This window comes from Ligilactobacillus saerimneri DSM 16049 (assembly GCF_000423265.1).
GTDB classification, from domain to species: Bacteria; Bacillota; Bacilli; order Lactobacillales; family Lactobacillaceae; genus Ligilactobacillus; species Ligilactobacillus saerimneri.
Map to the genome: position 1 here is coordinate 1 of NZ_AUHQ01000018.1, position 43,405 is coordinate 43,405.

The window sequence follows — 43,405 nt, forward strand, 5'->3', positions numbered from 1 at the left end:
ATTAGTCGCTTGAGGTTAGCCGTTAATGAGCATTTACGACCACGATAACTAAGTTTAGTTTCGTGGTCGGCTTGCGCACTAGTCGCATGGTATTCACCCTTTAACCGGTGAATTTCATTAAAGATAGTAGTCTTACTAAAGCCCAGGTAATCAGCGATATATCGAAGAGATCGCTTTTCATGACGAAGCGTTTCGATGACAATGCGGTCTGAAAATGATAAGATAGTGGTGCCCATAAAGGTCCTTCTTTCTAATGGAATGTTGTAACGACACCATTAAAGACCTTTATGGGTTTTTCTGTCCACTAAAATGTTCAACTTAAATTTTACAATCTGCCTAATATAAATAAAAATCTCCCCTTGATGGGGAGATTTTTAGGACAGTTCTTTTCACCTAGTCAATTTTCTTAAAAACTTCACACAGCATCGGTGCCTGTTCATAAAACTCTTTTCCAGCTTCTTCGCGGAATTCGCGTTGGAAGAATTCAGTATGTACTTGGCGCCAGTAAGTTAATGATCGGTCACCTTCACCTTCATGGTAGGCATGTTCTGGTGTCACTTGATTATAAGGGACAATATAGACCACTTCTGTTTTCGTCACACACACTGGATGGTTGCAGCCATCAAGAATGATATTGTATTCCCCCACTGCTGGCACATGTTCTCCTGGTTGATAAAGCTCAAACGCCGATGTGGTTGCTGTTTTAATCCCTTGATCCACCAATTGAGCTAGGTCATCTGCCATTGCTTGTGAATCGCCAAAGGCCCACGCTTCAACCGGGGTGTCTAGGGCTAAATTATGCTTGCGACAAAACGCTTGCCAAAATTGCTTGATCTCATCTGTCATTTTTCCACCTCTTTGCCCCATATTATACCAAAAGATATGTTAGCAACTTCTTGCTCCTCTCAGCACCAGCTTAAGCTTTATTTTTATTTTTTAAAAATAAAGCAATTTTTATTAAAATAACATAGATATAGTGGCTAAAGTGTGTCAATCCCCGCTATAGCAATCAAAAAAGCGCTACCTAAAAAGCGTAATAGTGTTATGGTTAACTTGTAATATATGTTTATTTTAAAGGGGAGGATCACTATGTTTTCACGTAACAATCAGTTTGAAAAAAGCAAGCAAACAGCTAATCAAAAGCCACGTTATGCGCTTAGAAAATTGTCAGTTGGTGTGGCTTCAGTATTAATTGGGACTGCCTTTTATCTCGGCAACAGCACTACGGCTCACGCTGATACTGCTTCAGCTCCAACTAATGCTGATAATACGGAACATGCCACTGCTGATGCAACGACAACTGCCCATCTGGAAAAGCAGGTCGTCCTGCATAACTCATCTGCAACGACCGACTCCTCAACGGGGACAAACAGTAGTGAAAATACTGCTTCACCCCAAACCGATCAGACAGCCACTCCTGAACCCACAACCAACACTTCCAACGCTCCAGAAACCAAAAATTCTAGTAACTCTGAAGTAAAAGCAACGGACACTCCTAGCAATTCAGTAAATACTTCTAATCAACAAACTCAAGCGTCAACTACTAATCCAGAAAATAAATCTACACCTTCCTTATATACAGCAAATAAAGTGCAAACGGCAACCCCCAAAGCTACCGTCCGCTTAGCGGCAGCTACAACTGCGCAAGATATTAACGACGCAGATACCTTCATCAACGCGATTACCAACGCTGCTACCGATGGTACCGAAACTGTTCTCCGCCTGGTTAACGATATCAATCTTGGTAACACAACTGTGGTCATCAAAAAGGGACAAAATATCCATATTACTAATGATGGTCAACGGCGGACGATCTTTTTGGGTGACCAATGGTTCGTCCAAACAGGTGGGAATTTATACTTAGATGGGAGTTATGATCCAACTACTGGGTTGGCAGGAATTGCCCTGACTCGGCCAGATGGTGAAAATCCAAATCCAGCCACAGAACAACCCGGGATGCAGCTACCCCCTAAAAATAGTGGTTGGGTAACGTATTTGGATGATAAGAATCCTAAGGCAGTTATTGCTATTTATGGGCATGCTACGTTCAACAATGTGGATGTACACGACTTCTTTAGTGCCGCTGGCTTCGGGTTCTTTCCATACACTCCCGGCGGTACAATCTTAGTCGTTGGTGGTCAATCACAACTGGATCTGACTGGACATACCTCTGTTCGCAATAATACTTTATTCGATACGGGGATCACATTTATTAGTGCCTATAATTACTCCGCCGGGGTTACCTACTTCACATATCCTGGAACAAGCGGTCAAGCTCAAAGTAGTATGGGGGCTGACGTTGTTTTCAGCAACAATAAAATTCAACCGGTTTCCCTTCCAGGACAAATGTATGGAAAAGCTAACAAGCAAGATCCACAAGTGCCACTAGCTGCCGGAGCCTTAGCTATCAATCCGGGCTGTAAGGTTGACATCAAAGGGACAACTTTTGAAGACAACATTGGGGGCTACTATGGTGCAATCATGATCGGAGGTCGCCAGATCGTAACACTTGGCAACTACGAAAAACTCCCGAACGCCCAAGTAACTATCAACGGGGCCAAGATCATGGGCAATACCGGTGCAGTCGCTGGTGGGGGGATTGCTATCATTGGCCTAGCAAACGTAACAATCGATGGCAAGACGGAAATCACCAAGAATAAAGTCGGCTACATTGGCGATGAAATTCTGGACAACCCATATACTCGGATCAATGGTACCCGTGGTGGCGGGGGGTTAGCTATTTTCGAAGAACCAAGTGTCGAAAAAACAAATAACACCCACGTTGTGCTTGATGACGTCCTGATTGATAAAAATATTTCTACTGATGTCGGCGGGGGTATGTATATCAACACCGACGGGGTAGAGATTAAACGTGCCGTTATCTCTAATAATATTGCTAATGTCCAAGGTGGTGGGATCTATGTAGGACAAGTACCATATAACCTGCGGATCTCAAACGCTGCGATTTATGAAAACCAAGCTAGTGACAATAGTAACGGAATGACGTTCAAGATCGGTGATACCATCTATAAGATTTCCCTCAATACAGCAGTTAAAGAAAGTCCTAACACTTATCAGGCAACAATTACAAATATTATTAGTGGTAAATCTACCACTGGGACTGTAACTATTGATGGTTCGGACATTCTCCACGGAAAATTAGTCTCAGTTACCAATCCAGATGACCCAACAACCGTTTTAAATAACAGCGGTAAGACGGCCTTTAAGAATATCTTCGTTGGTGGTGTCGGCGGTGGGATCTGGGCTTGCCCAACTGGTGATACAACCATCAACATTACTAATGGCTGGGCTCTCTTTGACAACACTGCCCAAACCATGGGAAATGACTTCTACCATGAAGAAAAGGATACTGGGGTTAACGTTGAAGTTCATAGCCGTGCTCTTGGTGGTAGTGATGCCAACTGGACCCACGACCGTGATACTCTGAATGGTGATCCATTAACAGACGCTACAATTCCAGATGATACTGGTCTCAAGAGCAACCTGAGCGAAGACGCTAAGAAGTTGGCCAAGATGCTGGCATCAGTTCAAATCCACAATAATATCGCTGCCTTTGGTGGTGGGATCGGTGGTAACGGCGGAATGTTCTCCGGCTTTGCTGCTGAAGATAGCCGCACTAAAGACATTGTTATTAAGAAAGTATGGCACAATGACAGCGAACAAGATCGCCCTGACCATGTCTTGGTTGATGTGACAACTGTAATTGACGGGGTAACTTATAAAGTAACTACTATTACTTTATCAAAAGCAAACAACTGGCAAGCCACCTTGAAAGATCTCCCAACTAACATCGACTACCAGTTTGCCGAAGAACCGGTAGACATTAACGGGGATGATATTCCAGACTATACAGAAGAGGTTGGTAACTTGACCAAGGTTGATTCGCCTGATCCACAAGTCGATGTGTATAACCTTACCTTAGCTAACACTAAGAAGGACAAGACGGTTACGATTAAAGTGGTAAAGCAATGGGATGATGACAACGAAACGACTAAGCGTCCACAGTCTATTACGGTTGATGTTTACCAAGAAGTTGATGGCCAACAAAAACTTGTCGGAACAGTGACCCTGGATGCTAGCCACGTTGATGAAAAAGGCAACTGGGTAGGAACTATTACTGGGTTACCAACTGGCGCACAGTTTAAGTTAGTTGAATCAGCTAGTGCCGGTTACCATGTTGAACAAATGGGACAGTTGACCAAGGTTGCTAGTGATGCAATGATCGATACTTACGAGATCCTCTTTATAAATAAGAAAGATCAAATCATCGTTGTTCCTGATAAGCCTGATGAACCAAATAAGCCAAACGAACCAACTAAGCCTACTGAACCAAGCAAGCCAGAGCAACCAACCACTGAACCATCTACTAAAGTTACTGCAAAGGACACTTCCGTTAAACCACACGTGGTGCCTAAGACCTCTAAAGCACCAGTAACTGTAGCTACTCGCTTGCAAGAGCGGAAATTGCCTCAAACTGGTGAAAATGATCACTCACTATTGGCATTAGCTGCAACCATGTTCTTGGGTGCCTTGGGCTTAAGTGGCGTTGACCGGAAACGGAGAAAGAATTAGTTTGATGGATTGATTAACTTTTGTTAATGCCCATCATGATCAATTTAAAAGCGGGAATAGAGAAAAATGTTTTCTCCATTCCCGCTTTTTATGCACTAAGGGTAACGATAACGTGGAAAATACCCGCAAGTCTAGTAGCTAAGTACGGATTCAGATTGCCGCTCTTGCGCCTTCCCTTGTCCTAGCTTAGCTCAACGACTTGCCACAAAGGTTATTTCCCACTCACCTTTCTTTTGCGTTAAGTCAGAATAATATTTATTCAAATTAGTCAGCTATTATTTATTAACCCCAAAACCACCATTCCAGGAAATTTTTTCTCCAGCAGCTAAGGTCATTTGCAAGAAGGCCATTGCTTCCATTTCCCGAGCCCGCTTCAGTTTCCCCGCATCTAGTACTTGCAGTGGGCTAGCTGCTAGCGCAGTAAATAATTTTTCCTTGGCAGCCGCATCGTCTCCAGCTACCAAAACTGTTGTTGGGGTTGTTCCCACCTTACCACTGGTCAAAGTCCCAGCAAATGTTGTATTGAAGGCTTTAAGAACCTTGCTTTCCGGAAGTAGTTGTTGCAGTTCTTGGGCAGCTGAGCTATCTGCAGGCACCATCAATTCATCCCAAGTATCAAAGTTCAACGGATTAGTAATATCAACAACTACCTTCCCTGCTAATTCTTGATGATATTGGTCAGCAATTTTAGCCAAAGCTGGATATGGAACCGCTAGCACAACTAAATCACCAAAATTTGAAACGACGTCGTGAGATCCAAAATATTCAACTTCGTTCCCCATAGCTAAGTTCTTGCCAATCGCCTGACCCATATTACCTTTACCTAAGATAGTGATTTTCATTTTTATCGCCTCTTGTTATTTCATTACCCACATTATAATTTGTTGCTTTATAAAACACAAGAGTTAAGCTCACACTTCCCTATACCCATTTTTTCGCTAGCTCAGCAAAAAAGAAGGGAGTTAATCCCCCTTCTTTTCACAATGTATATAACATTTTATTTTTGATTGTACTTTAGCCCAAGGTATCTAATTCAATCTCACCCACAACCTTGGCTTTAACCCGGGTCGTATTCCCCGGTGCGTATGCAATCGCCGTTTCGGTCATTTCAACCAACTTAACCGTTTCAGCTCGTGCCCCGGCTTTCAAGGCTTGTTGTTTGGCAGCCTCTGTCGCATCCGCCAAAGCATCTTCTCGGTCAACTGCATCATAAGAATACATCTTCTCGTATTCGCCCCCAACTTGAGCAATAGTAGCCCCAATAGCGTTAGCAACTGCTCCTAGTTGATCCTGGTGAATTTGCTTAACCCCATTAAGGGTTGCTGGCGCTACGATCGCACCCCCACCAACGAGAACTAAATCAACATCTCCCGCTTGGGTCTTCATCGAATCAATCGCATCTTCCAACATCTGCTTGACTTGCTGCTCCACTTTTTGGGCTAAGTCAAGGTCCACGTGGGCAACCTTTTCTGGATCTCCCAGGTTGGCCTTACCTAACCGCACAGCAACATCTGTTAAAGTCAAGACATCACCCCCAAAGACAAGGGCTTTTTCTGTAATTCGGTATCCAACACTATCCGGGCCAACCGTAAACGTCCCATCATCGTGTTGGTGGACGACTGTTCCCCCACCGATCCCGATTGAATTGATATCAGGCATTCTGAAATTCGTCTTTACTCCACCAACATTGACTGCAATCGATGATTCCCGGGGAAAACCATTCACCAAAACCCCTAAGTCAGAGGTGGTTCCCCCAATGTCTAGCACAATTGCATCCTTCAGCTCCGACAGGAACGCAGCCCCACGGATACTGTTTGTTGGCCCACTACCGATGGTAAAAATAGGGTACTTTTGTGCATAATCCAATGCCATCAAAGTCCCATCATTTTGACACAAGAACAAACTAGCATTAGTAACGCCTACGTCCCGCAATGAATTGGCAAAGCCGCTGGTAACTTTTTCGATAACCGCGAACAAAGCCGAATTCAAAACTGTTGCATTTTCCCGTTCGATCAATCCCAGTGATCCGATCGCTGACGACAATGATACTGGAAAATCTTTTCCGTAGACTTGGGCCACAACTGCGCGTACCTGTTCTTCTTGATCCGCATTCAAGGCTGAAAAGGCGCCCACGATCGCTACTGCATCAACCTTTCCCCGCCATTGTTCGAGAACCGTCCGCACTTTATCTTCATCAACCGTTGCAATCAGCCGCCCATCGTATTCATGACCTCCGGAAACAATCGCTGTTTGGGGGCGAATAGCTGCTACCAGTTCTGGATCCCAGTCGGTAAATGGCGGGATCGAATGAGTAGCAGGTGCAGCCACCCGTAGTACCCCAACAGAAATCAACTTCTTTCGTTCAACAATTGCATTGGTACACTGGGTTGTTCCCAGCATTGCAATCGTGACATCTTCTTTAGCAATTTCTGTATCTGCAAATACTTGCTGAATTGCTGTGGCAATTCCCGAGCCAATATCTTCCGTTGTATGCGTCTTGGTTTGAGCCAACACCCGGTTGTTTTCATCTAAAATAACCGCATCAGTATTAGTCCCACCAACATCAATTCCTAAACGATATGCCATTATTTTGCACCTCTTTCGTGAAGAAGTTCTTCCACAGTTACAAAGTCAAAGTCAAAACCAAAATACCGTGGTCCTACCAGGTCAACTCCGGCTTCTGTCCGCCACTTGTCATCACTTGGCAAACCAAAGACTGTCATTCGCTTGCCATACTTTACTTCTTCGGTGGTAATCGGTACCAATGAATCAACATCCGCAAAGCAGATCAAATCGGGAACACTGATTACCAGCTGCCCATCAATATGGGCTACGAGATTTTCATTTTGGTAACTAATCTCCATTGTCTGACCCGTACTTGCATTCAGGCCTTCCAAGACGATAGTCCCCCGGTTAAAGCCCCCAACAACTTTTTGAATTACATCGACAACCTTACCATCAAATAAGTGGTAGCCACCGGTCACTTCCACAATAGCTTGGCGCTTTTCTTGCGTTCCTAATTTGTGGTCATGAACAATTGCTCCGATCTGTTCACACTTAGTAACAATCCCGTGAATAGCACCATCTTGCAATTGTTGCCCTGTGGAAGCATACTGGGCAACACATGCGGTCGCTCCCATCTCTACGGTCATATCCCGCGCTAATAATTCAGCCCACTTATCAGTTACTGTTTCCAGAACACTTAAATTGCCCTTTTCATCAGCAACTACCATCGGCGCACAGCGGACCCCCGCCAAATGCAAAGTTGTCATCTGCAGCTCTGGAAAGGCCCGTCCCATCGAGTCACAATCGACCACAGGTAAACCGGTCTGAGCAGCTAATACCAAAGGAATCATTGAGTTAACTCCACCAGCCTCAATTGGGAATGTTCCTTTGACCTGCTTGCCCAGGTGTTTTTCTAAAGCCCGAATAACCTTTTGGAATTCGTCCCCGCAGGGAAATTTTTCCATCATAACAGACGGAGCCCCCATGCAGGCTACTGGGATGTATAAAGCATCCGGATCAACCTCAGTCACATCTAACAAGGTGATTGGCTGTCCCCCTTGTTCCAAGGCTGCCAAAACCATCAGCTTACCGATATAGGGGTTCCCCCCACCACCAGCACCCATGAAAGAGGCCCCGGTAGCAATGTTTTCAATATTTTCTTTTGTCAAATTTCTCATGCGTCAACCTCCTCAGTTTCAGCGTTGCCAGCAAATTTATGGAGTACCAAGTATGCAACTAAGGACACCACGATCCCCGTTAATGGGTTGATTGCAAAGTGCGGTGCCTGCGGGAAGAAACTCAGCACTACTGGAACAGCAGCAATCACAGCTCCCAGGACCCAAGAAACGATCCCGATCCATTTATAGTCAGGAACCACTGCTTCAGCATCAACTTTACCTTTGTTGATAACCCAATATGTGGCGCACATCACTCCAGCTGCTGGCGGAACCATTGCCCCCAAAAGGCTCATTGCTGGTTCAAAGTAATTCATGATCCCAACGATTGCTAACACTGTTCCGACCATCCCAACGCCAAAAACCATAACTTTTTGGTATTTCTGAGGAATGCCAAACAAATTGTTAAAGGCAATCCCACCAGAAAAAGCGTTAATTACATTAACTTTCCAAGTAGCTAAAACTAGTGCTAAGCCCCCGACAATCGGTGTTGCCACCCGAACAAATAAAGTACTGATGTCATTGGAATGATAAGCAATAGCTAGAATTGCCCCCACGGCAATCATCAGCACTCCTGCTGGAATCACTCCGAAAATAGCTGCTTTGACAACATCACTCCGTTTGGCTGTGTACTGCGAATAATCCCCCGCAATAACTGCCCCTAAAGCGAAGCCTCCCAATGTTGTTGTCAAACCACTAGCAAACGACATTGTCGTCTGTGGTTGGCAGCTCAGTAAGCTTTGCCACGATGTCGTATGTAATGCGACAAACAGGCCATAAATCACAACAATGATCAAGTATGGAACGGCAATATATGTTAACCACCGAACTGCTTTGATCCCATAAATCGCTGTGGCTACCATGATTACGCCCCATAACACATCTGCAAACCAGACGGGAATAGTAATATTGAATGATTGCAATAACTTAACAAATGATGCCCCAGCAACATTGGCCTGAATCCCAAACCAACCTAAACATCCAATCGTGATTAACAAAGAGATTACCCGTTGTGACCCCTTCTTCCCAAAGGCATACTCAGCCGCCTTAACAGTTGGTTGACCTAAGTCAGAGCTTTGCATCCCTTGGAAAATCATGATAACCACCACCAGTGAGTATCCTACTAATGCGGTGAGAAGTGTCTTGCTAAAGGTCATCCCAGCCACTAAAGTTCCCCCCAAGATAATACTTGGAATTGAAACCAAAGCACCTGCCCAAACAAAGGCTAAGCCCCACCAAGGTTGATTTTGCTTTTTCTCCATAAGCTATCCTCCTAATAAAATGATGACTTTCCGATGAGAAAGTTATCATTATACTAATATAATGATAGTTGTATATCAAGTATAATTTTAATAAAAAACACATATATTTTTAATTGTAAATTAATCAAAAGTTTTAAATATGCTTCAAATAACAAAGGAGACTGGCTAAACCAGTCTCCTTTTTGGATAATCGCACAACACAAAAAGGACGGCAATTGCCGTCCTTTTCGTGCCTCTTCAGACTAGTGAATTATTCTGACTAACTACTAATCTTCTTTTCTCTTCTTGCTGCCGAGGCCAAACAAACCAAGTAAGCTCAGAATGATCAAGCCCAAACCTGTTGCCGCAGTAGCTGAAGCATCTTGCTCACCTGTTTGTGGCAACTTCTTCGCTGTCGTATCAGCGGTTGCTCCTTGAATCGATGCTGTCGTTCCTTGACCGTTATTCTTGGCATCACCAGCGTTAGCAACGTCACTTCCTTGCTTGGTTACCAACTGGCTTCCTAGAATAACGTCCTGAGAGCCATCAGGATAAGTGATCGTAGCCGTACCATCACTACCAATAGTTACCTGAGTCCCCTCTGGGAACTGGTCCTTATTGGCATTTTCGATACTTTCCTTAACCTGTTGCTTCTCTTCATCAGTCAGGTTATTTGGATCCTTGACTTCAACCTTAGTCCCTGGAACTGTTGGATTAGTCTTATCGGCATCTGTCTTAGCTTCGACTACCTGGTCACCAGGAATCGTATCCTGGGAGCCATCTGGATAGTTGTCCCATCAGCACCAACTGTAACCTCAGTGCCCTCTGGGAACTTATCCTTACTGATCTTACCTGCTTCAGGAGTGTAACTGTCACTCATCTTATTAGTGTGGACAGTAACTTTGACTTCTCTTTCGCTATTATCGGGGAAGTGAACCACTACGACCGCCGGAATATCTTTCCCCCCTTCACTGGTATCAACAGAATCCTTCCAGCTGTATGTCGTTTCTTCTGGCATATCGCCAGCATTCTTGATTGCAGCTTCTGCATCATCAAGTGTCAATTGTGCACCAGGATCAACAGTTACTTCGCCCCTTGCGGGTTATACAAGGAATTATCCTGCTTTATAATCCGAATTGTCACTGGAACTTCCTTCCAGCTTCCATCTTGGAACTTAACGGACATGACAGCAGTAACATCTTTACTTTTTTCGCCTGGAGCAAATTCTGGACTAATATCCGGGGCCACTTTCCATTCAATCGGTGTGCTAGTATTGCGCTTATCTAGACCAGTACTGTTAGCTTGGTCAATACTCTTTTCCGGATCAATGTCATTTACACTAGTACCGAATGGCACTTCTTGAACCTGCGTTGCGATTGTAGCATTAGTTGCTTGGGTGTTGGATCCATCAGCATTCTTAACTTCAGCATGAACAACTACTACCTCACTGGAACCATCTGGATAGATTACCAATACTTCCCCCGGTCTTCGAACCTGCGGTAATCGTATCGATTACACCATCGTTGCCGTTCCATTCAAAAGTTGTTCCCTGTGGTAAATCATTGATATTCGTGATGAAGTCTTGTGGCTTAACAGTATCTTTCAGATTATAAATCTTGTCTTGCGTCTCTGGTGTGTACTTTGCACTTTGCGACGTAACGTTAATGTTTACCGCCACGTCCCGGCTAAACCCATCGGAGAATTCGATATGGACTGTTGCTGGTACAGCAACTGATTCTTCGCCCTTCATATCCGGTTTTGTAACCGGTGTTTCCTTCCAGTCAAGGCTGGTTACCGTTACCCCCTCAGGCAGGTTAGTTACTTCAACCGCATCACTTGCCTGTGGTGCCGGTGCCCCCAATCAACAGTTTGATCATGGGTAATGTACTTGGCATTATCAGCCGCCTTATCAGAGTCAGTTGGTTTGACCCCATCAAGTGCATTCCAAGCATCGTTTACTCTTGGGTCAACTGCTGGGTTGCATTCAAGTCTAAGTAACCACCATTAGCCCGGCTCAGGTACTTATTAGCTTCAACTGCTACCTGGTCATAAGTGTCCTTATCTTCTTGGGTATCGTAAACATACTTGTCAGAGTTGCGGGTATTAACGACCATCCGTTCACTCGGACCACCGTAACCCCCCACGCTTTGACCTAATTTCATCATTGCGTCATCCAGAGCATAACCATCAGCGACTGCTTGGTCAATTGCCTCCTGAGTGGTCGCCTCGGCGATCTTTTGCTTAACCGCCTTGATCTGGGCATCGTTGAGGTACTTCGGACTGAACTTAGCGATCGCAGTGTCTGGGTTGACAAAGTTGTCGATCACTTCTTCAGCTGTAACTGGTAACCACTTACCATTGGCATCGGTCTTACCAACCCGCTGTTCCCCATTAGCGAGGAAGCCGTCCCAGAATCCACTGTTTTGGTGGGAGGCAAAGCCAGCGACCAACCCAGAGAATTGGGCCCACCATTGGAATATTTATTCGCGGTATTTTCCTTCAGGTATGCTTGGTAACTGTCATCGTGAGTCGTATCAAAGCTAATGGTAAAGGTCGAGTGTTGGGAGTAGTCGTTTGCTAGTGACCCCCATGATCCCCATGACTTCAAGGATACTAGGGTCCCAAAGTCAAGACTCGAGAAGGCCCCATTAGCATTAAAGTCGATTTCTGACAGAATGTTGTCGTGAATCAAGTATTCACCGTTGGCTCCCCCTTGGACCTCGCCGCTCCGGACGTGAATGTCGTTGTTGGCGTAGATTCCACGACCACCACCGTTGTAGGTCTTCCCATCAGATCCAATGTCGCTAGAATCACCTCTAAAGAAGATATTATCAATGTCTTTGCGGCCGTTATATTGGTCAGCGGTAATGTAGTAGACCCCTTGGATGTACTGGTTCCCGTACTTATTATTCGCAGGCTTTAAAGTGTCCGAGTTCACCAAACCCATTTCGTCAATATCCGTCTTGGGGTTAAAGGTCTGGACGACGTGAGTTTCCACAGGATTGTTCCCGTAGGCGTCCTCGTCCCGAGAATAACTATTAACTGTGTTCTTACTAGTATCCGTATCAATAACAATACTAATGTCGCCATCGATCTTGTAGTCCTAGGTCAGAATGAAAGCAAAGCCAGCGTTCTGCAACCCCTTCACATTGCCGTCCTTAGAGAACCCCTTATTCGGGAAGAAAACAATTGTCCAGTGAGTCTTGCCGTTACCCAGGTCTTCCTTAGCAATAACAATATTTTCCCGCACCCAACTTTCTGGTAAACCAGTGTTAGCGGAGGCGGTAATATCGGCTACCTTGTAGACTTTGTTTTGGCCATCTTCAAAGATGACCTTGTACCAGTTGCCGTCCTTGCCTTGGAAGATATTAGACCCAGCGTTGTCTGCCGAGCTGAGCCCCGTCTGCTTGGCCAACTGATTATTATCAGTTGTCGTAGTGGTTGGGGTTGCTACACTCGCTGCCCGTAAGCGTGGCTGAGTCGTAGTGCTACTAGTATTAGTGGTCGTTGTTGCTGCTGGCTGACTTGCATTAGCTGGTTGGTTAGTGTTGGTCGTAGAAGTTACCGCAGGGTTAACTTTATCCTCACTAGTTGCCGTCGTCGCCGCTGGCTGCTCAGTCACTGGCTTGGTACTGTTGTCACTAGTAGTGGTTGAAGCAGCTTCCTTATCAGCTGTTGTCGCTGTATTAGCAGCATCTGTTGTCGTAGTAGTATCCTTAGGTGTTGTCGAATCATTATTCTGCAACGTCACTTCCTGATCAGTCAAAACTGTCGGAGTTGAGGCAGTTGCATTAGTCGTTTCACTACTGGTTGTATCAGCAGAAACGTGTTTGTTTCCATGTCCGGTTAAAAATGTAAAACCAAGCAAAACAGACACTACCCCCACGGATAGTTTCCGAATGGTGAAGTGCTGTTTGCGAGGCATCGCTTTGTAATCAAGTAATTAGCGATTATTTTTTGATACCATAGTACTTCGGCCGTATCGGCCTCTCCCTCCATTCAATAAACCTCATTGCATCCTAACAATAAATTATTATTCCATAATTTTTATGAAATCACTTATATTATAATTGTAACGTATTCTTATATTTAAATGATATTTTAATGCTTATCTTGTGGTTCGAATGACTTGTCTGTACATTTTATCTAGGCTAATTATTTAATTTTTGCCAAATATTACTATTTTTTTGAAAAGTTATAAAGAAAATTGTTTTTATATAAATAGTAGCATCGGTTAAAATAATAAAAATTAAATTACAATAATTATCTGTTTTTCATGAGCTTTCTTGTCTATCTAAAACTATAAATTCAATGCGAGGTGCAACTCTTTTATGAATACAAAAATTACTAACTGCCTACTGGGAGGTGCCTTGGGAGATTCCTTAGGTTATCCCATCGAATTCATGTTATCACCAACCGAAGTCTACCATTGCTATGGGGTAAAATACCTGACCTTCACTAATTTTCCAGTACGCCCCTTAATTTCCGATGACACACAAATGACTTTATTTACCGCCCTGGGACTTTTAGCACCGGGCGATCACCTAACTAATCTCTGGCACAGTTATCAAGACTGGCTCGAAACTCAGTGGAAACCAGATCAAACCGCTATGGCTCAGCCCCCTAGGAGCTATTTGACTTCCTATCCTGACCTGTTTAACAGTCGCGAACCTGGACGAACCTGCCTCCAAGCACTTGCACATCAGGTGCCAGGAACTTTAAGCAAACCGCTCAATAACAGTAAAGGCTGTGGGGCCCTGATGCGGGTCGCCCCGGTGGGCTTTCTCCCCGAACCACTAGCAGTAACCATCGCCCTCGGTGCCCGTAGCGCCGCTCTTACTCATGGTCACCCTTTGAGTAGCCTAGCTGCTGGCTTCATGGCCGGCTTGATTCATTCTTTGTTAGGAGGAGCCCCGCTTACCCCCGCTACGGTGCATACAACATTGGATTTTACTATTGAACATTTAGCCATGCTTCCTACTCGTACAACCTTCGCCAATTATATCCAAACAGCCATCAATTTAACCACCAATTCTGCTTCCGACCAGACTAATATCACCCAATTGGGAGCTGGTTGGGTTGCTGAAGAAGCCCTGGCCATTGCACTTTACTGTGCGCTCAAATATCAAAACCGTCCTCTGCAAGCCATTGAAGTCGCTGTCAACCATGGTGGTGATTCAGATTCAACTGGCGCTTTAACCGGGCAAATTGTCGGTATCTGCCAGCAGGATACTAACTGGTTACCGGCCACTTACTTAAAGCGACTCGAATTACGAGAATTGATCATTCGGGTGGCAAACGAATTTACTTAATCATTATTTACTGACCATAATACAAAACCCCTGGGAAACGAACTATCGTCCTTCCCAGGGGTTTGTTGTGGATATGTTTTCCTAGCGAAAATTCTTGAGGGTTCGCCGAATTTCACGTTCTTGATCCCGGCGCTTAATAGTTTCTCGCTTGTCGTAATCGTGTTTCCCTTTGGCAACACCAAGCAATACTTTAGCAAAGCCATTTTTGATGTAGACTTTGAGCGGAACAAGTGTAATTCCTTTATTGCTTGTTTCTCCAACTAACCGTTGGATCTCCTTTTTGTGGAGCAAAAGCTTGCGGTTCCGTAACGGGTCATGATTAAAAATATTACCATGATCATATGGTGAAATATGCACATTCATCAACCATGCTTCCCCATTGCGAATCTGAGCAAACCCATCTTTCAAAGTGATGCGGCTGGCTCGGACAGATTTAATTTCTGTTCCCGTAAGCATAATTCCCGCTTCGACAGTACTCAAAATATTGTAGTCGTGACGTGCTTTTTTATTCTGTGCTAATGGTTTGTCGAATTGTTTTTTCTTCATAGCTGTTCAAACCTCCTCATCACAACTATTTGTTTTTTTAATACTTTCGTTTCTTAAAGTTCCGGTGGTGACGGTTTTTATTGTTGCCCCGGTGTTCCCGCTTATCGTGTCGGTCGTATTTCTTCTTGAAGCCACCTTTGAAGTTTTTACCCTTCTTGTCATCAAACTTCCGCTTATGGAAATGCTTATTGCCCTCCATCCGCTCGCGATCCCGTTCCGGAATTTCATCCTTGAACCGTTCTAAAAGATCACTGGTTGGCATTTCTTTGGCATTAACTAGCTTGAAGTTAATTTCTTTTTGCTCAACATTTACCGCAATCAGCTTTACTTTGATTGGTTGACCAATTCTAAAGGTCCGTTTATACCGCCGCCCCACTAACGCCATTTGCTTTTCTAAGAAGATATAGTAGTCATCCCCTAATTCACTAATATGAATCAGACCTTCAACCGTATTTGGAAGTTGCACGAACATTCCAAACTTAGTCACGGAACTAACAATTGCTTCAAAGACTTCACCGACACGGTCAGACATGTACTCAGCCTTCTTGGTAGCATCGGTATCTCGTTCAGCATCAATTGCTCGCCGTTCCATTTCGGAACTGTGGGTAGCAATTTCCGGTAACTTATTGATAAATTCTGCTTGAGCATCCTTTTCAATACCGTTTTCGCGGTAGTACCGAGCCATCCGGTGAACCATCAAGTCCGGATACCGCCGAATTGGTGAGGTAAAGTGGGTATAGTCAACCGCAGCTAACCCAAAGTGGCCCAGTGGCTGGTCAGAATACTTGGCTTGTTGCATTGAGCGTAGCATTAACGTCGAAATCATCGGTTCCTCTGGCTTGCCGGCAACCTTCTTGAGAATTTGTTGCAAAACTTTAGGTTCCAAGTCTGCAATCTTACCATGAACTTCAATCCCAAAGGAAGCCAATACTTCGTAAAACGACTTAATCTTTTCATCCTTTGGTTTTTCGTGGATCCGGTACAAGAATGGTACGTGCAGGTCGTTAAAATGCTTAGCAACTGTTTCATTGGCTGCTAACATAAACGATTCAACCATTCGTTCACTCGTTCCCCGTTCCCGGAGTTGGATATCTACTGGGTGCCCTTGCTCGTCAACAATAATCTTAGCTTCAGTATCCTCAAATTCGATTGCGCCCCGCTTTTTACGCATCTTGAGTAAGATTTTGTGCAAAGCCTTCATATCTTGGAACATTGGTACTAAGTCCGCATACCGTTCTTTCAGCTTAGCATCATCTGATTCCAAAATCTTGTTAATAGCAACGTAAGTCATCCGTTCCGTAGACTTGATTACACTAGGGAAAATTTCATGAGCGACAACTTCCCCTTGGGGAGTAATTTCCATCTCACATGTCATTGCCAACCGCTCTACATGGGGATTCAGTGAACAGATCCCATTGGATAACTTTGGTGGGAGCATCGGAATTACCCGGTCGGTCAAATAAACCGACGTTCCTCGTTCAAAGGCTTCGCGATCTAAAGGTGTTCCAGGCGTTACGTAGTGGGATACATCCGCAATGTGAACGCCAAGGTGGTAATTACCATTAGGCAGTTGCCATACGTTGACCGCATCATCCAAATCTTTGGATTCAATACTATCAATTGTAACTAATTTTTGGTCGGTTAAATCCCGCCGTCCTTCTTTTTCCGCAGGTGTTACTTCATCAGGAATATCTTTGATTTGTTCCAAAACATCTTCAGGAAAGGCAGTTGGAATGTTGTGTTGGTAAACAATTTCCAAAATATCCATTCCTGGGTCGTTGACGTTCCCAATGGTCTTAATCGCAACTACCTTGATAATCCCCGGCAAATGAGGGTCTGGATAGGCTGAAATATCAGCCAAAATTACTTCTCCTGGTACTGGGTGAAGTCCAGTGTCTTCCACCATGAAGCGATACATTGACAGCTTCTTGTCTTTGATGTGCATTGTTCCCAAAATTCCTTTAGGAAGCTGTTCTTCATCATTGACTTCAAACGCCCCTACCACTTGGGTCAAAGCGTGTTCCTTGATCGCTGTCACTTTACCTTCTGGGCGAATTCCTTTTTCAGGATCACCTGGCGTTACCATCTCAACTTCAACAGTATCGCCATTGAGGGCCGACTTGGTTTGGGTCGGATTGATAAAGAAATCTTGTTCTTCCGGATCAATAGTAACAAAACCAAAACCCCGGTCATTTGCATGAAAGACCCCTTCAAACTTAGGCTTAGTCTTATCTTCAGCCAGAGTGAAAGCACCATTTTGGTTCAAAGTAATTTTATGTTCATGTTCAAGGTCAGCCAGTGCCTTGACGACAAACTTAAACTGGCCCGCCTTAGTCATTTGTAGCTCGTCCACTAATTGTTGTACGGTAAATTCATCCGTTGCCGATGCCATGAAGCGTGACATCAGGTCGACTTTTAACTGTTCTTTTTCCATTAAATTCCTCGCTTATCTCAGTAATGTTATTATTTCGACTTTTTCAATAAAAAAACCTCCTGTATATCACATGCAGAAGGTTAAATTCCAATAGGTTAAAGTTAATGTGCTGAAATATATTCCAGTATCAGTGCGAGTACGAAGAATAACACTCCTAATACTGTAGTAACTTTTTGCATAAAGGCTTCAAACCCACGTGGCTTTTGTTTACTAAACAATTCTGAGGTGCCACCAGTCAGCGAACCGGCCGCATTATCCGTTTTAGCCGGCTGCATCAACACCGCAATAATGATCAATACAGAAACGACCAAAAGTAATGTTAAGAGTGTATTATGCACTAAAGCACCCTCCTTACTCTACTCTTCAATATACATTATCTGATTTTAGCATAATTAACTTGCTTTTTCCAATGTGACTAACTAATTTTTCATTGCTACTTGCCAGCTATTGGTTCTGCTTCTTTGCGTTCAGCTAAAGCAGAAATTTGACGTTTTACTTCTGCCCGAACATGGTGCTTGGTCAAAACGACTAAAGTATCACCACACCGCATAACAGTATCCCCATGCGGCAGCGATTCACTTTCACCGCGCATAATTGAAATTAAAAGACAGTTTTTAGGCCATGGGATATCGCGAACTTGTTTATCCTGCAAGTATGACCCAGCAAAAACAGGAATCTCTAAGCGATCTTGGTAGTCACCCGGAACATATTCTGTATCCGACCGCAAAAGTACCTTGAGCATGGCTTCATAAATCGGTGCCCCCCGCAGTAAATCAACTACTGTGTACGCAATTAACGACACCACTGCCAATGGCATCAGGTGTTGGAGTGAGCCAACCATTTCAGTAATCAACAGGATAGCTGTAAATGGAGCCTTCCCGATACAAGCAAAGTACCCGGCCATGGCATAGATAATAAAGTCAACTACCAGGGCAGAAGAAGTTAGCCCCAAAGCAACCATTCCTTGTCCAAAACAAGCACCAATTACTGCCCCTAAGGACAAGATGGGCAAGAAAATCCCACCTGGTAGTCCTGTTCCATAGGACATGACTGAAAAAAGTAACCGTAAAACAAAGATTCCAGCCAAAAATACGACGCTCGCCGGCAGGTCACGCAGCCCTGTGATCAAAGCATTTCCCCCACCTAATGTTACAGGATACCAATACGCAATAGGAATTAGTAACAACAAGGGAATAAATGAAACATAATTCATGTTAATTCCCGGAATGCGACGATAAAATTTCCCAGCGTTGAGGGTTAGGTACTGGTAAACCAAGCCCAACAGACCCAAGACAATCCCCAAAAGAATCAGTTGCCAATAATCTTTGACTGGAAAAGCCGAACTAGGATCCAGTAAAAGCACTGATTTCAGGCCAAAAATTGTCATAGAAACATAGTTAGCTGAAACTGAAGCCGCTAAAGCAGTTGTCCACACCAATGGCGAGAAATTGTGATAAACTTCCTCAACAATAAACAGACTCGAAGCAATCGGAGCATTAAAAGCTGCCGACAACCCGGCTGCTGCTCCCCCAGCGATCAGTACCCGACGACTTGAGCCCCGCTTTTTCATTGTTTCAGCAACCCCTTGGCCGATCGCAGCCCCCAACTGAATTGAGGGACCTTCCCGTCCTAAAAAGAGGCCTGAGCCAATACCAAGGACGCCCCCAATCCATTTTTTCCACAAAACTGGCCACCACAGCATTTCTAGGTCGCCCGCTAATTGTCCTTCAACTTGGGGAATCCCAGATCCCTTGATATGGGGGGTGGTCTTGATCAGATAACCATTTACCAGGCAAATTACCAGAGCAACTGGTAACCACAATAATAATAGCCATGGATTGCTATGGGTTAATTGAAAAAAAGATTTAACCGCCAATAAGAGGTGCTCAATCGCTAACCGAAAGAGACTCACTACCAAGCCTACTAACAATCCAACCAAGAGTCCTTTAATAATGTACAAAAAACGTGTTGTATTTAATGTCCTTTTGGGTACAAAAGCTTTTGCTTTCATGGTGAAACTACTCCCTAAATTAATATGTACAGAAAAACAAGAGGCAGCAAAAGCAGCCTCTTGTTTTATTATAACCTATCTTAAATAAGATTGATTACTTGTTGATGATGTCTTGACGAGCTTGTTCGCTCAAGTTGTAGAATGAGTGGATACCCTTGTATTCTGCAACATCAGCAGTCAATTGATCTTCAATCCGCATTAATTGGTTGTACTTAGCAAGACGGTCAGTCCGGCTCATAGAACCAGTCTTGATTTGGCCGGCGTTAGTAGCAACAACCAAGTCAGCGATTGTAGTATCTTCAGTTTCACCAGAACGGTGGGAAACGATAGCAGTGTAGCCAGCTTCCTTAGCCATTTCGATAGCTTCCATAGTTTCAGTCAAAGTACCGATTTGGTTAACCTTGATTAAGATAGAGTTGGCAGCACCCATCTTGATACCCTTACGTAAGTATTCAGTGTTTGTAACGAAGAAGTCGTCACCAACTAATTGAACCTTCTTACCAAGTTCAGAAGTGATAGTTGTCCAGTCATCCCAGTTGTTTTCATCGATAGGATCTTCGATGGAGATGATTGGGTACTTAGCAACTAAACCTTCAAGGTACTTGATGAATTCTTCAGTAGTGAATTCTTCACCAGTTGACCAACGTAACTTGTACTTCTTGGAGTCGTTGTCCCAAAGTTCGGAAGAAGCAACGTCAACTGCGATGGCAATGTCCTTACCTGGCTTGTAGCCAGCAGCTTCAATAGCGTTGATCAAGTATTCAAGTGGTTCTTCGTTGTTAGCAAAGTCAGGAGCAAAACCACCTTCGTCACCAACAGAAGTTACCTTGCCGTCAGCAGCCAGCAACTTTTGTAAGTTGTGGAAAGTTTCTGAACCCATCCGAACAGCTTCTTTGATGGAGTTAGCACCAACAGGCATAATCATGAATTCTTGGAAGTCAACCTTGTTATCAGAGTGAGCACCACCGTTGATAACGTTCATCATTGGAGTTGGTAAAACGTGAGCGTTGAAACCACCAATGTAGTTGTACAGAGGTACACGTAATTCATCAGCAGCTGCGCGAGCAACAGCGATTGATACAGCCAGGATTGCGTTTGCACCTAACTTACCCTTGTTTGGAGTACCGTCCAAAGCAATCATAGCCTTGTCGATTGCAACTTGGTCAGTAACTTCCATGCCGATGATTTCCTTAGCGATAACATCGTTAACGTTAGCAACAGCCTTCAAAACGCCCTTGCCCATGTAACGAGACTTGTCACCGTCACGTAATTCAACAGCTTCGTGTTCACCAGTAGAAGCACCAGAAGGCACAATTCCACGGCCAAAGCCACCTAATTCGGTGTAAACTTCAGCTTCAACTGTTGGGTTACCACGTGAATCTAAGACTTCGCGTGCATAAATTTCTGTAATTGCAGACATGTAATTCTCTCCTTTGAGTTTTAAATCTGTTTGAGAAAACTTTTCCCAAGCTCATTTTATAAGTTTTTTTACTTAGTTTCAATGAAAATCCGTTAAAGAATTAGTCGTTGAAATGTGCTAATTGTAAGAATGATTCTGGTTGTAAGGAAGCACCACCAACTAAACCACCATCGATGTTTTCCTTAGCCATTAATTCCTTAACGTTAGCTGGCTTGACAGAGCCACCGTATTGAATACGAACATTAGCAGCTGTTTCTTCATCGTATAAGTCAGCAACAGTTGCCCGGATTACGGCACAGATTTCTTCTGCTTGGTCAGCAGTAGCAGTCTTACCAGTTCCGATTGCCCAGATTGGTTCGTAGGCAATTACTAAGCTAGCAACTTGGTCAGCAGAAAGACCCTTCAATGCAGCTTCGATTTGGCCCTTAACCCATTCTTCAGCCTTACCTGCTTCACGAATTTCAAGACTTTCACCACAGCAGATGATTGGTGTCATTTCGTTCTTGAAAATTGCGTGAGCTTTCTTGTTGATGTCTTCATCAGTTTCATGGAAGTAATCACGCCGTTCGGAGTGGCCGATGATAACGTAGTCAACACCCATTTCATGTAAAACCTTAGGTGAAGTTTCACCAGTGAAGGCACCTTCATCTTCAAAGTAGCAGTTTTCAGCGGCAACATGTAATTGTGAACCTTGAGCATTTTCAAGCAATACTGGCAAATCAACAGCTGGTGCAGCAATAACAGTTTCAACAACAGATGATTCTGGTAATTGATCCTTAACGGCTTGCACAAATTCTGCAGTTTGCGTTGGGTTCATGTTCATCTTCCAGTTACCAGCAATAATTGGAGTACGCAAATTAAATACATCCTTTCCCAAATTAAGTGATTTTAATGACCAGTGTGCTTATTTTTCAGAAACAGCAGCAATCCCTGGTAAAGTCTTACCTTCGAGGTAGTTCAAGGAAGCACCACCACCAGTGGAGATGTGAGTCAACTTGTCAGCAACGCCCAATTCCTTAACTGCGGCAGTTGAATCACCACCACCAACGATTGTAGTTGCGTCAGTTAATTCACCCAAGAACTTACCAACTTCCAAAGTACCCTTAGCGAAGTTAGGCATTTCGAAGACACCCATTGGTCCGTTCCAAACAACAGTCTTAGCGTCCTTCAAGACTTCCTTGAATTCTGCAACTGACTTAGGTCCAATATCAAGGGCCATGTAGCCATCAGGAATATCACCTTCAACAACCATGCTATCAGCATCATTGTCAAACTTGTTAGCAACAACGTTGTCAACTGGCAATACTAACTTGTCGCCAGCCTTTTCTAATAAGGACTTAGCTAAGTCGATCTTATCTTCTTCAACCAAGGAGTTACCGATCTTGATACCCTTTGCAGCGTAGAATGTATAAGTCATCCCACCACCGATAATGATCTTGTCAGCTTTGTTGATCAAGTTTTCGATAACACCAATCTTGTCAGAAACCTTAGCCCCACCAAGAATAGCAACGAATGGGTGTACAGGGTTGTCCACAGCTTCACCCAAGAACTTGATTTCCTTTTCCAATAAGAAACCAGCAGCTGCTTGCTTACCTTCCTTTTCCATGTTGGAAGCAATCCCTACGTTAGAAGCGTGGGAACGGTGTGCAGTACCGAAAGCGTCGTTAACGTAAACATCACCCAAGGATGCCCAGTATGCGCCTAATTCTGGATCGTTACCAGATTCCTTCTTGCCATCAAGATCTTCGAAACGTGTGTTTTCAACTAAGAGAACATCACCGTTTTCCATAGCAGCAATAGCATCTTCTAATTGCTTACCACGAGTAGTTGGTACAAAGGTAACCTTCTTGTTTAACAAGTCAGCCAAGTGTTGGGCAACAGGTTTGAGAGTTAATTCCTTCTTGTCTTCTTCAGTCTTGATCCGGCCAAGGTGAGAGAACAAGATTGCCTTGCCACCGTGTTCGATAACGTAGTTGATAGTTGGCAATGCAGCTACCATCCGATTGTCGTCACCAATCACACCGTTCTTAACTGGAACGTTGAAGTCAACACGGATTAAAACTTTTTTACCTTCTAAATCGTGTAAGTCAGAAACAATAAGTTTAGCCATGAATAGCAAACCTCCATTGATTTTTTAAAAGAAAAGGCGAAAGGAGTTATTACCTCCTCCCGCCTCGAGCATTTACAGCATTAGTAATTTGAATAAATCAAATTAGTTGATCATGCTTGCAAACTTTTCTAATGTACGGATCATTTGTGCAGTAAAGCCAGATTCGTTGTCGTACCATGCAACAACCTTAACAACTTGGCTTGCGCCTTCACCCAATACTTGAGTTTGAGTTGGGTCAAAGACAGAACCGTAAGTTGTACCAATGATATCGGATGAAACGATTTCGTCATCGTTGTAGCCGAATGATGCATTGTTTTCAGTGTACTTCTTAACAGCTGCGTTAACTTCTTCAGCAGTAACATCCTTGTCAAGAGTTACAACTAATTCAGTTAATGAACCAGTGATAGTAGGAACACGAAGTGCGTGACCATCTAACTTGCCGTTCAATTCTGGGATAACCAAACCGATAGCCTTAGCAGCACCAGTTGAGTGAGGAATTGTGTTTTGTGCAGCAGCACGTGCGTTACGGAAGTTGTTCTTACGATCTGGACCATCTTGTAACTTTTGAGTTGCAGTGTATGCGTGAACAGTAGTCATAGTACCAGCTTGGATGCCGAATTCCTTGTTAACAGCGTTTGCTAAAGGAGCAAGGCAGTTTGTAGTACATGAAGCAGCTGAAACGATCTTGTCGTCTGCAGTGATAGTGTCATCGTTAACACCGTAAACGATAGTCTTCATTTGACCTGCAGGAGCAGAGATCAATACACGCTTTGCACCAGCGTCTAAGTGTGCTTGTGCCTTTTCTGCAGAAGTGTAGAAACCAGTTGATTCAAGAACTAATTCAACACCATCGTTCTTTACCCAAGGAATGTTGTGGGCATCTGCTTCAGCGTAAACAGGGATTTCCTTACCGTTAACAACAAGTGCGTTTTCAGTTGCGGAAACTTCACCTTCAAATTGACCATGAGCAGTGTCATACTTCAAAAGGTGTGCTAACATTGCTGGAGAAGTCAAGTCGTTGATGGCAACAACTTCGAGATCTTTAGATGTAGCAAAAATACGACGGAATGCTAAACGACCGATACGGCCAAAACCATTAATACCAACTTTAGTAGTCATACTAAAATTTCCTCCTTTAGGAAATGAAAATTTATTTTAAAAAGTAATGTGGTAAGCATTACTAGTTTAAAATCATCCTTGCAGCTCCCTCATCTGTAATCAGACACGTCTGGGGGGGAGCGATTTTAACGTAGGCGGTAATTGCCTTGGCTTTAGAAGCACCACCGGCAACCGCAACTACACAATCCATTGTAGCGAGGTCCTCTAACTGCAACCCTATTCTAGGAATACGATGTACAATTGCACCCTCTTCGTTAAAGAAATAACCGAAAGCTTCACCAACTGCATGCTCGGCTTGCAACTGTGCGATCACTTCAGGGGGCATAGCCCGCCGCTCAGCCATCTTCACTGCTTCGCCAATGCTATGAATAGCTGCATTTGAGTGGCGAATCAAATCGACAACTTGTCGGACGCTTGGCTCGGCAAGTAAGGGTCGATACGTATCCTCGCTCACGTGCTCTGGCACATACAAAGCGCGGTGTAAACTATTGGTCCGCAATGCCATCTGAGCACTAATATTATTTGCCTGGATGTCGATCCGTTCACCGACACCCCCACGAGCAGGAACAAAAGTTAACTGACGGTCAACAGAAAGATCAGCTGTTAGTTGTTTAGCAACCTCAGCCATTGTTGATCCACCCATTACTGCAATAACATTCGTTCCCACGGGCAAAAGGTCTTTAAGTTTATTATTTAATACTTTGCCCATTGCGTCAACTACTTGGAACTGGAGATCACTATCTCCAGGCACAACATAACATTGGCGTAAACCAAGTTTGCGGCACAACTGCCGCTCTAACTGCTGCATCCCTGATAGTTGTTCAATCAATGGGGCCAAACCCCGAACAGTTTCTTTTCCTTTAGCAGTCAAAACCATTCCAGACCTTGTTGATGTAATCAAGTCTTGTTTTCTCAAAAAGTCGGTTTCAGTTCGCAACACACGCTCACTAATGTCTAAGCTCTGAGCGAGCGTCCGCCGGCCAATAGGAGCTGACCAATCAATATTGCGCAGGACATTAAAGCGTTGTTCAATGACATCGACCATATCAGGAGCGATGGCTTTGACCCATTTTAAATCCTGGTTCATAGCAAGTTCCTCTTTCTTATGGGACGTTTTTTGACCATCAGTGCCGTCAAACGACCCAGTGATTCCAAAAAAACAAAGTATAAACATGACTCACAGAATCATCCCCATACCTCGATTACACTTTGAATTATATCAGGTGAATTTTAATTTTGCAAGAAAAGTAAGCGATTTTTCCACACAGACAGAAAAAGCCGTAATGCGCATCACATCACGGCTTCAATGGGATTAAATCCCGAATTAGAATACTTATTTCAATTTAATGTTCGTTATTTACTCTTGTTAACCATCACTTGGTCAATCAAACCATATTCTAAGGCTTGTTGAGCAGTCATAAAGTTGTCCCGATCAGTATCTTCATTGATCTTATCAACTGTTTGTCCTGTGTGTTCAGCCAAAATTTGATTGATTAATTCCCGCGTCTTGAGGATATGTTGAGCCGCAATCTGAATTTCAGTTGATTGCCCTTGAGCCCCACCTAGAGGTTGGTGGATCATGATTTCAGAGTGTGGTAAAGCAAACCGCTTACCCTTGGTCCCAGCGGTTGCTAATACAGATGCCATTGAAGCAGCCATCCCCATTACAATGGTTTGCACATCCGCTTTAACAAAGTTCATAGTGTCATAAATCGCCAAACCAGCAGAAACTGATCCACCTGGTGAGTTGATATACATGTAAATATCTTTTTCAGAATCTTGTGCATCCAAGAAAAGTAACTGGGCGATGATAGCGTTGGCCATATCATCATTGATTTCACCAGATACCATAATGATCCGGTCCTTCAACAACCGTGAATAAATATCATAAGCTCGTTCGCCACGAGAAGATTGTTCAATAACTGTAGGAACTAAGTTCATTCCGTAAACCTCCCTGATAACCTATTTGTGTATAAGTTGAGTTTAGCACTCCTTTGAATATACTGCTAGTTTACTCTTTTGGTCAGTAATGGTCAAATTATATGTTCTGATTAAATCCATATGCAATTATGCTCAACTGTTTGCTCGAGTAGATAAAACAAAAACCACATGGTAATTACCATGTGGCCTCAACAAGTAGTGCGTCCCCGGGGAGTCGAACCCCGATTTCGAGAACCGGAATCTCGCGTGCGATCCATTACACTAAGGACGCAATATCAACATGCAAGTAATACTATACCCCACGAATCATCGTTTGACAAGTAAAATTTTTACATGTTGTTAATTTTTTTATACTCCAGCACCTGAACGTAGCTTTTCCGCATATTCATTGAGCTTCCGTAAGCGGTGGTTAACCCCCGACTTGGAAATAGGTCCCCCAGAAATTAATTCTCCTAATTCTTTAAGGCTGACTTCTGGGTTGGCAATCCGCGCAACAGCAACTGCTTGCAATTTTGGTGGTAAGTGTTCCAACCCCACCGTTTGCTCGATATACCGTATATTAGCTAGTTGCTTATTAGCTGCGTCAGCTACTTTATTCATATTAGCTGTCTCGCAATTCACAATCCGATTTACTGAATTACGCATATCGCGGACAATTCGAATATCTTCAAAGCGTAGCATCGAGTTAGTCGCTCCAATGAGTTGCAAGAAATCAGCAATCTTTTCGGCTTCTTTGAGGTAGGTAATATACCCACTTCGGCGTTCAGTAACCCGGGCGTTTAGGTGGTAGCGGTTGATCATTTCACAAATCATCTGATTATGTTCTTCATACAACGAATAGATTTCCAGGTGGTAACGGCTGGTTTCGGGATTATTTACCGATCCGGCAGCCAAAAATGCCCCCCGCAGGTACGATCGAACCATCGCATCATTTTTCAGTAAGTCAACTGGTACGGTCTTTTTCACTTGAAAACCGGCAAGAATATCCAAATCATTAAGTACATAGTCACTGCCTGACTTTAAACGTACAATATACAGGTTATTCTTTTTAAGCTTCATCTTCCGCCGGACCAGCAACTCACTTTCGACATCGTAAAACTGCTTGAGCAGTTGATAAATACGCCGGGCAATCGCCGGGTTCTCCGTTTGGACATTGAGCACAAAATGATGTTGCACAATGCTGACCGAACCATTCATTCGGATTAAAGCCATCAGTTCCGCCTTAGCATTGTCCATATGAACTTCTAAACGTGTCAGTTCCTTCTTTACGTCACTGGCATAAGACATCCGGCTAACACCCCCTTATTTTAATTAAAATTATCACTGCGCCATGACAACGGCCGGCCCGTAAGGCGCATCAACTCATCAACAACTTGATCACCGTTATGAAAAACACCCTTATCGCGCAGCTGTAAAAAGTTATCCGAAATCACCCGACAACCTTGGGCCCGCAACCCCTTGAAATCATATTTAACCTGGTACAGGTATTCGTCATATTTTTGGCGATCCATGTAATCTTGAGGAACTGGTTCAGTATTAACCAAAACTGTGTCAATAAAGTTTTGCCCCAAGTGACTATTGAGAACCCGAACATGGTCGGCATCAGTAAAGTGCTCTGTTTCCCCTAGTTGGGTCATAATGTTGCAGATATAAACCACTTCTGCTTCAGTCTGACACACTGCTTGTCCGACATTCTTAATCATCAAGTTTGGCAAAATACTCGTAAATAAACTTCCCGGTCCCAAGACTATCTGGTCTGCTTCCTCAATGGCCTGGATCACTTCAGGCATTGCCTGGGGCTCACTTCCATCATTAGCTGTCACCCACACGCGCTTAATCATCTTGTCAGCGTGGGTGATCTCAGCTTCCCCAGCCACTGTGGTCCCATCAGTAAATTCTGCATTTAAGGTTAGTGCTTCTTCAGCGGCTGGATAAACATGTCCATCCACCTTCATCATCTCAGAAAGAAGTTGGACAGCTGTAAATATCCCTTCATCCTCCATCTCAGAGATAGCAGCAATGATTAAATTGCCAATCGCATGCCCCGAGAAGAACTTATCTTCAGATTTAAACCGGTATTGAAAAATCTTTTTTTCAAATTCTGGAAGGTTGGACAGCGCCACTAAACAATTACGAATATCGCCAGGTGGGACTACGTTGATATAATCGCGAATAACCCCCGAAGATCCACCGTCATCGGCAACTGTAACCACCGCTGAAATGTCTGCATCCCGCTTACGAAGACTCTTAAGCAGCACCGGGAGACCTGTCCCGCCACCGATCACCACAATCCGCGGCCGTTTCCTTCTTTGACAATTACTTTTCATTCGTCTTTCCTGCCTTTTCCTGCTTATGCTTCTCCACATCCCGGTGGGCAATCCGTACTTGATAATCATCAGCTAATGCATGCCCCACCCGTTCGGTCAAAGCAACGGACCGGTGCTGACCACCAGTACACCCAATTGCAATGGTGACACTGGACTTGCCTTCGGCAACATAACCTGGCAATACATACTGCAACAGTCCAATAAAGCGTTGGTAAAATTCCTCTGTTCGCTCAGATGCCATTACATAATCATACACATCCTGGTCTAACCCTGTCTTAGGACGAAGCTCAGGAATGTAAAATGGATTAGGGAGGAAGCGGACATCCATCACAATATCAGCATCAATTGGAATCCCATACTTGAATCCAAATGACATCACCACTACATGGAAAGGCGAACTATTCTGCGTTTCAAAGTTATGGAAAATTTCTTCTCGTAGCTGACGCGGCGATAGGTCGCTTGTATCAATGATGATCTGCGCTTGTCCCCTTATGTCAGCCAATAACTTCCGTTCCAAATGAACTCCATCTAGGATCCGCCCCTCCATTGCTAACGGATGAGCACGACGTGTTTCCTTATACCGGGATACCAATTCAGCATCAGATGAGTCTAAGAAAAGGATCCGCGGTTCAATCTGTCCATCATCACTGATATTGCGTAACATTTCAATTATTTCATCATAAAAAGCCCGGGACCGTAAATCAATTACCAGGGCAATCTTAGTGATCTTGCCTGATTCTTGTACTAATTCCCAAAACTTAGGTAACAGTGCTGGTGGCATATTATCAACGCAAAAATAGCCTAAATCTTCGAAGCTCTGCATTGCAACGGTCTTACCAGCACCGCTCATTCCCGTAATAATAACTAATTGAATTTGTTCCCCCATCATACCACTTCCTCAAATTGACTCTTTTTATTATATCATACCGGGCGTTTCATCTTATTTTACGACGCCATCATCTTCATTAGTGACATCTTCGCCAAAAATTCGCATCTTCATTTTCAAGGCTGTCGGCGTAGTCGCAATTCCGCCTCGCCCGGTTTCCCGCAACGAAGCCGGCATCTGTTTGCCAATACGGCGCATTGCATCAATTACTTCATCGGCTGGGATTCGGTTTGAGATCCCTGCCAGAGCCATGTCCGCCGCCGCTAAAGCATTAACTGCACCAGCAACATTGCGTTTGACACATGGTAATTCAACCAAACCTGCTACTGGGTCACAAACCAAACCTAAAAGGTTACTCATTGCCATCGCAAAAGCCTCTGCTGATTGCCGCGGTGTCCCACCATTGATTTCAACTGCAGCTGCAGCTGCCATCGCCGATGCACTGCCTACTTCAGCCTGACAACCTCCAGTCGCTCCGGCGATCATTGCATTATTAGCGGTAATCATCCCAAAGCCTCCCGCAGTTAGCAAAAAGTGAACTTTTTCATCATCCGTATAGTGGAAACGTTGATCTAAGGAAAACAAAGTACCGGGGATTGTTCCGGACGATCCCGCTGTTGGCGTGGCACAAATCACTCCCATAGCAGCATTAACCTCATTAGTTGCGATCGCATTTTGAATCGCCCAAAGCATGGTATCTCCCGCTAATCCGCCACCATTTTCGCGGTAACGTTTGATCTTTGCGGCGTCACCACCACTTAATCCAGTTGGTGACTGAACCCCTGCAGCTCCTTTACGGGCCGCTTCTTCCATTACCCGCAGTTGTCCCCGCATCCGTTCCATAATTGCCGCTTCTGGTTGCTTACTATATTCCATTTCTTGGTCAAGCACTAAGCGCCATAAGGGATGGTGCTGTCGTTCTGCAGCTGCAATTAAATCTGCTACCGTCTGATACATCGCCATTACCTCTCTATAATTCGATTATCCGTGAACACATCTGTGCCAACTTATTTAGTGTTTGCGGCGGAGTTAACTTATCTGTATTCAATTCCTGAATAAACTCATATTTAAACTTCGAAAGTCGCTTATGAAGAACATTGATATGTTCATTCTTTAATTTTTCTTCAGCTAATAACAAATTCTTACGTGGTCCCATACAAACTAAAGTTGGTAATGGCCCGCGAAGTTTAATTCTTTGTCCTAAAAGTTCTATTTGCCGAACTTCTATCGTTCCACCCCCAATTGAACAACCTGCCAGCTTGATTTTTTCGTGGTGCCCTTCAAGCGTCACAATCGCCGTATTGGGGTGTCCAATCGGGCTAGGAATGGTATGCTCAATGAAAACAATCTTAATCCCCCGGTCCCGTGCAATTGTAACTGCATCAGGAACCCGCGGATCGTCTTCTTTAAAACCTAAAACTCCAGCAACGATTGCATAGTCGGTCCCGTGCCCTTTATGCGTTGCTGCAAATGATTCATAGTAGTCAACCTGAACGGTGTGAAATTGGCCCACAAATATCTTGCGGGCTGCCCGCCCGATCTTGACCGCCCCCGCAGTATGGGAACTGGAAGGTCCGATCATTGTTGGGCCAATAATATCAAAGACACTCCGATAATTTGCTGTCATTTTCTCACCTTACCGTCCTTTAAATGTTATCTCCGCAAGCGGTAGCAACTCCCTGCTACCTCCCCTGTTATATCATCATTGAAGTATACCACATTCCCTTTAAAAAAGTGAGTTGCAGTCATTGGTGTAATCACTCACGTTGACCACTTTTAATTTTCTCTGGATCATTCTGGAATAACTTGCGTAAGCAAAAAGAGGCTGCCCAGAAACTAGTTCTGTGTTCAACCTCCCTTCATAGTGCCAATAGCTATCTTTCTTCGTAATGACCCGTAGCTAAGACCCGCTGCAGGTACTGGCCGGTATAACTTGCTGGTTCTTGAGCAACTTCTTCCGGTGTCCCTAGGGCGACGATTTGCCCGCCACCTTCACCCCCGTTCGGGCCAAGATCAATCAAGTAATCAGCGGTCTTAATTACATCCAGGTTGTGCTCAATTACTAAGACTGTATTGCCTTTATCCACTAGCCGTTCTAACACGGTTAACAACCGTTTAATATCATCAGCGTGAAGGCCGGTAGTCGGTTCATCCAAAATATAAAAGGTTTTGCCATTTGATTGCTTATGCAATTCTGATGCTAACTTCATCCGTTGAGCTTCCCCCCCAGAAAGGGTTGTTGCTGATTGACCTAAATGAACATACCCTAGTCCAACATCAGCAATCGTTTGGAGTTTCCGCCGAATTTTAGGAATTGCTGCAAAGAATTTCAACGCTTCACTCACTGTCATGTTCAACACATCAGCGATTGTTTTCCCTTTATATTCTACTTCCAAAGTTTCCGAATTATACCGTGTCCCGTGACATACTTCACATGGGACATAGACATCCGGCAAGAAGTTCATTTCAATTTTGATGATACCATCACCCTTGCAGGCTTCACACCGACCACCTTTAACATTAAAGGAGAAACGTCCCTTAGTATAACCCCGCATTTTGGCCTGGTTAGTCTGGGCAAATAAACCACGAATATCATCAAAAACCCCGGTATAGGTTGCCGGATTACTACGCGGAGTCCGCCCAATTGGACTTTGGTCAATATCAATGATTTTGTCGATATTTTCAATCCCTTCTAGGCGCTGATACTTTCCAGGCTTGGCTGAGTTACCGTTCAATTTTTGAGCTAGGGCCCGCTTCAAAATTAGGTTAACCAGGGTTGATTTACCCGAACCAGATACTCCCGTTACCGCAATGAATTTTCCTAATGGAAAAGTAACATCAATCTGCTGCAAATTATTGGCAGCAGCTCCTAACACACGGATTACTTTACCATTACCTTCACGTCGGTGTGCCGGGATCGGAATATACTTTTTGCCTGCTAAGTACTGCCCGGTTAAAGAACGCCGGGACCGGGCTACCTGTTTGGGGGTCCCGGCAGCCATAACTTTACCCCCTAATTCACCAGCTCCTGGACCCATGTCAACAATATAATCCGCTGCCCGCATTGTATCTTCGTCATGTTCAACCACAATCAAGGTATTACCGAGATCACGCATCTTCTTGAGGGATGCAATCAACCGATCATTGTCGCGTTGGTGCAAACCAATCGATGGTTCATCGAGAATATACATTACCCCGGAAAGGTTCGATCCAATCTGGGTTGCTAACCGAATCCGTTGGGCTTCACCCCCAGAAAGAGTCCGGGCGGAACGACTCAACGTTAAGTAATCTAAGCCCACATTTTCTAAGAAAGTCAAGCGGTCGATTATTTCTTTGAGAATTGGTCGAGCAATTTCTTGTTTCTGGTCGCTGAATTCCAAGTGTTTAAAGAAGTTCAAACTAGCACCAATTGCTAAGTCGGATACTTCCCCGATATGCTTTCCCGCAATCTTGACAGCTAACGCTTTTGGATTTAAGCGGTAACCTTGACAAGTTTGACAAGTCAAGCTCGTCATATACTGCCGCATGTTATTAGTAGTGAAGTCACTAGCAGAATTGCGGTAGCGGCGGTCGATGAGATTCATAATTCCTTCAAATGCCATATCAACATCTTTAATCCCACCAAAATCTGACAACACATGGAAATGGAAGGTCTTGTCCCCGCTCCCATAAAGGATTAGGTCTCGTTGCGCCTGGGGAAGTTCATTGAACGGTGTGTCCATATCAATTTCAAACTCAGCACATGCTTGCTGAAGCATCGTTGGATAATACTTTGAAGAAGTTGAACTCCACGGTGCTAATGCACCCTCATTCAGGGTTTTGCTTGGGTCAGGCACGACTAAGTCAAAGTCTACCTCCAGCTTTTCTCCTAATCCATCACAGTCGGGACAAGCTCCAAACGGAGCATTGAACGAGAACAGCCGCGGTTCCAATTCCCCGATCGTAAAGCCACAGTAAGGGCAAGCAAAATATTCTGAAAACTGCAGGGTTTCGCCCCCGATAATATCAACAGCTACATAACCTCCGGCTAGTTTCAGGGCTGCTTCAAATGAATCAAACAACCGGGACCGAACTCCCTCTTTGAGGATGATCCGGTCAACAACCACTGCAATATCATGCTTCTTATTTTTGTCTAGTTCAATGTCTTCTTCAATCTCATGGGGTTCACCATCAATAATTAACCGAACAAAGCCTTCCCGCTTAATCTTAGCCAGTAAGTTTTTATGTTGGCCTTTCTTAGCGCGGACAACCGGAGCCATAATTTGCATCCGCGTCCGCTCTGGCAGTTGTAATACCCGGTCAACCATCTGTTCAGGTGATTGGCTTTCAATTACATGCCCATCGTTGGGACAGATCGGAGTTCCGACCCGAGCCCATAACAAACGGAAATAATCATTAATCTCCGTTACTGTCCCCACAGTCGAACGGGGATTCTTAGAAGTTGTCTTTTGATCAATCGAAATTGCCGGTGACAGACCATCAATAGAATCGACATCCGGTTTATCCATCTGGCCTAAAAATTGTCGTGCATATGAAGATAAACTCTCAACATACCGCCGTTGTCCTTCGGCATACAGCGTATCAAATGCTAGCGAACTCTTCCCCGAACCGGAAAGACCCGTCATAACTACGAGCTTGTTCTTGGGAATATCGAGGTCAACGTTTTGCAAATTATGCTCACGTGCTCCCCGAATACTAATCTTATTCTGTACCACACCATTTCCCCCTTAAAGTTATTTTTTAGCTTCAGATTGTAATTCTAAAATTGTGTCCCGTAATGCTGCCGCTTCTTCAAAGTCCAGCTTTTTAGCTGCTTCTTTCATTTGCTTTTGCAAGTTAGCAATAATCTGGTGCTGCTCATCCTTGCTGAGCGTATTGAATTTAATATCGGCCAAGTTAGCTTGTTCATCCCGCTCAGCTTCACTCTTAGTAACCGGTGAAATAGCTGCCCGAATTGGTTTTTTGATTGTCTGTGGTACCAATCCGTGTTCCTGATTATATTGCTCTTGTAGTGTCCGCCGTCTTTTCGTTTCATCAATTGCCGCTTGCATTGAAGCCGTGACAGTATCAGCATACATAATGACATGCCCATGAGCATTCCGCGCAGCCCGGCCAATCGTTTGAATCAACGAACGTTCATTCCGCAAGAAACCTTCTTTATCAGCATCAAGAATAGCAATCAATGATACTTCTGGTACATCGATTCCTTCCCGCAAGAGGTTGATCCCAACTAAAACATCAAATTTTCCTAACCGTAAGTCGCGGATGATCTCCGTCCGCTCTAAAGTCTTGATATCTGAGTGTAAGTACTTAACCTTAATCCCTAGTTCTTTGAAATAGTTAGTTAAATCTTCTGCCATTTTCTTAGTCAAAGTTGTGACAAAAACCCGCTCGTCTTTTGCTACTCTTTGATTAATTTCTCCCACCAAGTCTTCCATTTGCCCCATCACTGGTCGGACTTCAATCGTTGGATCCAATAGTCCTGTTGGTCGGATAATTTGCTCAACCACATGGTCTGTTTGTTCCTGCTCATACGGACCAGGAGTAGCTGACATATAGACGATTTGGTGCACCCGGCGTTCAAATTCACTCAAAGTCAATGGCCGGTTGTCCAGTGCACTTGGAAGTCTGAACCCATAGTCAATCAGCATCTGTTTTCGAGCCTTATCACCGTTATACATTCCCCGAACCTGGGGCATCGTCACATGTGATTCATCAACTACAATCAAGAAATCATCTGGGAAGAAATCTAGCAAAGTATATGGCGGTTCACCGGCCTTACGCCCTTCCATGAAACGAGAATAATTCTCAATTCCATTGCAGTAACCGACTTCGCGTAGCATCTCAATGTCGTAAGTTGTCCGTTGCTGCAAACGTTGGGCTTCCAATAATTTCCCCTGCGCAGTCAGTTCCGCTACCCGTTCCTTTAGTTCCGCCTCAATCCCTGTGATTGCCGTCTCCAAAGTTGCATCGTTCGTAACAAAGTGTGTCGCTGGGAAAATCACAATATGGTCCCGATCGCCAAAGACTTCTCCCGTCAAAGGATCGATTTCCCGGATCCGATCAATTTCATCACCAAAAAATTCAATCCGCAAAGCTCGCTCATCATGCGAAGCAGGATACAGTTCGACAACGTCTCCCCGTACTCTAAACCGTCCCCGCTGGAAATCGATGTCGTTGCGATCAAACTGCATATCAACCAATTCCCGCAAGACCTGATCGCGTGGTATTTCCTGCCCAGTGCGTAAAGAAAGAGCGTGCTCTGCATACTCACGTGGATCCCCCAAACCAAAAATGGAAGATACCGAGGCTACAACGATCACATCATTACGCTCAAGCAAAGAGCTGGTCGCTGAATGCCGCAGTTGGTCAATTTCGTCATTAATACTTGCATCTTTTTCAATGTAGGTATCACTCGAAGGAACGTATGCTTCCGGTTGATAATAATCGTAGTAACTAACAAAATACTCGACGGCATTATCAGGGAAAAATTCTTTAAATTCGCTATATAATTGTCCAGCCAAAGTCTTATTATGGGCCAAAACTAAAGTAGGCTTATTCACTTTTTGAATTACATTCGAAATTGTAAAGGTTTTCCCTGTCCCAGTGGCTCCCAACAAAATTTGGGCTTTTTCTCCGGCTAAAATCCCCTGACTGAGCGTTGCAATCGCTTGGGGTTGATCACCAGTCGGCTGATACTTAGACACTAGTTTAAACGGTCGGTTAGCGCGCTTAGTAATCATCATGTTCACTCCCGTAACAAATAATTCATAAGGTAATTCTACCACAGCGAACATACTTTCTAATTAATTTTGTCTTCTAATTGTTCCTTATCCATTTTGATCACAAAAAAACAGGGGATTAAATAGAGCCCCTGCTTTTTAAGTCAACCCATACTTATGAGCAAACCTATTTATTCAAAAATTCCGTAATTGCTTTTTCAAAGGATTGACGTTTGGCGTGGACACCGGCCGCTGTATTATCTTGGGCACCAATATAGAACTTGATCTTTGGTTCAGTTCCTGAAGGCCGAACAGCAATCCAGCTGCCGTCAGCCAACAGATACTTCAAGACGTTAGCTTTTGGCAAGGTCATCATTTCAACATGCCCATCGGCATACTTCTTTTCGCCGCTAGCAAAATCTTCGACAGCTGCCACTGCTACCCCAGCAAATGCTGCTGGCGCATTGGCCCGGAAGTCAGCCATAATGGCAGCAATCTTAGCTGGCCCTTCAACCCCAGCTAAAACATGAGAGATTGTCTTTTCAGCAAAATATCCATACTTACTGAACAAGGCTTGTAAGCCATCATATAGGTTCATGCCTTGGTGCTTATAGTAAGCTGCTACTTCAGCCAACATCACAGTGGATTGAATGGCATCCTTATCCCGCACAAATGGTTTGATTAAATAGCCAAAACTTTCTTCAAAGCCAAATTCAAAGGTATGGTTTTGGGTTTGTTCGTATTCTTTAATTTGTTCAGCAATAAATTTAAAGCCAGTTAATACATTGATCATCTTGGCGCCATAGTGGTCTGCAATCGCCGTGGCAAATTCACTAGAAACGATCGACTTCACCACTGCCGCGTTAGCTGGCAGGGTATTCTGCCGTTGCTTAGCTGCCAAAATATAATCCAGCAGCAAGGCGGCGATTTGGTTTCCAGTTAATAATTGGTAATCACCGTTAGGTTGCCGAACAGCAGCCCCCAACCGGTCGGCGTCAGGGTCAATCGCAATCAGCAGGTCCGCCCCTTCCTTTTTGCCTAAAGCAATTGCCATATCAAAGGCAGCTGGATCTTCAGGATTAGGTTTAGCTACTGTGCTAAAATCTCCATCTGGTTGTGCTTGTTCTGGAACCATAGTAAATTCTTCAAAGCCTGCTTCCCGGAGAGCTTGTGATCCAATCTTAGCCCCAGTCCCATGTAGTGGCGTGAAGATTAGCTTCATTTGTTTCCCTTCTTGGGCAACTAAATCATGATCAATCGTAACCGTCTTAACATGGTCCAGATAAGCCCGGTCGACTTCATCGCCAATGATCGTCATCAGATTATTGGTCAGTAATTCTTCCTGATCAGCCAATTTAATCATAAAGAGATCATCGACACTCCGGATATATTTGGTAATCAGATCAGATTCCTTCGGTGGCATCTGTGCCCCATCTTCCCCATAAATCTTATAGCCATTGTACTGCTTAGGGTTATGACTAGCCGTAACCATGATCCCTGCGTAGGTATTCAGGTGCCGAATAGTAAATGACAATTCGGGTGTAGGCCGCAAACTTTCAAAAATATAAGTCGGGATCCCGTGCGCACCCAAGACCCGAGCTGAATCATAGGCAAATTCTCGTGAACCATGACGCGAATCATAACTAATCGCTACCCCCCGTTGCCGGGTAACAGCATCTAATTGATCCATAAACCGTGCCAATCCCTCAGTAGCTTGCCGCACAGTGTAAATATTCATCCGGTTGATGCCAACGCCTAAGACGCCCCGCATTCCTGCAGTTCCAAACTCCATCGGCATATAAAAGGCATCCTCTAGTTCTTTATCGTTGCCAGCTAAACTATCTAGTTCAGCCCGCAAAGTCTGATCAAGACCTTGAAATTCGTTCCATTTTTGATATGTATCTTTCCAGCTCAAAAAAATCGCTCCTCACATCAATTCAATTAAGACACGATCATTATACTATATTTTTTGTAGCGTTTTCTTATTTCTCTGTTGTTTCTCATTTAAAATCATTTTTTATTATCTAATTTGCGTACTAGTATCTCTTTTTACCTTTTAGAACCGACATATATATAAATATGCGCTGTATTGATCATATTCTTCCTCATTTAGCACCTATTTTACTATATGCCGGGTATCTACCACCTAAATCTAACTTCTTACGTCAAATTTCATTTAATTTTTCCAAGTTATTTCTCGATAAAATTTCCACAAAAAAATAACCAGCTAGGCAGAAACAATTCTCCCCAGCTGGTCATTCATCTTGGTTATTTAGTTTCTTCAATATAATTGAATGCTTGTTGTCCGGCAATACCACCATCACCAACAGCAGTTGTGATTTGACGCAAGTTCTTCTTGCGGACATCCCCCACAGCGAAGATCCCTGGAATCTTGGTCTTCATCTGGTCGTCAGTAACAATCCAGCCTTCTTCGTCAGTGATCCCCAAATCCTTGAATGGTTCAGTGATTGGTAAAATCCCAACATAAATAAAGACAGCTGCCACTGGCACTTCACGATCTTCACCTGTCTTTTTATTGTGGGTCTTAACTCCAGTAACTTTTTGCCCATCACCAACGATTTCAGTTACGACCGTATCCCATGTAAAGTGCATCTTTTCATTTGCAAAGGCACGATCTTGCAAGATCTTTTGTGCCCGCAGTTGATCACGCCGGTGGAAAACGTTAACACTATCAACGATTTGTGCTAAATAAGTCCCTTCTTCAATTGCTGAATCGCCACCGCCGACTACTGCAACATCTTTATTTCTAAAGAAAGCTCCGTCGCAGACCGCGCAGTACGAAACACCCCGGCCACCATATTCTTCTTCGCCAGGAACACCTAATTTGCGGTGCTCTGATCCAGTAGCAATAATTAGTGCCTTGGTTTCAAAAGTATCATCTTCTGTTGTAACCAACTTAGTCCCGTACGCTTGGACAGTTACTCCGGTAACCGTCCCGTACGCATATTCTGCGCCAAATTGTGTTGAACTATCATACATTTCTTTGGCCAAATCTGGACCTAAGATTGACTTGAAGCCCGGATAGTTTTCAACTTCCGCAGTATTATTCATTTGACCACCGTAAACACCGCGATCAAGCATTAATACTGATAAGTTAGCGCGTGAAGCGTACAAAGCTGCAGTCATCCCACCAGGACCTGCCCCAATTACAATCACGTCATATTTTTTGTTTGCCATGCGTTTCACTCTCTTTCACGCTTGAATTCAATTTGATTATAACTTACTTTTTGTTAGTGATTAAATTATATGCTCTTATTTAGAAAAAATCAATCCTTAGCATCCAGATACCACGCTAAAGCAGGATCATTGCGTCGCCGCCAAACTCCAACTATTATTGCTCCAATAAAGAGCAGTAAGGAGAGCCATTGTGATACTCGCAAGGCCCCCAGCATCAAACTATCCGTCCGCATTCCTTCAATGAAGAAGCGTCCGAGTGCATACCAGATAAGATAAGCCAAGAAAATTTCTCCCTGCTTGAATAAGTGTAGTCGGTGCCGCAAGCTAACAAGGAGGATAAAGCCCAAAATATCCCAGACTGATTCATATAAAAAAGTAGGCTGGTAGTATACACCATTGATCCGCATCTGATTGATAATCCACTCTGGCAGATGCAACCTTTGTAGAAAGAAACGACTTGTCGCTCTACCATGGGCTTCTTGATTAACAAAGTTGCCCCAGCGTCCAATTCCTTGCGCTAAGATAACTGTTGGGGCTACAACGTCCAGCATTAACCACGCCGAAATCTCCTGACGTTTACATAAAACTAGCACTACAATGAAGGCTCCAATCAAGCCCCCGTAAATAGCAATTCCACCGTCCCAGATACGATAAATTTCACTTGGATACACTCGGTAATACTGCCATTGGAAAATGACATAATACAAACGAGCACAAATCAACGCCAGCGGTAATCCCCATAAGAGCAAATCATAAATTGTATCTTCTTTGATTCCACGCTTTTGCCCTTCATTAACTGCTAGAAAAACAGCCAAAACCATGGCAGAAGCAATAATGATTCCATACCAGTGAACTGGGATGGGTCCTAGTTCAAATGCGATTGGATCAATCTTGGCTAACACGGCTTCCATCCCTCTCATTATTTCTTTTCTTGAACAGAATTTTCGTGGATCAATTCCGCTAGATTACTCTGGAACTTCTTCGTTGCATCATACCCCATCGTCTTGGCCCGGTAGTTCATTGCGGCCGCTTCAATAATAATCGCGATGTTTCGCCCAATCATTACCGGAATATTGATTTTAGGAATATCCACATCGAAGATCCGTGCTTGGACCTCACCTGTTCCTAAGCGGTCAAATTGCTTGCCCTTAGCCCAGTTTTCCAAGTGAACAATCAACTGAATTTCTGTTTCCGATTTGACCGCTCCAGCCCCATAAAGGTTCATCACATCAATAATTCCGACACCCCTAATTTCTAGTAAGTGGCGTAAAATTTTCGGTGATTCCCCAATAATAGTTTGTTCATCTTGTTGGTAAACCTCTACCCGGTCGTCAGCAATCAGACGGTGGCCCCGTTTAATTAGGTCTAAGGCCGTTTCAGACTTACCGATTCCTGAGTCCCCTGTAATCAACACCCCGAGACCATAGATATCCATCAGCACGCCGTGAATAGACTGCCGTGGCGCAAGTTCCCCTTCAAGATAGTTAGTCATCTTGGACAGAATCCGAGTCGTCGCCAATTTTGTTCTTAAAATAGGAATTTGGTGGGCATTAGCCGCTTCTTCTAGCTCCATAGGTACCGTCAAATCACGCGAAACAATAAAACACGGTGTTTCTTCCCCACAGAGCATTTCCATGTATTTCTTTTTTGTCGTCGGCTCCATTTTTTGGGCATAGGATACTTCTGTCATCCCAAATAATTGGATCCGGTCTTCAGGATAGTAATCAAAATACCCCGTCAATTCTAACCCAGGACGGGAAATATCACTGACTGTGATATACCGTTCCTTAGTATATTTTTCCCCAATATAAACATTCAACTTGCAGGCCTGAACTAGACTGGCCACACTGACTTTTCCAGCCATAAAACAACCTCCTTAATGACGCTGTAAATAAGTACTAATGATGACATTTACCGCACTTAGGATCAAAGCTACCAAAAATGTCACCCCAAAGCTAGCAAAGTGAAATGAACTTCCCATGAAAGCCGAAGTCATCTGTAGCATCAAAGCGTTAATCACAAAATAAAACAAGCCCATACTAAGAACAGTAATCGGTAAAGATAATAAAATTAGTATTGGTTTAACCAAAGCATTGAGCAAACCTAAAACGATCGCTGCCACAAAGGCTACTAAGATCCCCGAAACATAGAACAACTGGTTGGGCATTAAACCAGCGAGTGCAATGAACGCAATCCCATTAACTAGTACCCGCTGAAAGAAGCCTAGTTGATTGGTAAAAATCATAGCTGTTTCCCCCTAATGAAATAATATCAAACCGATCTCATGTGGTGAGTCAGTGTAAATCGCACTTTCCTTAATCTTAAGATCCCCAGTATAAGTTTCGACCTTGAGATGACAATACACAGGATTTTTTTGCAAGGCAGAATATAACTCTTCCTCACTTCCCACAGGAATATTATTGCATTCTAAGATAATATCCCCTGGTTGCAAGTTCATTTTAGCAGCTGGTGTTTCAGGTTGCACAGCGATAACTCTCACACCTTGATTGGTTTCCACATACCAATTAGGCGCTTGGCGCTCTAACCGTCGCCGTTTAATTCCCCATACTAGCTCTATAACTAAAAGTAAGCTTCCTAAATAAGGGAATGCTTGTGGGAAAAACCAGGTGATGCCTAGCATAATTACAGCTAGTCCTAGCAGCCACCGCAGTTCCTGCTGGTAGGTAGTAATTGATTCATGTGGGAGGCGTTTGCTAACATTCAAAACGGCTGTCACAACCAACGGAAGAACTAGCAAGGTGTAATGATTACCCTGAAAATTCAGGACGGGCCACCAACTAAACAATGGTTGCATGTGTCCTTGGGGTAAAAAAATCACTACGGGTAGAATCGTAAATTCACGCCAATGATAATAAGCAACCCGCCGCCCCCGCTTCCCTGCTTTGATCCGCGGGCTAAACCACTCTGCACGAACGTTATGGGTTAATAAAAGCTTACTCCCATAATATACAACGACCAATAAGAAGAAGCCTGCTTCCCAAGTACCATGAATATGCGTGTCAGCAAAAAAGGAACTCCTCCCTAGCCAACTGCCAACATAATACACAATTCCAGCGCCAAGTAACGCCCAGCTCCCTAGACTGACAACCCCCGCGCTTAATAGTGGTAGGAGACTAGCCCCTACCCACAGAAACACCAGGTGCTTCGGTAATACCACGCCTAGTAGAGTGGTAATAGCTGACGCCCCTAAGCCTAATAGGAACATGTGCTTGATAAAATGTCGTCCTTCATAAAAATCTTTATTAACGGCAACCCGAAATAATTTTCTTTCTTCCCTGATCCGATAGGAATATAGCACATTGACAACGGCCAATCCTAGCGCTAGAAAACAATAAATATAATAAGCCACTCCAGTCCTCCCCTTCATTTCTTCTTATCATTTAGTATATCATCATTAAACCGCTTTTTCTGAGCTATTTAATAGCCAAAAGCCCCTTAACTGTATAATTCTTGCCTCCCCAAAGTAAAAATATGATTAACGGAAACCTCTCTATCCTAAAATTATAATTTTGCTCAAATAAACCTGTTAGGTGGCAAGTAGTAACGATAGCAAAAGAAGCTGGGAGAAAATAATATTTTCTCACCAGCTTCGGTTTTAATTTGGCAGATTGTAAAATTTAAGTTGAACATTTTAGTGGACAGAAAAACCCATAAAGGTCTTTAATGGTGTCGTTACAACATTCCATTAGAAAGAAGGACCTTTATGGGCACCACTATCTTATCATTTGAAGACCGAATTGTCATCGAAACGCTTCGTCATGAAAAGCGATCTCTTCGATATATCGCTGATTACCTGGGCTTTAGTAAGACTACTATCTTTAATGAAATTCACCGGTTAAAGGGT

At 43.9% G+C, this 43,405-nt stretch carries 39 protein-coding genes, 1 tRNA gene and 1 pseudogene; 3 read left to right on the forward strand and 38 right to left on the reverse strand.

The window, feature by feature from the left end:
* Both G541_RS09455 and G541_RS0105740 read right to left on the reverse strand, forming a co-directional pair.
* Window positions 1–236, reverse strand: a 236-nt coding sequence (locus G541_RS09455; RefSeq protein ID WP_155824510.1) for a helix-turn-helix domain-containing protein, incomplete at its 3' end; no start/stop codon positions are given.
* 157 nt (window positions 237–393) lie between these two features.
* Window positions 394–846: an ASCH domain-containing protein gene (locus G541_RS0105740; RefSeq protein ID WP_027826815.1), complete on the reverse strand. Its 453-nt coding sequence runs from the start codon at window positions 844–846 to the stop codon at window positions 394–396.
* Between the two features lie 243 nt (window positions 847–1,089).
* On the opposite strand from G541_RS0105740, the gene G541_RS0105745 reads away from it, so the two are divergent.
* A complete protein-coding gene (locus tag G541_RS0105745) occupies window positions 1,090–4,593 on the forward strand; it encodes a Cna B-type domain-containing protein (RefSeq protein ID WP_027826816.1) in 3,504 nt (1,167 codons plus the stop codon).
* Between the two features lie 275 nt (window positions 4,594–4,868).
* Here G541_RS0105745 and G541_RS0105750 read toward each other — a convergent pair whose 3' ends face one another.
* The 12 genes and pseudogenes from G541_RS0105750 to G541_RS0105800 form a co-directional block, all read right to left on the reverse strand.
* Window positions 4,869–5,435, reverse strand: coding sequence for an NADPH-dependent F420 reductase (locus tag G541_RS0105750; protein WP_027826817.1), 567 nt, complete (start codon window positions 5,433–5,435; stop codon window positions 4,869–4,871).
* A gap of 172 nt (window positions 5,436–5,607) precedes the next feature.
* Window positions 5,608–7,179 carry a hydantoinase/oxoprolinase N-terminal domain-containing protein gene (locus G541_RS0105755; RefSeq protein WP_027826818.1) on the reverse strand — a complete coding sequence of 524 codons (1,572 nt, stop codon included), beginning with the start codon at window positions 7,177–7,179 and terminating at the stop codon, window positions 5,608–5,610.
* Window positions 7,179–8,276, reverse strand: a complete 1,098-nt coding sequence (locus G541_RS0105760; protein ID WP_027826819.1) for a DUF917 domain-containing protein — start codon at window positions 8,274–8,276, stop codon at window positions 7,179–7,181. Before G541_RS0105760 ends, G541_RS0105755 begins: the two co-directional genes overlap by 1 nt.
* A complete protein-coding gene (locus tag G541_RS0105765) occupies window positions 8,273–9,535 on the reverse strand; it encodes a cytosine permease (RefSeq protein ID WP_027826820.1) in 1,263 nt (420 codons plus the stop codon). The genes G541_RS0105760 and G541_RS0105765 overlap by 4 nt, the downstream gene beginning before the upstream one ends.
* Window positions 9,536–9,801: 266 nt before the next feature.
* On the reverse strand, window positions 9,802–10,029 hold the full coding sequence (locus G541_RS10400) for an LPXTG cell wall anchor domain-containing protein (RefSeq protein WP_027826821.1): 228 nt from the start codon (window positions 10,027–10,029) through the stop codon (window positions 9,802–9,804).
* 30 nt (window positions 10,030–10,059) lie between these two features.
* Window positions 10,060–10,284: pseudogene (locus G541_RS10735) on the reverse strand (MiiA motif-containing surface protein); the annotation flags it as partial.
* On the reverse strand, window positions 10,260–10,577 hold the full coding sequence (locus G541_RS0105775) for a Rib/alpha-like domain-containing protein (protein ID WP_027826822.1): 318 nt from the start codon (window positions 10,575–10,577) through the stop codon (window positions 10,260–10,262). The pseudogene G541_RS10735 and the gene G541_RS0105775, both read right to left, overlap by 25 nt.
* Window positions 10,578–10,597: 20 nt before the next feature.
* On the reverse strand, window positions 10,598–10,987 hold the full coding sequence (locus G541_RS0105780) for a Rib/alpha-like domain-containing protein (protein ID WP_027826823.1): 390 nt from the start codon (window positions 10,985–10,987) through the stop codon (window positions 10,598–10,600).
* Window positions 10,959–11,375, reverse strand: a complete 417-nt coding sequence (locus G541_RS0105785; protein ID WP_027826824.1) for a Rib/alpha-like domain-containing protein — start codon at window positions 11,373–11,375, stop codon at window positions 10,959–10,961. The genes G541_RS0105780 and G541_RS0105785 overlap by 29 nt, the downstream gene beginning before the upstream one ends.
* A gap of 94 nt (window positions 11,376–11,469) precedes the next feature.
* Window positions 11,470–11,841, reverse strand: coding sequence for a hypothetical protein (locus G541_RS10485; protein WP_027826825.1), 372 nt, complete (start codon window positions 11,839–11,841; stop codon window positions 11,470–11,472).
* Window positions 11,838–12,512: a hypothetical protein gene (locus G541_RS0105795; RefSeq protein WP_027826826.1), complete on the reverse strand. Its 675-nt coding sequence runs from the start codon at window positions 12,510–12,512 to the stop codon at window positions 11,838–11,840. Before G541_RS0105795 ends, G541_RS10485 begins: the two co-directional genes overlap by 4 nt.
* Before the next feature lie 105 nt (window positions 12,513–12,617).
* Complete coding sequence (locus tag G541_RS0105800) at window positions 12,618–13,439, reverse strand: YSIRK-type signal peptide-containing protein (RefSeq protein ID WP_081654791.1); 822 nt, start codon at window positions 13,437–13,439, stop codon at window positions 12,618–12,620.
* Window positions 13,440–13,845: 406 nt separating this feature from the next.
* Between G541_RS0105800 and G541_RS0105810 the strand changes: the two genes are divergently transcribed.
* Entirely contained in the window at window positions 13,846–14,826 is a 981-nt protein-coding gene (locus G541_RS0105810) for an ADP-ribosylglycohydrolase family protein (protein WP_027826828.1), read from the forward strand.
* An 81-nt stretch (window positions 14,827–14,907) separates the two neighbouring features.
* Here G541_RS0105810 and smpB read toward each other — a convergent pair whose 3' ends face one another.
* The 24 genes from smpB to G541_RS0105930 all read right to left on the reverse strand — a co-directional run bounded on the left by smpB (window position 14,908) and on the right by G541_RS0105930 (window position 42,910).
* Complete coding sequence (smpB, locus tag G541_RS0105815; protein WP_027826829.1) at window positions 14,908–15,372, reverse strand: SsrA-binding protein SmpB; 465 nt, start codon at window positions 15,370–15,372, stop codon at window positions 14,908–14,910.
* A gap of 37 nt (window positions 15,373–15,409) precedes the next feature.
* The gene (rnr, locus tag G541_RS0105820; RefSeq protein WP_027826830.1) at window positions 15,410–17,806 is read right to left on the reverse strand and encodes a ribonuclease R; all 2,397 of its coding nucleotides are present in this window, start codon (window positions 17,804–17,806) and stop codon (window positions 15,410–15,412) included.
* A 101-nt stretch (window positions 17,807–17,907) separates the two neighbouring features.
* A complete protein-coding gene (gene secG, locus G541_RS0105825; protein WP_009553115.1) occupies window positions 17,908–18,144 on the reverse strand; it encodes a preprotein translocase subunit SecG in 237 nt (78 codons plus the stop codon).
* A 95-nt stretch (window positions 18,145–18,239) separates the two neighbouring features.
* On the reverse strand, window positions 18,240–19,817 hold the full coding sequence (locus G541_RS0105830) for a ClC family H(+)/Cl(-) exchange transporter (protein ID WP_027826831.1): 1,578 nt from the start codon (window positions 19,815–19,817) through the stop codon (window positions 18,240–18,242).
* A gap of 94 nt (window positions 19,818–19,911) precedes the next feature.
* Window positions 19,912–21,237 (reverse strand): phosphopyruvate hydratase, encoded by a 1,326-nt coding sequence (eno, locus tag G541_RS0105835; RefSeq protein WP_009553119.1) that lies wholly within the window; start codon window positions 21,235–21,237, stop codon window positions 19,912–19,914.
* Window positions 21,238–21,337: 100 nt separating this feature from the next.
* The gene (tpiA, locus tag G541_RS0105840) at window positions 21,338–22,093 is read right to left on the reverse strand and encodes a triose-phosphate isomerase (protein ID WP_027826832.1); all 756 of its coding nucleotides are present in this window, start codon (window positions 22,091–22,093) and stop codon (window positions 21,338–21,340) included.
* Window positions 22,094–22,141: 48 nt separating this feature from the next.
* Window positions 22,142–23,347, reverse strand: coding sequence for a phosphoglycerate kinase (locus G541_RS0105845; RefSeq protein ID WP_009553124.1), 1,206 nt, complete (start codon window positions 23,345–23,347; stop codon window positions 22,142–22,144).
* Window positions 23,348–23,449: 102 nt separating this feature from the next.
* A complete protein-coding gene (gene gap / locus G541_RS0105850) occupies window positions 23,450–24,466 on the reverse strand; it encodes a type I glyceraldehyde-3-phosphate dehydrogenase (protein ID WP_009553126.1) in 1,017 nt (338 codons plus the stop codon).
* Between the two features lie 61 nt (window positions 24,467–24,527).
* Window positions 24,528–25,553, reverse strand: a complete 1,026-nt coding sequence (locus G541_RS0105855; protein WP_009553128.1) for a sugar-binding transcriptional regulator — start codon at window positions 25,551–25,553, stop codon at window positions 24,528–24,530.
* A 266-nt stretch (window positions 25,554–25,819) separates the two neighbouring features.
* On the reverse strand, window positions 25,820–26,407 hold the full coding sequence (clpP, locus tag G541_RS0105860; protein ID WP_009553130.1) for an ATP-dependent Clp endopeptidase proteolytic subunit ClpP: 588 nt from the start codon (window positions 26,405–26,407) through the stop codon (window positions 25,820–25,822).
* 199 nt (window positions 26,408–26,606) lie between these two features.
* Window positions 26,607–26,678, reverse strand: a tRNA-Arg gene (locus G541_RS0105865).
* Window positions 26,679–26,755: 77 nt separating this feature from the next.
* Window positions 26,756–27,694 (reverse strand): DNA-binding protein WhiA, encoded by a 939-nt coding sequence (gene whiA, locus G541_RS0105870; protein WP_009553133.1) that lies wholly within the window; start codon window positions 27,692–27,694, stop codon window positions 26,756–26,758.
* Window positions 27,695–27,714: 20 nt separating this feature from the next.
* Window positions 27,715–28,734: a gluconeogenesis factor YvcK family protein gene (locus tag G541_RS0105875; RefSeq protein WP_027826833.1), complete on the reverse strand. Its 1,020-nt coding sequence runs from the start codon at window positions 28,732–28,734 to the stop codon at window positions 27,715–27,717.
* Window positions 28,724–29,620: an RNase adapter RapZ gene (gene rapZ / locus G541_RS0105880; RefSeq protein WP_009553136.1), complete on the reverse strand. Its 897-nt coding sequence runs from the start codon at window positions 29,618–29,620 to the stop codon at window positions 28,724–28,726. Before rapZ ends, G541_RS0105875 begins: the two co-directional genes overlap by 11 nt.
* 54 nt (window positions 29,621–29,674) lie before the next feature.
* Complete coding sequence (gene sdaAA, locus G541_RS0105885; protein WP_027826834.1) at window positions 29,675–30,577, reverse strand: L-serine ammonia-lyase, iron-sulfur-dependent, subunit alpha; 903 nt, start codon at window positions 30,575–30,577, stop codon at window positions 29,675–29,677.
* Window positions 30,578–30,590: 13 nt separating this feature from the next.
* Window positions 30,591–31,247: a serine dehydratase beta chain gene (locus tag G541_RS0105890; protein WP_027826835.1), complete on the reverse strand. Its 657-nt coding sequence runs from the start codon at window positions 31,245–31,247 to the stop codon at window positions 30,591–30,593.
* A 247-nt stretch (window positions 31,248–31,494) separates the two neighbouring features.
* Window positions 31,495–34,335, reverse strand: coding sequence for an excinuclease ABC subunit UvrA (gene uvrA, locus G541_RS0105895; RefSeq protein ID WP_027826836.1), 2,841 nt, complete (start codon window positions 34,333–34,335; stop codon window positions 31,495–31,497).
* A gap of 18 nt (window positions 34,336–34,353) precedes the next feature.
* Window positions 34,354–36,363, reverse strand: a complete 2,010-nt coding sequence (uvrB, locus tag G541_RS0105900; protein WP_027826837.1) for an excinuclease ABC subunit UvrB — start codon at window positions 36,361–36,363, stop codon at window positions 34,354–34,356.
* A gap of 166 nt (window positions 36,364–36,529) precedes the next feature.
* Window positions 36,530–38,257, reverse strand: coding sequence for a phospho-sugar mutase (locus G541_RS0105905; RefSeq protein ID WP_027826838.1), 1,728 nt, complete (start codon window positions 38,255–38,257; stop codon window positions 36,530–36,532).
* A gap of 353 nt (window positions 38,258–38,610) precedes the next feature.
* Window positions 38,611–39,540 carry a thioredoxin-disulfide reductase gene (gene trxB, locus G541_RS0105910; RefSeq protein WP_027826839.1) on the reverse strand — a complete coding sequence of 310 codons (930 nt, stop codon included), beginning with the start codon at window positions 39,538–39,540 and terminating at the stop codon, window positions 38,611–38,613.
* A gap of 89 nt (window positions 39,541–39,629) precedes the next feature.
* Window positions 39,630–40,451: a prolipoprotein diacylglyceryl transferase gene (lgt, locus tag G541_RS0105915; RefSeq protein ID WP_009553150.1), complete on the reverse strand. Its 822-nt coding sequence runs from the start codon at window positions 40,449–40,451 to the stop codon at window positions 39,630–39,632.
* Window positions 40,452–40,459: 8 nt separating this feature from the next.
* Complete coding sequence (gene hprK, locus G541_RS0105920; protein ID WP_009553152.1) at window positions 40,460–41,404, reverse strand: HPr(Ser) kinase/phosphatase; 945 nt, start codon at window positions 41,402–41,404, stop codon at window positions 40,460–40,462.
* Between the two features lie 12 nt (window positions 41,405–41,416).
* Window positions 41,417–41,785 (reverse strand): phage holin family protein, encoded by a 369-nt coding sequence (locus tag G541_RS0105925; RefSeq protein ID WP_027826840.1) that lies wholly within the window; start codon window positions 41,783–41,785, stop codon window positions 41,417–41,419.
* 12 nt (window positions 41,786–41,797) lie between these two features.
* Window positions 41,798–42,910, reverse strand: coding sequence for a PDZ domain-containing protein (locus tag G541_RS0105930; protein ID WP_051174572.1), 1,113 nt, complete (start codon window positions 42,908–42,910; stop codon window positions 41,798–41,800).
* A 354-nt stretch (window positions 42,911–43,264) separates the two neighbouring features.
* On the opposite strand from G541_RS0105930, the gene G541_RS10195 reads away from it, so the two are divergent.
* Window positions 43,265–43,405: helix-turn-helix domain-containing protein (locus tag G541_RS10195; RefSeq protein ID WP_155824514.1), on the forward strand; the 141-nt coding region annotated here is incomplete at its 3' end.

Bases quoted from the DNA above. Each gene is read 5' to 3' on its own strand.
- G541_RS0105740 (WP_027826815.1), bottom strand. From the start codon at position 846: ATGACAGATGAGATCAAGCAATTTTGGCAAGCGTTTTGTCGCAAGCAT.
- G541_RS0105745 (WP_027826816.1), top strand. From the start codon at position 1,090: ATGTTTTCACGTAACAATCAGTTTGAAAAAAGCAAGCAAACAGCTAAT.
- G541_RS0105750 (WP_027826817.1), bottom strand. From the start codon at position 5,435: ATGAAAATCACTATCTTAGGTAAAGGTAATATGGGTCAGGCGATTGGC.
- G541_RS0105755 (WP_027826818.1), bottom strand. From the start codon at position 7,179: ATGGCATATCGTTTAGGAATTGATGTTGGTGGGACTAATACTGATGCG.
- G541_RS0105760 (WP_027826819.1), bottom strand. From the start codon at position 8,276: ATGAGAAATTTGACAAAAGAAAATATTGAAAACATTGCTACCGGGGCC.
- G541_RS0105765 (WP_027826820.1), bottom strand. From the start codon at position 9,535: ATGGAGAAAAAGCAAAATCAACCTTGGTGGGGCTTAGCCTTTGTTTGG.
- G541_RS0105800 (WP_081654791.1), bottom strand. From the start codon at position 13,439: ATGCCTCGCAAACAGCACTTCACCATTCGGAAACTATCCGTGGGGGTA.
- G541_RS0105810 (WP_027826828.1), top strand. From the start codon at position 13,846: ATGAATACAAAAATTACTAACTGCCTACTGGGAGGTGCCTTGGGAGAT.
- smpB (WP_027826829.1), bottom strand. From the start codon at position 15,372: ATGAAGAAAAAACAATTCGACAAACCATTAGCACAGAATAAAAAAGCA.
- rnr (WP_027826830.1), bottom strand. From the start codon at position 17,806: ATGGAAAAAGAACAGTTAAAAGTCGACCTGATGTCACGCTTCATGGCA.
- G541_RS0105830 (WP_027826831.1), bottom strand. From the start codon at position 19,817: ATGAAAGCAAAAGCTTTTGTACCCAAAAGGACATTAAATACAACACGT.
- eno (WP_009553119.1), bottom strand. From the start codon at position 21,237: ATGTCTGCAATTACAGAAATTTATGCACGCGAAGTCTTAGATTCACGT.
- G541_RS0105845 (WP_009553124.1), bottom strand. From the start codon at position 23,347: ATGGCTAAACTTATTGTTTCTGACTTACACGATTTAGAAGGTAAAAAA.
- gap (WP_009553126.1), bottom strand. From the start codon at position 24,466: ATGACTACTAAAGTTGGTATTAATGGTTTTGGCCGTATCGGTCGTTTA.
- G541_RS0105855 (WP_009553128.1), bottom strand. From the start codon at position 25,553: ATGAACCAGGATTTAAAATGGGTCAAAGCCATCGCTCCTGATATGGTC.
- clpP (WP_009553130.1), bottom strand. From the start codon at position 26,407: ATGAACTTAGTTCCTACAGTTATTGAACAATCTTCTCGTGGCGAACGA.
- whiA (WP_009553133.1), bottom strand. From the start codon at position 27,694: ATGTCTTATGCCAGTGACGTAAAGAAGGAACTGACACGTTTAGAAGTT.
- G541_RS0105875 (WP_027826833.1), bottom strand. From the start codon at position 28,734: ATGAAAAGTAATTGTCAAAGAAGGAAACGGCCGCGGATTGTGGTGATC.
- rapZ (WP_009553136.1), bottom strand. From the start codon at position 29,620: ATGGGGGAACAAATTCAATTAGTTATTATTACGGGAATGAGCGGTGCT.
- sdaAA (WP_027826834.1), bottom strand. From the start codon at position 30,577: ATGTATCAGACGGTAGCAGATTTAATTGCAGCTGCAGAACGACAGCAC.
- G541_RS0105890 (WP_027826835.1), bottom strand. From the start codon at position 31,247: ATGACAGCAAATTATCGGAGTGTCTTTGATATTATTGGCCCAACAATG.
- uvrB (WP_027826837.1), bottom strand. From the start codon at position 36,363: ATGATTACTAAGCGCGCTAACCGACCGTTTAAACTAGTGTCTAAGTAT.
- trxB (WP_027826839.1), bottom strand. From the start codon at position 39,540: ATGGCAAACAAAAAATATGACGTGATTGTAATTGGGGCAGGTCCTGGT.
- lgt (WP_009553150.1), bottom strand. From the start codon at position 40,451: ATGGAAGCCGTGTTAGCCAAGATTGATCCAATCGCATTTGAACTAGGA.
- hprK (WP_009553152.1), bottom strand. From the start codon at position 41,404: ATGGCTGGAAAAGTCAGTGTGGCCAGTCTAGTTCAGGCCTGCAAGTTG.
- G541_RS0105925 (WP_027826840.1), bottom strand. From the start codon at position 41,785: ATGATTTTTACCAATCAACTAGGCTTCTTTCAGCGGGTACTAGTTAAT.